This window comes from Promicromonospora sp. NPDC050262, assembly GCF_040655935.1.
Classification (GTDB): domain Bacteria; phylum Actinomycetota; class Actinomycetes; order Actinomycetales; family Cellulomonadaceae; genus Promicromonospora.
Genome location: NZ_JBFAKX010000019.1, coordinates 1 through 56,513, shown reverse-complemented (window position 1 = coordinate 56,513; position 56,513 = coordinate 1). Strand labels below are relative to the sequence as shown.

54 protein-coding genes and 1 tRNA gene (1 of these 55 running past the window's edge) are annotated in these 56,513 nt (G+C 72.2%); 16 read left to right on the top strand and 39 right to left on the bottom strand.

The features are described from left to right. The 7 genes from AB0I29_RS23050 to AB0I29_RS23020 all read right to left on the bottom strand — a co-directional run. Window positions 1-1,468, bottom strand: the 5' portion of a protein-coding gene (locus AB0I29_RS23050) for a DUF4082 domain-containing protein (protein ID WP_357486134.1). The gene continues 2,378 nt to the left of window position 1, outside the view; only the first 1,468 of its 3,846 coding nucleotides appear in the window; it begins with the start codon at window positions 1,466-1,468; its stop codon lies beyond the left edge, outside the window. A gap of 270 nt (window positions 1,469-1,738) precedes the next feature. Then, on the bottom strand, window positions 1,739-2,344 hold the full coding sequence (gene pth, locus AB0I29_RS23045; RefSeq protein WP_285105733.1) for an aminoacyl-tRNA hydrolase: 606 nt from the start codon (window positions 2,342-2,344) through the stop codon (window positions 1,739-1,741). 220 nt (window positions 2,345-2,564) lie between these two features. Next, entirely contained in the window at window positions 2,565-3,176 is a 612-nt protein-coding gene (locus tag AB0I29_RS23040) for a 50S ribosomal protein L25/general stress protein Ctc (RefSeq protein ID WP_285105731.1), read from the bottom strand. A gap of 220 nt (window positions 3,177-3,396) precedes the next feature. Then, window positions 3,397-4,602, bottom strand: a complete 1,206-nt coding sequence (locus AB0I29_RS23035) for a glycosyltransferase (protein ID WP_285105729.1) — start codon at window positions 4,600-4,602, stop codon at window positions 3,397-3,399. Between the two features lie 78 nt (window positions 4,603-4,680). Further along, the gene (locus AB0I29_RS23030; protein ID WP_285105728.1) at window positions 4,681-5,664 is read right to left on the bottom strand and encodes a ribose-phosphate diphosphokinase; all 984 of its coding nucleotides are present in this window, start codon (window positions 5,662-5,664) and stop codon (window positions 4,681-4,683) included. Further along, a complete protein-coding gene (gene glmU, locus AB0I29_RS23025; RefSeq protein ID WP_285105726.1) occupies window positions 5,664-7,286 on the bottom strand; it encodes a bifunctional UDP-N-acetylglucosamine diphosphorylase/glucosamine-1-phosphate N-acetyltransferase GlmU in 1,623 nt (540 codons plus the stop codon). Before glmU ends, AB0I29_RS23030 begins: the two co-directional genes overlap by 1 nt. A gap of 34 nt (window positions 7,287-7,320) precedes the next feature. Continuing rightward, window positions 7,321-7,395, bottom strand: a tRNA-Gln gene (locus AB0I29_RS23020). A 222-nt stretch (window positions 7,396-7,617) separates the two neighbouring features. On the opposite strand from AB0I29_RS23020, the gene AB0I29_RS23015 reads away from it, so the two are divergent. Together AB0I29_RS23015 and AB0I29_RS23010 are read left to right on the top strand one after the other, a co-directional pair. After that, window positions 7,618-8,220, top strand: a complete 603-nt coding sequence (locus AB0I29_RS23015; RefSeq protein WP_285105724.1) for a TetR/AcrR family transcriptional regulator — start codon at window positions 7,618-7,620, stop codon at window positions 8,218-8,220. A 573-nt stretch (window positions 8,221-8,793) separates the two neighbouring features. Further along, window positions 8,794-9,471 (top strand): class I SAM-dependent methyltransferase, encoded by a 678-nt coding sequence (locus AB0I29_RS23010; protein WP_357486129.1) that lies wholly within the window; start codon window positions 8,794-8,796, stop codon window positions 9,469-9,471. 3 nt (window positions 9,472-9,474) lie between these two features. Here AB0I29_RS23010 and AB0I29_RS23005 read toward each other — a convergent pair whose 3' ends face one another. Beyond that, window positions 9,475-10,518: a maleylacetate reductase gene (locus AB0I29_RS23005; protein WP_357486127.1), complete on the bottom strand. Its 1,044-nt coding sequence runs from the start codon at window positions 10,516-10,518 to the stop codon at window positions 9,475-9,477. A 101-nt stretch (window positions 10,519-10,619) separates the two neighbouring features. On the opposite strand from AB0I29_RS23005, the gene AB0I29_RS23000 reads away from it, so the two are divergent. Further along, a complete protein-coding gene (locus tag AB0I29_RS23000; RefSeq protein ID WP_285105718.1) occupies window positions 10,620-11,123 on the top strand; it encodes a MarR family winged helix-turn-helix transcriptional regulator in 504 nt (167 codons plus the stop codon). A gap of 106 nt (window positions 11,124-11,229) precedes the next feature. Here AB0I29_RS23000 and AB0I29_RS22995 read toward each other — a convergent pair whose 3' ends face one another. Continuing rightward, window positions 11,230-11,646 (bottom strand): hypothetical protein, encoded by a 417-nt coding sequence (locus AB0I29_RS22995; protein WP_285105716.1) that lies wholly within the window; start codon window positions 11,644-11,646, stop codon window positions 11,230-11,232. Between the two features lie 158 nt (window positions 11,647-11,804). Between AB0I29_RS22995 and AB0I29_RS22990 the strand changes: the two genes are divergently transcribed. Both AB0I29_RS22990 and lat read left to right on the top strand, forming a co-directional pair. Continuing rightward, window positions 11,805-13,019, top strand: coding sequence for an MFS transporter (locus AB0I29_RS22990; RefSeq protein ID WP_357486124.1), 1,215 nt, complete (start codon window positions 11,805-11,807; stop codon window positions 13,017-13,019). A 56-nt stretch (window positions 13,020-13,075) separates the two neighbouring features. Further along, window positions 13,076-14,383, top strand: a complete 1,308-nt coding sequence (lat, locus tag AB0I29_RS22985) for an L-lysine 6-transaminase (protein WP_357486122.1) — start codon at window positions 13,076-13,078, stop codon at window positions 14,381-14,383. Window positions 14,384-14,467: 84 nt separating this feature from the next. Here the strand turns inward: lat and AB0I29_RS22980 are convergent, their stop codons facing one another. From AB0I29_RS22980 to AB0I29_RS22970, 3 genes are all read right to left on the bottom strand, one after another. Then, window positions 14,468-15,151, bottom strand: a complete 684-nt coding sequence (locus AB0I29_RS22980; RefSeq protein WP_357486120.1) for a hypothetical protein — start codon at window positions 15,149-15,151, stop codon at window positions 14,468-14,470. A 1-nt stretch (window position 15,152) separates the two neighbouring features. Continuing rightward, complete coding sequence (locus AB0I29_RS22975) at window positions 15,153-15,683, bottom strand: peptidoglycan-binding domain-containing protein (RefSeq protein ID WP_357486118.1); 531 nt, start codon at window positions 15,681-15,683, stop codon at window positions 15,153-15,155. Between the two features lie 132 nt (window positions 15,684-15,815). Further along, window positions 15,816-16,535, bottom strand: a complete 720-nt coding sequence (locus AB0I29_RS22970) for an SDR family oxidoreductase (RefSeq protein ID WP_357486116.1) — start codon at window positions 16,533-16,535, stop codon at window positions 15,816-15,818. Between the two features lie 54 nt (window positions 16,536-16,589). On the opposite strand from AB0I29_RS22970, the gene AB0I29_RS22965 reads away from it, so the two are divergent. Both AB0I29_RS22965 and AB0I29_RS22960 read left to right on the top strand, forming a co-directional pair. Next, complete coding sequence (locus AB0I29_RS22965; protein WP_285105704.1) at window positions 16,590-17,120, top strand: MarR family transcriptional regulator; 531 nt, start codon at window positions 16,590-16,592, stop codon at window positions 17,118-17,120. A 52-nt stretch (window positions 17,121-17,172) separates the two neighbouring features. After that, window positions 17,173-18,099 (top strand): LD-carboxypeptidase, encoded by a 927-nt coding sequence (locus tag AB0I29_RS22960; RefSeq protein ID WP_285105702.1) that lies wholly within the window; start codon window positions 17,173-17,175, stop codon window positions 18,097-18,099. A 21-nt stretch (window positions 18,100-18,120) separates the two neighbouring features. Here the strand turns inward: AB0I29_RS22960 and AB0I29_RS22955 are convergent, their stop codons facing one another. After that, window positions 18,121-18,588: an Lrp/AsnC family transcriptional regulator gene (locus AB0I29_RS22955; RefSeq protein WP_357486113.1), complete on the bottom strand. Its 468-nt coding sequence runs from the start codon at window positions 18,586-18,588 to the stop codon at window positions 18,121-18,123. Beyond that, window positions 18,585-20,450: an ABC-F family ATP-binding cassette domain-containing protein gene (locus AB0I29_RS22950; RefSeq protein WP_357486111.1), complete on the bottom strand. Its 1,866-nt coding sequence runs from the start codon at window positions 20,448-20,450 to the stop codon at window positions 18,585-18,587. Before AB0I29_RS22950 ends, AB0I29_RS22955 begins: the two co-directional genes overlap by 4 nt. A 103-nt stretch (window positions 20,451-20,553) precedes the next feature. Here AB0I29_RS22950 and AB0I29_RS22945 point away from each other — a divergent pair, with 103 nt between their 5' ends. Continuing rightward, window positions 20,554-21,543, top strand: coding sequence for an acetylxylan esterase (locus AB0I29_RS22945; RefSeq protein ID WP_357486109.1), 990 nt, complete (start codon window positions 20,554-20,556; stop codon window positions 21,541-21,543). Between the two features lie 86 nt (window positions 21,544-21,629). Beyond that, complete coding sequence (locus tag AB0I29_RS22940; protein ID WP_285105696.1) at window positions 21,630-22,439, top strand: acetylxylan esterase; 810 nt, start codon at window positions 21,630-21,632, stop codon at window positions 22,437-22,439. Between the two features lie 12 nt (window positions 22,440-22,451). Here AB0I29_RS22940 and AB0I29_RS22935 read toward each other — a convergent pair whose 3' ends face one another. From AB0I29_RS22935 to AB0I29_RS22890, 10 genes are all read right to left on the bottom strand, one after another. Then, window positions 22,452-23,402, bottom strand: coding sequence for a 4-(cytidine 5'-diphospho)-2-C-methyl-D-erythritol kinase (locus tag AB0I29_RS22935; protein ID WP_285105694.1), 951 nt, complete (start codon window positions 23,400-23,402; stop codon window positions 22,452-22,454). Further along, complete coding sequence (rsmA, locus tag AB0I29_RS22930; RefSeq protein ID WP_357486106.1) at window positions 23,399-24,316, bottom strand: 16S rRNA (adenine(1518)-N(6)/adenine(1519)-N(6))-dimethyltransferase RsmA; 918 nt, start codon at window positions 24,314-24,316, stop codon at window positions 23,399-23,401. Before rsmA ends, AB0I29_RS22935 begins: the two co-directional genes overlap by 4 nt. Before the next feature lie 128 nt (window positions 24,317-24,444). Then, a complete protein-coding gene (locus AB0I29_RS22925) occupies window positions 24,445-25,647 on the bottom strand; it encodes a ubiquitin-like domain-containing protein (RefSeq protein WP_285105690.1) in 1,203 nt (400 codons plus the stop codon). 524 nt (window positions 25,648-26,171) lie between these two features. Beyond that, on the bottom strand, window positions 26,172-27,518 hold the full coding sequence (locus AB0I29_RS22920; RefSeq protein WP_357486104.1) for a transglycosylase family protein: 1,347 nt from the start codon (window positions 27,516-27,518) through the stop codon (window positions 26,172-26,174). Between the two features lie 216 nt (window positions 27,519-27,734). Further along, window positions 27,735-28,904 (bottom strand): ubiquitin-like domain-containing protein, encoded by a 1,170-nt coding sequence (locus tag AB0I29_RS22915; protein WP_357486102.1) that lies wholly within the window; start codon window positions 28,902-28,904, stop codon window positions 27,735-27,737. A gap of 93 nt (window positions 28,905-28,997) precedes the next feature. After that, window positions 28,998-29,933 (bottom strand): TatD family hydrolase, encoded by a 936-nt coding sequence (locus AB0I29_RS22910; protein ID WP_357486100.1) that lies wholly within the window; start codon window positions 29,931-29,933, stop codon window positions 28,998-29,000. Window positions 29,934-29,943: 10 nt separating this feature from the next. Further along, window positions 29,944-31,569: a methionine--tRNA ligase gene (gene metG, locus AB0I29_RS22905; protein WP_357486098.1), complete on the bottom strand. Its 1,626-nt coding sequence runs from the start codon at window positions 31,567-31,569 to the stop codon at window positions 29,944-29,946. 96 nt (window positions 31,570-31,665) lie between these two features. Next, the gene (locus AB0I29_RS22900) at window positions 31,666-32,322 is read right to left on the bottom strand and encodes a nucleotidyl transferase AbiEii/AbiGii toxin family protein (protein ID WP_357486096.1); all 657 of its coding nucleotides are present in this window, start codon (window positions 32,320-32,322) and stop codon (window positions 31,666-31,668) included. Next, the gene (locus AB0I29_RS22895; RefSeq protein WP_357486094.1) at window positions 32,322-32,687 is read right to left on the bottom strand and encodes a hypothetical protein; all 366 of its coding nucleotides are present in this window, start codon (window positions 32,685-32,687) and stop codon (window positions 32,322-32,324) included. The genes AB0I29_RS22900 and AB0I29_RS22895 overlap by 1 nt, the downstream gene beginning before the upstream one ends. Window positions 32,688-32,810: 123 nt before the next feature. Continuing rightward, the gene (locus tag AB0I29_RS22890) at window positions 32,811-34,067 is read right to left on the bottom strand and encodes a PQQ-dependent sugar dehydrogenase (protein ID WP_357486092.1); all 1,257 of its coding nucleotides are present in this window, start codon (window positions 34,065-34,067) and stop codon (window positions 32,811-32,813) included. A 150-nt stretch (window positions 34,068-34,217) separates the two neighbouring features. Between AB0I29_RS22890 and AB0I29_RS22885 the strand changes: the two genes are divergently transcribed. Continuing rightward, the gene (locus AB0I29_RS22885; RefSeq protein ID WP_285105674.1) at window positions 34,218-34,814 is read left to right on the top strand and encodes an isochorismatase family protein; all 597 of its coding nucleotides are present in this window, start codon (window positions 34,218-34,220) and stop codon (window positions 34,812-34,814) included. A gap of 34 nt (window positions 34,815-34,848) precedes the next feature. On the opposite strand, the gene AB0I29_RS22880 is transcribed toward AB0I29_RS22885, so the two are convergent. Next, on the bottom strand, window positions 34,849-36,579 hold the full coding sequence (locus AB0I29_RS22880; RefSeq protein WP_285105671.1) for a phospholipid carrier-dependent glycosyltransferase: 1,731 nt from the start codon (window positions 36,577-36,579) through the stop codon (window positions 34,849-34,851). A 75-nt stretch (window positions 36,580-36,654) separates the two neighbouring features. On the opposite strand from AB0I29_RS22880, the gene rsmI reads away from it, so the two are divergent. Then, complete coding sequence (rsmI, locus tag AB0I29_RS22875; RefSeq protein WP_285105669.1) at window positions 36,655-37,530, top strand: 16S rRNA (cytidine(1402)-2'-O)-methyltransferase; 876 nt, start codon at window positions 36,655-36,657, stop codon at window positions 37,528-37,530. 56 nt (window positions 37,531-37,586) lie between these two features. Here the strand turns inward: rsmI and AB0I29_RS22870 are convergent, their stop codons facing one another. Beyond that, complete coding sequence (locus tag AB0I29_RS22870) at window positions 37,587-39,218, bottom strand: family 20 glycosylhydrolase (protein WP_357486089.1); 1,632 nt, start codon at window positions 39,216-39,218, stop codon at window positions 37,587-37,589. A gap of 48 nt (window positions 39,219-39,266) precedes the next feature. Then, entirely contained in the window at window positions 39,267-40,799 is a 1,533-nt protein-coding gene (locus AB0I29_RS22865) for a hypothetical protein (RefSeq protein WP_357486087.1), read from the bottom strand. A 234-nt stretch (window positions 40,800-41,033) separates the two neighbouring features. Between AB0I29_RS22865 and AB0I29_RS22860 the strand changes: the two genes are divergently transcribed. From AB0I29_RS22860 to AB0I29_RS22850, 3 genes are all read left to right on the top strand, one after another. Further along, the gene (locus AB0I29_RS22860; RefSeq protein ID WP_357486085.1) at window positions 41,034-41,618 is read left to right on the top strand and encodes a TetR/AcrR family transcriptional regulator; all 585 of its coding nucleotides are present in this window, start codon (window positions 41,034-41,036) and stop codon (window positions 41,616-41,618) included. Between the two features lie 176 nt (window positions 41,619-41,794). Continuing rightward, complete coding sequence (locus AB0I29_RS22855; protein ID WP_285105663.1) at window positions 41,795-42,223, top strand: organic hydroperoxide resistance protein; 429 nt, start codon at window positions 41,795-41,797, stop codon at window positions 42,221-42,223. A 220-nt stretch (window positions 42,224-42,443) separates the two neighbouring features. Then, window positions 42,444-43,556 (top strand): DNA alkylation repair protein, encoded by a 1,113-nt coding sequence (locus tag AB0I29_RS22850; RefSeq protein ID WP_357486082.1) that lies wholly within the window; start codon window positions 42,444-42,446, stop codon window positions 43,554-43,556. Window positions 43,557-43,560: 4 nt separating this feature from the next. Here AB0I29_RS22850 and AB0I29_RS22845 read toward each other — a convergent pair whose 3' ends face one another. After that, window positions 43,561-44,133, bottom strand: coding sequence for a TetR/AcrR family transcriptional regulator (locus tag AB0I29_RS22845; RefSeq protein ID WP_357486080.1), 573 nt, complete (start codon window positions 44,131-44,133; stop codon window positions 43,561-43,563). Window positions 44,134-44,214: 81 nt separating this feature from the next. Here AB0I29_RS22845 and AB0I29_RS22840 point away from each other — a divergent pair, with 81 nt between their 5' ends. Next, a complete protein-coding gene (locus AB0I29_RS22840; RefSeq protein WP_357486078.1) occupies window positions 44,215-44,616 on the top strand; it encodes a PaaI family thioesterase in 402 nt (133 codons plus the stop codon). 48 nt (window positions 44,617-44,664) lie between these two features. Here the strand turns inward: AB0I29_RS22840 and AB0I29_RS22835 are convergent, their stop codons facing one another. Next, entirely contained in the window at window positions 44,665-46,407 is a 1,743-nt protein-coding gene (locus tag AB0I29_RS22835; protein ID WP_357486076.1) for a cytochrome c biogenesis protein CcdA, read from the bottom strand. Window positions 46,408-46,582: 175 nt separating this feature from the next. Between AB0I29_RS22835 and AB0I29_RS22830 the strand changes: the two genes are divergently transcribed. Further along, window positions 46,583-47,266 (top strand): fasciclin domain-containing protein, encoded by a 684-nt coding sequence (locus tag AB0I29_RS22830; RefSeq protein ID WP_357486074.1) that lies wholly within the window; start codon window positions 46,583-46,585, stop codon window positions 47,264-47,266. A 95-nt stretch (window positions 47,267-47,361) separates the two neighbouring features. On the opposite strand, the gene AB0I29_RS22825 is transcribed toward AB0I29_RS22830, so the two are convergent. From AB0I29_RS22825 to AB0I29_RS22780, 10 genes are all read right to left on the bottom strand, one after another. Continuing rightward, window positions 47,362-48,135: an anti-sigma factor gene (locus AB0I29_RS22825; protein ID WP_357486072.1), complete on the bottom strand. Its 774-nt coding sequence runs from the start codon at window positions 48,133-48,135 to the stop codon at window positions 47,362-47,364. Next, entirely contained in the window at window positions 48,128-48,709 is a 582-nt protein-coding gene (gene sigK / locus AB0I29_RS22820; protein ID WP_357486070.1) for an ECF RNA polymerase sigma factor SigK, read from the bottom strand. The genes AB0I29_RS22825 and sigK overlap by 8 nt, the downstream gene beginning before the upstream one ends. 96 nt (window positions 48,710-48,805) lie before the next feature. Then, complete coding sequence (gene manD / locus AB0I29_RS22815) at window positions 48,806-50,020, bottom strand: D-mannonate dehydratase ManD (protein WP_357486068.1); 1,215 nt, start codon at window positions 50,018-50,020, stop codon at window positions 48,806-48,808. A gap of 44 nt (window positions 50,021-50,064) precedes the next feature. After that, the gene (locus AB0I29_RS22810; RefSeq protein ID WP_357486066.1) at window positions 50,065-50,880 is read right to left on the bottom strand and encodes a carbohydrate ABC transporter permease; all 816 of its coding nucleotides are present in this window, start codon (window positions 50,878-50,880) and stop codon (window positions 50,065-50,067) included. Beyond that, complete coding sequence (locus AB0I29_RS22805; protein ID WP_357486064.1) at window positions 50,877-51,839, bottom strand: sugar ABC transporter permease; 963 nt, start codon at window positions 51,837-51,839, stop codon at window positions 50,877-50,879. Before AB0I29_RS22805 ends, AB0I29_RS22810 begins: the two co-directional genes overlap by 4 nt. Then, window positions 51,839-53,158 carry an extracellular solute-binding protein gene (locus tag AB0I29_RS22800; protein WP_357486062.1) on the bottom strand — a complete coding sequence of 440 codons (1,320 nt, stop codon included), beginning with the start codon at window positions 53,156-53,158 and terminating at the stop codon, window positions 51,839-51,841. Before AB0I29_RS22800 ends, AB0I29_RS22805 begins: the two co-directional genes overlap by 1 nt. 136 nt (window positions 53,159-53,294) lie before the next feature. After that, window positions 53,295-54,140: a zeta toxin family protein gene (locus AB0I29_RS22795; RefSeq protein ID WP_357486060.1), complete on the bottom strand. Its 846-nt coding sequence runs from the start codon at window positions 54,138-54,140 to the stop codon at window positions 53,295-53,297. After that, window positions 54,133-54,555, bottom strand: a complete 423-nt coding sequence (locus tag AB0I29_RS22790) for a winged helix-turn-helix domain-containing protein (RefSeq protein WP_357486058.1) — start codon at window positions 54,553-54,555, stop codon at window positions 54,133-54,135. Before AB0I29_RS22790 ends, AB0I29_RS22795 begins: the two co-directional genes overlap by 8 nt. A 63-nt stretch (window positions 54,556-54,618) precedes the next feature. After that, the gene (locus tag AB0I29_RS22785) at window positions 54,619-55,395 is read right to left on the bottom strand and encodes a FadR/GntR family transcriptional regulator (RefSeq protein WP_285105640.1); all 777 of its coding nucleotides are present in this window, start codon (window positions 55,393-55,395) and stop codon (window positions 54,619-54,621) included. A gap of 85 nt (window positions 55,396-55,480) precedes the next feature. Then, complete coding sequence (locus tag AB0I29_RS22780) at window positions 55,481-56,383, bottom strand: endo alpha-1,4 polygalactosaminidase (RefSeq protein WP_357486055.1); 903 nt, start codon at window positions 56,381-56,383, stop codon at window positions 55,481-55,483. Window positions 56,384-56,513 lie beyond the last annotated feature (130 nt).

Sequence of the window (56,513 nt, the reverse complement as noted above, 5' to 3'; positions counted from 1 at the left end):
CCATGTCCGCGAAGAGGTTGACCGTCGCCTGGCGCATCCGCGAGTCCGCCGGGGCGCCGGCCCCGTCGTGCTCCTGGTCCAGGCCCCAGGCCCACTGCACCGTGCCGGCGGAGAACACCAGGGCGCCGCTCGTGGCCTTGTACATCGTGATGGTGTGCTTCGTGACGCCCGGAGCCACGGTGTTGCCGAAGTCCTGCAGGTACTCCGGCACGTTGCCCACGGTCGTCGACATCCGGATCAGGCCAGCCGGTCTGAAGCCGTTGTCAATGTCCTCGTTCGACTCGTACCCGACCGTGTGCTGCGCGAGCGCCTGCGAGGTCCCGGCGGGCAGGGAGCCCAGGGTTGTCCCCCGCCAGATCCTCAGCTTGCCGTCCTCGGCCGTGACCGTGAGGGGCAGGTCCGAGTAGTTGGTCGTGTACAGGGTGCCGATGATGCCGTTCTCGGGACGCCCGGCGCCGGCGGCCGTGCTCGCGTACCGCGGGTCGCGCCAGGTCCCGGTCCACTCGCTGGACGGGTCGATCTTGTCCCGGCCCCAGGTCTCCTTGTACGAGACGAGGGTGCGGTAGGCGGACGGCTGCCCGGCGGCGGACGGCTCCCAGCGCGTGCGCCAGTACATCTCGTTGCCGGCGAAGAAGGCCAGGTGCACCCCGGCGTCGCGGGCCTGCTCGACGGCGGCCCGCTGCGGGCCGGACCAGTACTCGTCGTGCCCCACCGACAGGAACGCCTTGTGGTTCAGCAGCCGGGCCCCGTCACGGTGGGTGTCCGCCCCGGCGATGTAGGTGACGTCGTAGCCGTTCTGCTCCAGGAAGCGGACCATGGCGTACTCGGCGCTGAAGTAGAAGTCGCGGCCCTGCTCCAGCCCGCGGGTCGCAAACGGGCGGTTGTAGCTGAGCTTGTAGGCCCGCCCGTTGGCACCGCCGGTGTAGAAGCTGGACCCGCCGTAGGTGTTGTAGGCCTGCCACGTGGTGTCCGCCGTCTGGAAGACGACGTCGGAGGTGGACCCGTCGTCGCGCACGACGAACGTGATGTGGCTCTGTCCTCCGGTGTCCGTCCTGGTCAGCAGGGCGATGTACACCCCGGACACCGCGGTGGACGGCACGTCCCAGCCCGCCGAGACGCCCCAGCCCCCGCAGTCGACCAGCTCGGTGGTCACGTCCCAGGCGCACTCCGGCTGCCGCTGCGGCAGCGTGGCGCTCGGCGAGACCGACGTGATCTTGCGCGCCCCGAGCCCCTGGTACCAGCCGGTGCGGTAGATGTCGATCGTGTACGCCCGGGCGTCGGTGTCGATCTTGAACGACACCCGGCTGCCCGTGTCGACGCTCATCTCGGTGGCGAAGCCCTGGATGCTGGAGTCGCCGGACCGGTCGATGTCCCACACGTCGGGGGACGTGCCGGGCTTCGAGTTCTCGCAGACGACCGGCTTGCTCCCGGGCGCGCACGGGTCGGCCGCGGTCGCCGCGGGAACCACCGCCAGCAGCGCTGACGAGGCCGCGAGGACGGCAACGACGAGGGCCGCGAGGGGACGACGGCCCCGGCGGGTCCGGTGTGACGAAACTGCGAAGGTGCTGCCCACATCGCCACCCTAGGAGCGTCGATGCCGGTTGGGCCCTGCCAGGACGGCATGATCACCCCCGGTTCACCCGGTTGCATACACCGCTGTCAGACCCCGCCGGACGTACCAGATCCCCAGGTCACGGGAGCGATCTGGGGATCTGACAGGAGGGACGAGAAGGCGGCCTCAGGCCTTGGCGACGTGGTACTTGCCCTGGGCCGCCAGCAGGCCCTCGGTGAGCAGCATCTCGACGGCGTCGGCGGCGTCGTCGACCAGGATCGGCAGGTCCTTCTTCTCCGTGCCGCTGAAGTCGCGCAGCACGTAGTCGGCGGTGTCCATACGGCCGGGCGGGCGGCCGACGCCGACGCGCACCCGGTGGTACTCCTTGGTGCCGAGCGCCTTGGTGGTGTCGCGCAGGCCGTTGTGGCCGCCCTCGCCACCTCCGACCTTGAGCTTGATGGTGTCGAAGGGGATGTCCACCTCGTCGTGCACCATGACCACGTGGTCGGGCTCGACGTCGTAGTACTTCGCGAGCGCGCTGACCGGGCCGCCCGAGGTGTTCATGTACGTGGTCGGCTTCGCGAGGATCACGCGGGGGCCGGGGGCCCCGCCGGGCAGCACCCCGAGCCGCGCCTCCGCGACGACGGCCTGGGCCCGGGCGTGCTTCGAGAAGCGCGCGCCGGTGCGCTCGGCCAGCAGGTCCAGCACCATCTGCCCCACGTTGTGCCGGTTGCCGGCGTACTTGGGTCCGGGGTTGCCGAGCCCGACGACGAGCCAGGGCCGGTCGCTCATGTCATGTTCCCTTCACGACGGCGTTCACGGGGGCGGGGCTGCCGCGCCGTGCCGGAGACTGCACGGCGGAGACTGCACGGCGGAGACAGGTCGGGCCGAGGTGGAACCCGCGCCGCGCACGATCCTCTCGTGCGCGCGTCAGGACGTTCCACCTCGGCCCGTCGTGCCTCGACCCGGTGCGTCCGGCTCAGGCCGGGACGCTCCGGGTCGCGGGAGGGGCTCAGCCCTCCGAGGCTGCCTCGGCGGCCGACCCGGCGGACTCCGCCGACTCCTCGGCCTCGTCCGGGCTGGCCTCGCCGCGCGGCTCGGTGATCAGCACGACGACGTGCTCCGGGTCGGTGAGCAGCGTGGAGCCGGACGGGAGGGCGACCTCGCCGGCGTGGACCTGCGCGCCGTTCTCCAGGCCCTCGATCGAGACCTCGACCGACTCGGGCAGGTGCGTGGCCTCGGCCTCGACCGACAGCGTCTGCGCCTCGACCAGGTGGATGGTGCCCGGGGCCGACTCGCCCACGATGTTCACGGTGATGTCGACGGTGATCTTCTCGCCGGCGCGCACGACCTGCAGGTCGATGTGCTCGATGACGTTGCGGACCGGGTCGCGCTGGATGTCCTTGGCGACGGCCAGCTGGCCCTTGCCGTCCAGCTCGATGGAGAGCAGCACGTTGGTCTGGCGCAGGGCCAGCATGGACTCGTGGCCCGGCAGGGTCACGTGCACCGGGTCGGTGCCGTGCCCGTACAGGACAGCGGGGATCTTGTTGTCGCGGCGGATGCGGCGGGCCGCACCCTTGCCGAACTCGGTGCGGGGCTCAGCGGCGAGCTTGATCTCGGCCATGGGAATTCACTCCTGGAAGATATGTGTGCAACTCGAAGATGGCGGCTGCGTCGGCGCGGGACACGTGACGGGCGCGGAGCGGGCACGCGGGGCGAGGTGCTGGAGGGGTACTCCGCCCGGGGCCGCCGACGGCCGCCCAGTCGATCACGGACGCCGGCCGAGTGCTTGCGGGATCAGGTCCCGCCGCGGCCGTCAGGCGTCCCTCGCCGAGGCAACCTGACTACTGTACCCGCTCGTCAGCCCGATCCGCACCGAGGGGCGGTGTGACGCCGATCGCCGGCTGCGTGCGCCGGGGCTTGTAGACCACCTGGACGTGGAACACGAACCGCAGCAGGAACGCCACGACGAGCGTCACCGCCTGCACCAGGACGGGCCACATGCCCGTGTGCTCGACCAGCCACCACAGGACGGGCAGCCGGATCGCCGCCTCGGTGCCGTTGAACGCGAACGAGTGCGCGAACCGCGACCAGACGCCGCGGCCCTCGTTCCGCAGGTCGCGGAACACGAGCCGCTCCTGCAGCAGGAAGTTGATGACGATGGTGACGACGGCAGAGATCACCGCCGCCTGCACGTAGTGCACGCTCAGCGCGGTCAGGAGCCACAGGATGAGCACGTTGAGCACGGCCCCGAAGCCGCCGATGATCGCGAACCGCGACATCCGCCCGAACCGCAGGGCCGCGAGCTGCTCCAGGTAGCGCAGCCCCGTCCTGAAGGTCGCCTTGGAGTGCCCCGCGTACCGCTCGCCGAACACGAACGGCTCCTCGCCCACGGCGAGGGTGTTGCGCGCCAGCAGCTCGAGCAGGATCTTGAAGCCGCGCGGGTGCAGGGCGTCGAGGTCCAGGCTCTCCACCCGAGCGGCGAAGAAGCCGGTGAGCGGGTCGGTCACGTTCCGCAGCCGGACCGGGAACATGGAGCGCGCCAGCAGGGCCGACGCGATCGACACGCCGTGCCGCCACCAGCCGTCCAGGCCCCCGGCGTCGCCGTCACCCGTGTACCGGGACGCCACCACGAGGTCGAGGCCCGACTCCCGCCCGCGCGTGACGAGGGCGGGCACCAGCTCCGGCGGGTGCTGCAGGTCGCCGTCCATCACCACGGCCCACTCGGTGTCCACCGTGCGCAGCCCGGCCACGACGGCGCCGCTCAGCCCGCCCTGCGGCGCGTCGCGGTGCAGGAGCCGCACCGGGACGGGTGCGGTGGCCGCCACCTCGCGGATCCGGTCGGGGGTGTCGTCGGTCGAGTCGTCGACGAAGAGGATCTCGGCCAGCTCCGGTGCCCCCACCGGAGCCGGGCCGCCCTCGGGTCCCTGCGGGACGCCGGAGCGGCGACCGTCGTCGGGCAGCACCCCGAAGGCGGCGCAGAGCCGCTCCGTGAGCGCGGCGACGTTGGGTCCCTCGTTGAACGTAGGGACCACGACGGTGACGGTCACTGACCCTCCCAGATCGATGTCAAGACACGGTCCTCCGTTGACCGTGTCCGAGTCAAGTGCCCGGCTCCGCCGCTCGGCTCAGGAGTTGCCGTCGAACAGCGAGGTCACGGACCCGTCGGAGTGGACCTCGTTGATCGCGGAGGCCAGCAGCGGCGCGATCGAGAGCACCTTGAGGGTCTCGAACCGGCGGTCCTCCTCGATCGGCAGGGTATCGGTGACCACGACTTCACGCGCCCCGCACTCGGTGAGCCGCTGCCTGGCCGGACCGGACAGCACGCCGTGCGTCGCCGCGACGGTCACGGACTTGGCGCCCGCGGCCATGATCACCTTGACGGCCTCCGCGATGGTGCCGCCGGTGTCGATCAGGTCGTCCACCAGCACGCAGTCGCGGCCCTGGACGTCGCCCACCACGCGGTTGGCGACGGACTGGTTGGGCCGCGTGACGTCGCGCGTCTTGTGCACGAACGCCAGCGGGCCGCCGCCCAGCTTGGAGGCCCAGATCTCCGCGACACGGATGCGGCCGGCGTCGGGCGACACGACGGTCACGTTGTCGACGTCCACGCGGGTGCGCACGTAGTCGACCAGGATCGGCATGGCCCACAGGTGGTCCACGGGCCCGTCGAAGAAGCCCTGGATCTGCGCGGTGTGCAGGTCCACGCTCATCAGGCGGTCCGCGCCCGCCGTCTTGAACAGGTCCGCGACGAGGCGGGCCGAGATGGGCTCACGGCCGCGGCTCTTCTTGTCCTGCCGGGCGTAGCCGAAGAAGGGCGCGACCACGGTGACGGAGTGCGCCGAGGCGCGCTTGGCGGCGTCGACCATGAGCAGCTGCTCCATGATCCACTGGTTGACCGGCATCGTGTGGGACTGGAGCAGGAACAGGTCCATGCCGCGCACCGAGTCGCTGAAGCGGACGTAGGTCTCGCTGTTGGCGAAGTCGTACGCGGACACGCCCAGGAGGTCGATGCCCAGCTCCTTCGCGACGTTCTTCGCCAGCTCAGGATGTGCGCGGCCCGCCGCCAGGACGAGCGGGTGGCGGTTGGGTCCGGGAACGGTGCTGGACATCAGTGCGACTTTCCTTCCTCGTCGGCCCCCGGTACAGGGGCCTGGTCGGCCGGTACGGCCTGCGGGGCCGTGGGGGCCCCTGCTGCATTCTGCTGGGCAAGCTGTCGCTGTGCCTGGTCACCGAGGCCGGCCGGCCCGCTGGCGGACGCCGCGGCGTCGGCCGCGGCCGTGCCCGGCCGACGACGGCCGACCCAGCCCTCGATGTTGCGCTGCTGCCCGGCCGTGACCCCGAGTGCGCCCGCGGGCACGTCCCGGCGGATCACGGATCCGGCAGCCGTGTACGCGCCGTCACCCACGGTCACGGGTGCGACGAACATGTTGTCCGCGCCGGTGCGCGCGTGCGAGCCGATCACCGTGCGGTGCTTGTGCACGCCGTCGTAGTTGACGGTCACCGACGCGGCGCCGATGTTGGTGTGCTCGCCGATCGAGGCGTCACCGACGTAGGAGAGGTGCGGCACCTTGCTGCCCTCGCCGATCTCGGCGTTCTTGGTCTCGACGAAGGTACCGATCTTGCCCTTGCGGCCCAGCTTCGTGCCGGGGCGCAGGTAGGCGAACGGGCCCACGGAGGCGCCCTCGCCGATGACGGCGAGCGACCCGTGCGTGCGGACCACCGTGGCGCCCGCGCCCACCTCGACGTCGGTCAGCGTCGTGTCCGGGCCGATCGTCGCGCCCGTGGCGACCACGGTGGCGCCCTTGAGCTGCGTGTTCGGCAGGAGCGTGACGTCGGGGGCGAGCTCGACGTCGACGTCGATCCACGTGGTGGCCGGGTCCTGGACCGTCACGCCCGCGCGCTGCCACTCCTCGACGACGCGGCGGTTCATCTCGCGGGCGAGGACGGAGAGCGCCACGCGGTCGTTCACGCCCTCGACCAGCATCGGGTCGTCGGCGAGCAGCGCCCGCACGTGCAGGCCCTCGGAGCGGGCGAACGCGACGACGTCGGTCAGGTAGACCTCGCCCTGCGCGTTCTTGCTGTCCAGCCCGTTCAGCCCGCGGCGCAGGGTGACGGCGTCGAACACGTACACCGACGAGTTGATCTCCAGGATCCCGAGCTGGTCCGCGCTCGCGTCCTTGTGCTCGACGATCTCGAGCACGTCGCCCGTGTCCTTCTCGCGGACGATCCGGCCGTAGCCGGTCGCGTCGGCGACCTCGGTGGTGAGGATGGTGACGGCGTTGCCGTCCGCGTGGTGCGCGGCGAGGAGCTGGCCGAGGGTGGCGCCGTCGAGCAGCGGGACGTCGCCCGCCACGACGACGACCGGCCCCTCGATACCCTCGCCCACGACCTCGCCGTCGGCGAGCCCCGCCGCGGCGGCCGCGGCCTGGGCCTTGGCGTCGAGCGCCGCCAGGGCGCACTGCACGGCACGGCCGGTGCCGGGGATGTCGTCCTGGTCCACGAGGATCGCGCCGGGGTCGAGCTGCGCGACGGCCTCGGCGACCAGGTCGCGCTCGTGCCGGACCACCACGGCGACCTGCGCGGGCTCGAGCTCGCGAGCCGCGGCCAGCGCGTGCCCCACCATCGGCTTGCCGCCGAGCGGGTGCAGGATCTTCGGCAGCGCTGACTTCATACGGGTGCCCTGGCCGGCGGCAAGAACGATGACTGCTGCCGGCTGAGGTGTCTCGGTCACGAGTGCTCCGATCGGTGGGTTCGTCAGATCCGGATGGCTCCGCCCCCAGGATTCGAACCTGGACTAAAGGCACCAAAAACCTCTGTGCTGCCGATTACACCAAGGCGGACCGGGCGCGCGGGAGGCTCCGTCGTGACCCGAGGCGGGCGTGTGCCACCGTCGCACGTCCGTGAACAGTCTGCCAGGTCCCGGGGCATGCCCCATGCCGGACCGGTCGAGTCGTCAGCCACATCCGCGGCACGGGCCGCCCCGGCCGGGACACGCCCCGAACCGGCACTCGGGCACAATGAACCCCATGGCCGCCGAAAACCGACGTACCCATCGACCTCGCATGACGGCCAGCCAGCGGCGTGAGCAGCTGCTCACGGTGAGCCGCGGCCTGTTCGCCCAGAAGGGCTTCGAGGGCACGAGCGTGGAGGAGATCGCGGCCCGGGCCGAGGTCTCCAAGCCCGTGGTCTACGAGCACTTCGGCGGCAAGGAGGGCATCTACGCCGTGGTCGTGGACCGTGAGGTCCAGGCCCTGACCCACGCCCTGACCGGGGCGCTCGGCTCCGGCGGCCACCCGAAGGTGCTGCTGGAGCGGACGGCGCTCGCCCTCCTGGACTACATCGAGTCGTCCGAGGACGGTTTCCGGATCCTCGTGCGCGACTCGCCCGTGGCCCAGGCGACCGGCACGTTCTCCAGCCTGATCGGCGACGTCGCCACCCAGGTCGAAGCGATCCTGGAGCCGCAGTTCCGGGAGAACGGGCTGGACACCAAGGCCGCCCCGCTCTACGCGCAGATGCTGGTCGGGATGATCGCACTCACGGGCCAGTACTGGCTGGACGCACGCAGCCCCAGGAAGACCGAGGTGGCGGCGCACCTGGTGAACCTGGCCTGGAACGGCCTGCACAACATGGAGAAGAAGCCGGCGCTGACAAAGATGTCGCGCTGAGGCCCGGCGCCTCCACACACTGACGGAGCGTCAATACCGGGTGGCGAATTGCCGCTGACAGCTGAAATGCCCGGTGTCGTCAACTCAGTTTGCGTGGAGGCAACAATGTCTGCGTCAGCGCAAAAGAACGAACGCCCCCTGCGTTGAATGCGCAGGGGGCGTTCGCTTTGGCTGGGGATGTTGCTCACGCCGCTATGGCGGCGTATTCCCTGCTCAGAGACCCAGAAGGACGCGGATCTGCGCCAGGGTGATGCCGAGGGAGTCGAGCAGGGTCGAGACGATGTCAACAACAGACATGGTGCTTTTTCCTTCCGGAAAACGGGAATCACAGGATGATCACCTGCGAGCGGAACAGTGTTCGCGTTCCATACATTAAGCACACGACCCGGACTCTGCAACGGGAAATGGATATTCGGCTTTAATGCGCGCCCTGTTTCACCCTGTGATATTGGGGGTGAAACTGAACCATGGTCCGCCATGAAGCGGACATATTTCTGAATGAGAGTCAGTTGCTCAGGGGACGCCGGTCGCCGCGACACCGGTGGCGTCACGACGTCGTCTAGGCTGCGCCGCGTGACGTCCTCCGAGCAGCTCGCGACCGTCCGTGACGACTACGACGACAAGGCCGAGGCCTACACCGCGTTCATCGGCGAGGCGTTCGCCGGCCAGCCCCTGAACCACGTCATGATCCAGGCGTTCGCCGACCTGATCGGGCAGGCGGGCGACGGGCAGGTGGGCGTCAGGCAGGTGGCCGACGTCGGCTGCGGGCCCGGGCACGTGACCGCCTTCCTCCGGGACCGAGGCGTCGACGCGTTCGGCGTCGACCTGTCACCACGACTCGTGTCGGCCGCCCGCGAGGCCAACCCGGGCGTGCGGTTCGACGTCGGCGACATGGGCGACCTCGGCGCGCTCGGCATCGAGGCGGGCAGCCTCGCCGGGGTGGTGGCGAACTACTCCGTCATCCACACGCCGCCGGACGTGCTCCCGGCGACGCTCGCCGAGCTGAGCCGCGTCCTGGCCCCGGGCGGGTACCTCCTGCTGTCGTTCCAGGCGCTCGACGCCACGGACGCGGCGGCGGAACCCTTCGACCACAAGGTGTCGCCCGCCTGGCGGTACTGCCCCGACCACGTCGTCGGCCTGCTGCGACGGACGGGCGTGAGCGAGGTCGCCCGCCTGGTGATCGCGCCGGGAGAGGACCCGGCGCGGGGGTTTCCGCAGGCACACCTCCTGGGCCGCAGGACGGCCGGCTGACCCTCACCACGCGGCGAGCAGCAGCTCCTCCACTGCGTCGGCGGTCACCTGGCGCGGGTTCGGGTAGGGGTCGGCCGCCACCCGCTCGGCCGCCTCGCGCAGCGCGGTGCGGGGCAGGCCGAGCGCACCGAGCGTCGTCGGGCCGTCGTGCCGGGCCGCGAGCGCCGCGACCGCGGCGGCGGGGTCGCCGTTCGCGACGCGCGTCAGGCGCGCGGCCGCGTCGGGGGCGGCGGCCAGGTCGAACCGCATGACGTGCGGCAGCAGCAGGGCGTGCAGCTCAGCGTGCGGCAGGCCGTAGGTGCCGCCGAGCACGTGCGCGAGCTGATGGTGCAGCCCCATCCGCGCCTGCGCCAGGCATCCGCCCGCGAGCCACGCCGCCTCCTGGAGCCGGCCCCGCGCGTCGACGTCGGACAGCCGGTCCAGCACCACGGGGAGCGCGGACAGGATGCCGTCCGCGGCCTCGACCCCGTACGCGCGGGTCGCCGCGCTCGCGCCGGTGTCCCACAGCGCCTCGACGGCATGGGCCAGCGCGTTGAGGGCCGAGGTCAGCGTCAGCCCGTGGGGCATCGACAGCGTGAGCTCGGGGTCGTACACCACGGTGCCGGGCGCGAAGGCGGGGTCGCGCCGCGTCGTCTTGACGCCGTTCTCGGTCTCCCCGAGCACAGGGGTGGCCTCCGAGCCGGCGTAGGTGGTGGGCACGGCGACCTGGGGCATGCCGGTCCGGATCGCGAGCGCCTTGGAGAGCCCGATCGCCGAGCCGCCGCCGATCGCCACGAGCGTGTCGGCGCGCACCTCTCGGGCCACGGCGAGCGCCTCGGCGGTCACCTCGACGGGGGTGTGCTGGGCCGGGCGCCCGAAGGTCGCGGCATGCCGCTCCCCCAGGTTCGTGGCCAGGTCCTGCGCCACCTCGGCCGACGACGGCGCCGCCACCACCAGCACCCGCTGCGCCCCGAGCCGTTCGATCTCGTCCGGCACGAGGGCTCGCGCCCCGGCACCCTGCAGCACTCGTCCGGCGTACACCTCGTGCACCCTGATGTCTGTTCCCACGATGCCTGAGCCTACGGTCGCCGTGCCGTCGCCCACCACGGCCCGCCCGCCGCGCGTCGTGTCGAGATTCTTGATATCGAGACATCCGGTAGCCTCTCGCCATGGAGCACACAGGTCCCGCCGACGAGGTCGACCGCATCGTCGCCGCGTGGCACCACGTGCGCCCGGACCTCGAGCTCGAACCCCTCACGGTGTTCAGCCGGGTGTCCCGGCTGGCCCGGCACCTCGACCTCGCCCGTCGCACGGCGTTCGCGCGGCACAGCCTGGAGACCTGGGAGTTCGACGTGCTCTCGGCGCTGCGCCGCGCCGGCGAGCCCTATCGCCTGTCGCCGGGCACGCTCGTCACCCAGACGCTGGTCACGAGCGGCACCATGACCAACCGGATCGACCGGCTGGAGTCGCGCGGGTTCGTCAAGCGGCACCGCTCCCCGGACGACCGCCGCGGTGTGCTGGTCGAGCTCACCGACGAGGGGCTGGCGCGGGTCGACGCCGCGATGAGCGACCTGCTCGACATCGAGGCCAAGGTGCTGACCGCCCTGTCCCCCGCGGAGCGCCCGCAGCTGGCTGCGCTGCTGCGCACGGTCACCGCGCAGTTCGACGACTGAGCCGGAGGTGCAGCGCAGGGTGGGAGCCGAGGAACGAGGCACCCGCCCGGAGCGGAACCGCAGGCTCAGTCGTCCGACAGACAGAGTGTGGGCTGGACGCAGAGCCTCAGCGGTCCCGGCTCACCATGATCTTCTCGCGGCCCACCTGGTCCGGCAGGAAGAAGAGGTCGTCGGCGTCGGCCACGTACAGGGGCAGCTCGCCGAGCTTCGCCGGCATGCCGTCGGCGTCGGTGACCGTCAGCTCGACGTGGTCCGCGGAGCTCTTCGAGTTGTACTTCCAGGTGCCCTCGATCTCGGCGGGCACGTCGCCGCCCGCGCCGTCGAGCAGTTCGTCCGGGACGCCGACGGCCGTGAACGTCCGGTCCTCGCCGAGCGCCACGACGGTCCCCGCGCCGTCACCCACCCAGGAGCCGACGAACTCGGGCTCCGTGTAGTCGACCTTGCCGAGATCGAACCCGCATCCCGACATCATGAGTACGCCGACGAGTGCTCCCACCGCGGGGAAGACCTGCCGCTGGTTCATTCCACACCTCAGTTGTTCCTGTCGTGACCGGTCGCCCAATCTAGCGGGAAAGCCGCATTCCCTCCTGGGGAAACCGGGGTAACGAGCAGCACATCGTGTGGTGATGCGATGGACGCCCGACGCAACCAACTGCCCCCGTCGCGCACAATGAACGCATCATGAGCAACATCCGCACTGCGGCCGGCGGCTCCGCGCTGCTCGTCGCGGTACTCGTCTTCGCCCTGAACCTCCGCACCCCCATCACGTCGCTCCCGCCCGTCATGTCCGACGTCGCCGCCGGGCTCGGCCTCGACCAGACCCTGGCGGGCCTCCTCGTGGGGATCCCGGCGCTCTGCTTCAGCGTGGTGGCTCCCGCGGCGTCGACCCTGATCGCCCGGGTCGGGCCGTACGCGGCGGTCACGGTCGCCCTGGTCGGGGTGATCGTGGGCACGCTGATCCGGTCGGCCGGGACGGGCACCGTGGGTGTGGTGGCGGCCTTCGCGGGGACCGTCGTGCTGGGCTCGGCCATCACCGTGGGCAACGTGGTGGTCCCCGTGATCATCGCGCGGGACTTCCCGGCGCGGACGGCGCTCGCCACGGGCCTGTACTCGTCGACGATGAACCTCGGGTCGGTCTTCGCGACGTCGCTCACGGCGCCCCTCGCGGCCCTGCTGGGCTGGCGGGGTGCCATCGCGTCGTGGGCGATCGTGGCCGTTGTCGCGCTCGTGGTGTGGAAGATCACCACCCGGCACCTGGTCGACCGGCCCGCCCCGGCGCACGCGCCGCCGCCGGCGGAGCGGCCCGAGGAGACCTGGGCCGGCGTGCTGCGCCGTCCGATCACCTGGGTGCTGACCGTGGCGTTCGCAGGCCAGTCCTTCTCCTACTTCGCGGTGACCGCCTGGCTGCCGGAGCTGCTGCGCGACCTGTTGGGCGTGTCGGTGACCACCGCGGGCAACGCGGCCGCGCCGTTCCAGGGCCTCGCCATCGCGGGGAGCGTGCTGGTGCCGCTCGCCCTGGCCGCCCGGGTGCCGATGCGCGGCGCCGCGGTGGTGATGGCCCTGCTGTGGGTCTCGCTGCCCGCGGGTCTGCTGCTCGCGCCGCAGTGGTGGCTGCTGTGGGTGAGCCTCGCGGGGGTCGCCCAGGGCGGGAACTTCGTGGTGATCTTCACGGTGGTCGCGCAGCGGTGCCGCACCGTCGCCCAGACCCGGCGGACGGTCGCGGCCGTGCAGGCCTTCGGCTACGCCGTGGCGGCGACCGCGCCCGCTGTGATCGGCGCGGTGCACGTGGCGTCGGGCGGCTGGACCGCGGCGCTCGTGGTGATGCTGGGGTCCACGCTGGCGCTCGGGACGGCCGAGCTGGCCGCGACCCGGCGTCGGGGGCCCACACGTCCGTAACAGGAACTTTTCCATACTCATTGAAACTTGGCAGGATCATTGCCAATCTTTCCAGCATGACGACACACCTTGAGCCCACCGCAGTGCTCCCCACCCTTCGCGAGCACCTTCTCGTCGACGGGTTCGACCTCGTCCTCGACCTCACCCGGTCGCACGGCTCCACGCTCGTCGACGCGCGGGACGGTCACGAGTGGCTCGACCTGTTCACGTTCTTCGCCTCCTCACCCCTCGGCATGAACCATCCCGCCCTGGCCGACGACCCGGCCTTCCGCGAGGAGCTCGCCACCGCAGCGATCAACAAGCCGTCCAACTCCGACATCTACACGGTCGAGATGGCGCGGTTCGCCGACACGTTCGCGCGGGTGCTGGGCGACCCCGCCCTGCCGCACCTGTTCTTCATCGACGGCGGGGCGCTGGCCGTCGAGAACGCGCTCAAGGTCGCGTTCGACTGGAAGTCCCGCCACAACGAGGCGAACGGCCGGTCCCCGGAGCTCGGCACCCAGGTGATGCACCTGGAGCACGCGTTCCACGGCCGCTCGGGCTACACGATGTCGCTCACCAACACGGAGCCGGGCAAGGTCGCCCGCTTCCCCAAGTTCGACTGGCCGCGCATCCCGTCCCCGTACCTCGCCGAGGGCAAGGACATGGACGCCGCTGAGGCCGCCGCGCTCGGGGCCGCCCGCGCGGCGTTCGAGGCCAACCCGCACGACATCGCGGCCTTCATCATGGAGCCCATCCAGGGCGAGGGCGGCGACCACCACTTCCGCCCCTCGTTCCTCCAGGGCATGCAGGCGCTGTGCGAGGAGTTCGACGCGCTGTTCGTCATGGACGAGGTCCAGACCGGCGCCGGGATCACCGGCACCACGTGGGCGTACCAGCAGCTCGGCGTCACGCCCGACATCGTCGCGTTCGGCAAGAAGACGCAGGTCTGCGGCATCATGGCGGGCGGCCGCGTGGACGAGGTGCCGGACAACGTGTTCGCCGTCTCCTCGCGGATCAACTCCACCTGGGGCGGCAACCTGACCGACATGGTGCGCTCCCGCCGGATCCTGGAGACCTACGAGGAGGAGGGCCTGGTCGACCGTGCCCGGACCATGGGCAAGCAGCTCCAGGACGCCCTCACCGAGCTCGCCGCGCGGCACGCCGGCGTGACCGACGTGCGCGGCCGCGGCCTGATGTGCGCGCTGACCCTGCCCTCGCGCGAGGTCCGTGACCGGGTGCTGGCCGCGCTCACCGCGCGGAGCGTGCTGCTGCTGGGCTGCGGCGAGCGGTCGGTACGGTTCCGCCCCGCCCTGACGGTGACCACGGAGGCGCTCGAGGCCGGCGTCCAGGCCCTCGACGAGTCGCTCACGGCCGCCCTCTGACGGACCGGCCGCCCTCTGACGGGCGGCCCCACCGACCGGCCGGTCGGGCGCTCGGGTTCCCAGAAGACCCGGGCGCCGGGCCGGTCACTCGTCCTCGGCCGCGACGCTGTCCGCGATCCGGATCAGCTCGGCGACCGAGGGCCCCGCGTTGGCCGTCGGTGTGCGGCCGATCGTGGCGAGCAGCAGGTAGGAACCCATGTCGTCGGTCCACTCGACCCGGACCGGGCCGAACCCGTTGTTGTCCACGCGGGTCACGCGCGCCTCCAGGCCCGACTCCGTCAGGTCCTGCCACTCGACCGTCACCGTGTCGCCGGACAGCTTGCCGGACAGCTCCTCCGACCCCGGGTACGCCACGTAGACGATGGCCGACGCCGGGTGGAACGCCCCGCCGCGGACCTCCTCCTCGGGCCACCCGGCGCCCGGCCCGCCGCGGAACGTCTCCGCGTTCTCGGCGCCGTCGAGGGTGTAGGTGATCCAGGTGCCGAGGTGGTCCTCCGCCGTCGTGCGGCCCATCCCCGCCGAGATCTCGGCGGGGCACTCCGCCACCGCCTTCAGCACGTCGTCGGGCACCCAGTGGGGCTGGCGCAGGTCGGCGGCGCAGGTGTTCGCCGTGAGCTCGGTAGCGTCGGCCGGGGCGACGACGGGCTCGTCCTCCCCCGCGCCGAGCACCATCGTGACCACCACGATGATGATGGCGCCCAGCAGCGTCACGGCTCCGCCGAGCAGCCACTCGGGACGGATCTTCGGCTCGTCGATGGTGGTGACCATGTCAGCCCCCGCACTCGATCTCGGTGACCGCGTCCCGCGAGAGCGCGATGACCTTGTTCGAGGCGACCGGGCTCCGCGCCACCCCGGGCAGCACGTAGGAGCCCCAGTCGCAGTCGTTCTCCGCGAGGTAGGCGTCCCGCGCCCCGCCGGGCGCGGCGTACCGGATGCGGTGGTCCGGGCCCTGGCAGCTGTAGTCCGGGTCGCACAGCGAGATGGCCAGCGCGCGCATGGTCACCCACGTGCTGGTGTCGACGCAGCCGTCGACGGGCAGCCCGTTGTACGCCTGGAACGCCCTCGTGGCGGCCTCCGACTGGCTGTCCCAGGTGCCGTCCACGGTCTCCAGCCCGGTCGCGGCCGACAGCACGTTCTGCGCCGCGACCACCTGGCCGCCGGACGTCTTGCCGCACTCGCCGACCGGGTCGTTGGAGACCCATGTCGCGCTCGAGTTGGCCGCCTGCACCACGGCGGCGACGATCAGGGCGAGGACCACGGTGCCCCCGCCCGCCTGCAGCCAGGTTCGGGTGGTGGGCATTTCCTCGCGCTCCTTCGTGTGCCCGACGACGGAGCCGGGCGCGGGTGCTGGCTACCCGCGAGCGTAACAATTGGCACTTACAAGACGGAAGCGACGCACCAGCAGAAACCGGATCTCATGCGTTTCGATGGGCTACCGGGTCGTGTGCGCGCCGCCGTTCACGTGCAGCGTCTGCCCGGTGATGTGCCGCGCGGCCGGCGAGGCCAGGAACGAGACCAGCCCGGCGACGTCGTCCGGCGTGCCGGCGCGCTTGTCGTGCGTCGCCGCGACCAGCCGGCCCAGGCGCTCCTGCGTGAGCCGGCCCTTGAAGTAGCCCGTGTCCTCGATGTAGCCCGGCGCCACGCAGTTCGCGGTGATCCCGCGCGGCCCGACCGTGGCGGACAGACCGGCCGTCCACGCCTGGACTGCCGCCTTGGCCACGCCGTAGGACGTGCCCGCGTACTCGGCGCCGATCGAGCCGACGGTGACGACCGTGCCGCCGGCCGGCATGTGGTCGAGGACGGCGGTCACGACCAGCACGGTGCTGATCAGGTTCGCGTCGAGGTTAGCCCGCCAGCCGTCGGCCACCTGCGCGAGGCCCGCCGGCTCGGGCCCGTCGAAGTCCGTGTTGCCGCCTGCCATGGCCACCAGCACCTCGACGGGCGCGCCGAGCCGCGCCACGAGCGCCTCCACGTCGTCCGGGCGGCCGACGTCGCAGCGCACCCCGCGCGCGCCGGTCACGTCCACCGCGCAGTCGAGCCGTTCGGCATCGCGACCGGTGATCACGACCGGGTGCCCCTCCTCGACGAACCGGCGCGCCACCGCGCTCCCGATACCGCCCGAACCACCGGTGACGAGTACGAGTCCGGACATGCGGCCACCTCCTGGAGACGGGTACGTTTAGATCTAAACGTACAGGAGGTCAGGGTGACCGAGTACCCCTTCGACACCGCGGCGGCCGTTCCGCCCGAGGTCATCGCCGCGGCATGGGAACGCGAGCTGCCGGGCGTCCCGGTGGCCTCGATCGGTGTGATCACGCCGCTGTGGCGCGCCGCCAAGACCCTGGCGGACGAGCGGCGTCGGACGCTGCGCCGGATCGGCATCGACCCCGCGACGCTCGACCTGCTCAGCACCCTGCGCCGGTCCGGGACGCCCTGGTCGCTGACCACCCGCGAGCTCGCGGCGCACACGCTCGTCACCGCCGGCGCGATCTCGCAGCGGGTCGCGCGAGCGGAGCGCGAGGGCCTGGTCGTGCGCTCGTCGTCCGACGCCGGACGGCGGGCCGTGGCCGTGACCCTGACCGACGCCGGGCACGCGCTCGTCGAACGCGCCGTGCGGGAGCTGCTCACCCACGAGGAGGCGCTGCTGGCCGGGCTGCCGGCCGAGGACCGTCTGCTGCTGTCGGGACTTCTCACCCGGCTCACGACCGCATTGCGGGGCCAGATTTCAGATGGGTGAAAGAAAGCATCACCAGCGGGCGCACGACGAACCGGGAGGTAACGTCGGCGGCATGCTGCGGCCCCTGACCAGCCCGCCGCGACTGCGCCCGGGTGACACCGTCGCCGTCGTCGCCCCGTCCGGTCCCGTGCCGGCGGACCGGCTCGGCGACGGCGTCGCCCACCTGCGGGACTGGGGCCTCGACGTGCAGGTGATGCCCCACGTGCTGGACACGCACCCGGACCACGCCTACCTGGCGGGTCACGACGAGGCGCGCGCCGCGGACTTCCAGGAGGCCTGGCTCGACCCGGACGTCCGGGCGATCGTCGCGGCGCGGGGCGGCTACGGCGCCGCGCGGATGGTCGAGCTCGTGGACTGGGACGCGCTCGCCGCCACCGACCCCAAGGTGCTCGTCGGGTACAGCGACTGCACGGTGCTGCACCAGGCGGTCGCCGCGCGGCTCGGGCTGGTGTCGTTGCACGGGCCGATGTCCGGGACCATGTCGTTCCTCAAGTCCGACCTGGCCCGGGAGCACCTGCGGCGCACGCTCTTCGAGCCGGAGGCCACCCAGGTGCTCACGGGCCCGGAGGCGCACACCCTCGTCGGCGGCACGGCCCGTGGCATCACGACCGGCGGCTGCCTCTCGCTCCTGACGACGTCCGTCGGGACCGGCCCCACGACGCCCTCGGCGGCGGGCGGCATCGTGCTGCTGGAGGACATCGAGGAGAAGGCCTACCGGATCGACTCGTTCCTCACGCACCTGCTGCGCTCGGGCTGGTTCGACGGCGCGGTGGGCATCGTGCTCGGGTCGTGGCAGGACTGCGAGCCGGTCGAGCCGGTGGTCCTGGACCTGCTGGGCCAGCTCGGCATCCCGATCCTGGGCGAGCTCGGGTTCGGCCACGGCCCCGACCCGCTCACCGTGCCGTTCGGCGTCACCGCGGAGCTGGACGCCGACGCCGGCACGCTCACGCTGGACCACCCGGCCCTGGCGCTGCGCTGAGCCGGGCCGGGCTGAGCCGGCTCAGTCGAGCTCGGCCGCCTGCCCCTCGAAGTACGTCTGCAGCACCACCGTCGTGCGCGTCGAGACCTTCGCCGTGCGCCGGATCTTGCCAAGCAGCTCCTCCAGTGCCCGCGGCGACGCCACCCGCGCGGTGAGCAGGTAGTTCGCGTTGCCCGCCACCGAGTAGCAGGACTCGATGCCGGCCATGCCGCGCAGCCGCTCGGGCGCGTCGTCCTCCTGGGCCTGGTCCAGGGGCGTGATCTCGATGAACGCGGAGAGCGGCAGCCCCACCGCCTCCGGGTTCACGACCGCCCGGTAGCCCGTGATGACGCTGCGCGCCTCCAGCTTGCGCACCCGCACCTGCACGGCGGACAGGGAGAGCCCCGAGATCTCGGACAGCACCGCCAGCGTGGTGCGCCCGTCCTTGCGCAGTGCGTCGACGAGTGCCCGGTCCACCCCGTCGAGCGGTGTCAGATCGTTGTCGGTCATCCCGCCACCTCCGCAGCTTCCAACCAGGCCGCCTCGAGCTCGTCCCGTTCGCTCGCCAGGTCGCGGAGCTCCGCGTCCAGCCGCGCGACGGCCTGATAGTCCGTTGCCTGCTGCGCGATGTTCTCGTGCAGCTTGGCCTCTTTCTGGGCAATCTTCGCAAGTTGCCGCTCGATCCGGGAGACCTCCTTCTTGGCGGCGCGGATGTCGCGCTGGGACAGCTCGTCGCCGGAGCCGTTGCCGGCCGTCGCCGGACCCGGGCCCGACGTCGTCCCCGCGGCCCCGGTCCCGCCGGCCGCGCCGGATCCGCCGGGCGTGCCCGAGGCCGAGGCGCCCGCGGCCTTGGCCGCGGCCCGCAGCCGGAGGTACTCCTCGACTCCCCCGGGCAGGTCCCGGATGGTCCCGTCGCCGAGCAGCGCGACCTGCCGATCGGCGACCCGCTCCAGCAGGTACCGGTCGTGCGAGACGACGATGAGCGTGCCGGGCCAGCCGTCCAGCAGGTCCTCGACGGCGGCGAGGGTGTCGGTGTCGAGGTCGTTGGTGGGCTCGTCGAGCAGCAGCACGTTGGGCTCGGACACCAGCAGCCGCAGCAGCTGGAGCCGCCGCCGCTCGCCGCCGGACAGGTCCCGCACCGGCGTGTAGGCGCGCTCGCGCGTGAAGCCGAGCTTCTCGGTGAGCTGCGCGGCGGTGAGCTCCTTGCCGTCGACGACGACCCGGCCCTTCTCCTGCTCGATCACCTCGACGGCCTTGAGGCTCCCGACCTCGTCGAGCTCGGTGACGTCCTGCGAGAGCTCCCGCACATGGATGGTCTTGCCGCGCTTGACGCGTCCCGAGTCGGGCTCGCGGCGACCGGCAAGGAGCGCGAGGAGCGTCGTCTTGCCGGCGCCGTTGACCCCCACGACGCCGTACCGGTCGCCGGGGCCGAGGCGCCAGGTCACGTCGTCGAACAGGACCTTGCCCGGCACGGCGACCGACACGGACTCGAGGTCCAGCACGTCCTTGCCCAGCCGCCGCGTCGCCATGCGCGTCAGCTCCATCGAGTCGCGCGGCGGCGGCTCGTCGTCGATCAGGGCGGACGCGGCGTCGAGCCGGAACTTGGGCTTGGACGTGCGGGCCGGGGCCCCGCGGCGCAGCCACGCGAGCTCCTTGCGCAGCAGGTTGTCCCGCTTCTCGGCGGCCGTCGCGGCCTGCCGCGCCCGCTCGGCCCGGGCCAGGATGTAGGCCGCGTACCCGCCCTCGTACCCGTCGACGGCGCCGGTCCCGTCGCCGCGCACCTCCCACATCCGGGAGCAGACCTCGTCGAGGAACCAGCGGTCGTGCGTCACGACCACGAGCGCGCCCGTCGTGCCCGGGCGGCCGTACCGCTCGCGCAGGTGGGCGGCGAGCCAGGCCACGCCCTCGACGTCGAGGTGGTTGGTGGGCTCGTCGAGCAGCAGCACGTCCGGGGCCTGGACGAGCAGGGCCGCGAGCGCCACGCGGCGGCGCTGGCCGCCCGAGAGCTTGGCGACGGGGGCGTCCCAGGCGAGGTCGGCGATCAGGCCGTCGTGCACCTCCCGGACGCGGGCGTCGGAGGCCCAGACGTGGGTCTCCGCGTCGCCGTGCACGAGGTCCAGCACGGTGGCGTCGTCGGGCAGCTCGTCGCGCTGGTCCAGCATGCCCAGGGTGGAGCCGCCCACCCGGGTGACGCGGCCACCGTCGGGCAGCGCGGTGCCCGCGAAGATGCGCAGCAGGGTGGACTTGCCCGCGCCGTTGGGGCCCACGATGCCGACGCGGTCGCCGTCGTCGAGCCCCAGCGAGACGTCCGCCAGAAGGGTCCGGGTGCCGATGGTCAGCGCGATGCCGTCTGCGCCGAGAAGATGTGCCACCTACCAAGGGTAGTCGCGCGCTACGCTCACCCCGGTCGACGGCGACCGCACAGGAACGACTTCGCCGCCGGCACAGCAGAACACGACGCCGAGGAGCATCAACGTGGCCCAGTTCGACATGCCGCTGCCCGAACTCGAGAAGTACAGCCCGGAGGTCGACGAGCCCGGCGACTTCGACGAGTTCTGGTCGACGACCCTGGCCGAGGCCCGCACGTTCGACGAGGCGCCGCAGGTGGAGCGCATCGACGTGGGGCTCACCGAGATCCTGGTCGACGACGTCACGTTCGCCGGGTTCGGCGGGCATCCGGTCAAGGCCTGGCTGACGCGTCCGGCACACGCGCCGGGCGACCTGCCCGTCGTGGTCGAGTACCAGGGCTACGGCGGCGGGAGGGGCCTGCCGCACGAGCGGATCCAGTGGGCCGCCGCGGGTTACGCGCACCTCATGATGGACACGCGCGGCCAGGGTTCGGGCTGGGGTGCGGGCGGGGACACGCCGGACCCGGTGGGGTCGGGCCCCGCGTCCCCCGGGTTCATGACCCGCGGCGTGCTGGACCCGCACGACCACTACTACCGCCGCGTCTTCACCGACGGCGCCCGCGCCGTCGACGCGGTGCGCGCGATCCCGGGCCTGGACCCGGTGCGGGTGGCGCTGAGCGGCGGCAGCCAGGGCGGCGGCATCACCATCGCGGTCGCGGGCCTCGTGCCCGACGTCGTGGCCGCCATGCCCGACGTGCCGTTCCTGAGCCACTACCGCCGCGCGGTGTCGATCACGGACAACCTGCCGTACAACGAGATCACCCGCTACCTCTCCGTGCACCGCGACCCGGCGGTGGAGGAGCAGGTCTGGCGGACCTTCTCCTACCTGGACGGGGTGTCGTTCGCCCGGCGCGCCCGCGCGGCGGCACTGTTCTCGGTGGCGCTCATGGACGCCACGTGCCCGCCGTCCACCGTGTACGCGGCGTACAACGGCTGGGGGCCGGGCGGGGCCGGCGCGGCGGGCAAGGAGATCGACGTCTACCCGTACAACAACCACGAGGGTGGCGGCGACTACCGGTTCCCGCGGAAGCTCGCATGGCTGAACAAGATCATCTGACGGCCGTCGGCCGTGGACCGGCTTCGGGACTGTCGGACAGTGGCGGTACGCTCCCAGCGCACGCCCCAGACCCGGAGGTACCGCCCGTGCCCGAGTACGACCTGCCGCTCGTCACGGTGGCACCGGCCGCTCCGCCCGCCACCGACGAGCCCACGGACTTCGACGCGTTCTGGGCGGCGAACCTCGCCGCGCACCGGGACATCGAGGTCGCGCCGGTCCTGACCACGACGTTCGCCCGTTCGCGGGACCTCAACGCGGAGACGGTGACGTTCGCCGGTTTCGAGGGCCGCCCGGTGACGGGCTGGCTCGTCATGCCGGTCGGGGCCGCCGCGACGCTGCCCGGCCTGGTCGAGCTGCGGCCGGCAGGCAGGGCCGCGGCGCGCGACCTGGAGTGGCTCGCGTCCGGCGGGTTCGCCCACCTGGTCGTCGAGGTGCCGCAGGACGACCTCGACGACCCGTACAACCGCGGCGTCTTCACCGACGCGGTCCGCGCGGTGCAGGCCCTGCGCACGCTGGAGAGCGTGGACCCGTCGCGCATCGCGGTGCTCGGTACGGGCCCGGTGGCGGCGGCGGCCGTCGCCGCGGCCGGCCTGCTGCCCGACCTCGCGTGCGCCCTGGTCGAGGGCGACATCCCGGCGGCGCACAAGGACTCCCTGGTCGCGTTCGCACGCCGGGCGAGCACCCCGCTGCAGCTCACGCAGGGCGCGGGCGCCCAGGTGCTGCTGGAGGAGTGGGGCCGCAACGCCGCCCTGGCGCTCAGCGCGATGACGGGCACCGTCGAGCGGGTGGTCGAGTGCGTGCTGACCGCCGAGAGCAACCTGGCGACGCGGCGCACCCGCTGGATCACGCGGCACACGCACCTGACGAACGTCTTCGTGCCGCAGGTCGCGTACTGACCCGGTGCGCGCTCAGGCGCGCATCGGGGTCACCACCTGGGTCCCGGGAGCGGGCCCGGACGCGCACCAGACCGCGTCGACGACGTCGGCCGCCGTCCATGCCGCGCCCAGCGCCAGCGCGTGCTGCCTGGACCGGCCGAGCGCGGCGACCGTGGGACCGGACCCCGACACGATGACGCCCAGCGCCCCGGACTCCGTGGCGACCTCCAGCACGTCCGCGAGCTCGGGCCGCAGGTCGAGCGCAGGACCCTCCAGGTCGTTGTGCAGCGCCTTGCCGAGGGCCACCGCGTCGCCGGCGCGCAGCGCGTGCATGATCGCGGTGTCGTCGGTGGGGGCCACGCGCGGCGTCGACGGCCCGGCGAGCTCGTCGAACCGGCGGAACACCGTGGGCGTGGAGAGGCCCTCCCGCTGGGTCGCGAAGCACCAGTGGAACTCGCCGCGGGTCATCGCGGGCGTGAGCAGGTCGCCCCGGCCCGTGCCGACGGCGGTGTGCCCCAGCAGCGAGAACGGCACGTCCGCCCCGAGCTCGGCGGCCAGCTCCACCAGCTCCGGGCGGGGTATGCCGGCCTCCCAGAGGGCGTCGCAGGCCACGAGCGCGGCGGCGGCGTCGGCCGAGCCGCCCGCCATGCCGCCGGCGACCGGCACGCCCTTGGTGATGTGCAGCTGGACGTCGTCGGGCAGGCCCGTGCGCTCGGCCAGCAGCGCGGCGGCGCGCCACGCGAGGTTGGTCTCGTCCGTCGGGACGGCGTCGGCCTGCGGACCCGAGACCGTCAGCGAGATGCCGGCGCCGGGTGCCACCTGGGTCGCCGTCACCTCCTCGTACAGGGACACGGCCTGGAAGATCGTCGCCAGCGGGTGGTAGCCGTCGTCGCCGACGGGCCCCACGCGCAGCCCGAGGTTGACCTTGCCGGGCGCACGGACCCGGACCGACGGCGGCGGGGCCGCTGAAAGACGCGGGATCACTCGTCCCCCTCCTGCTCTGCGGTGCCGGACGCAGGGGTCACCCCGGTGCCCGCGGTGTCCGGCAGGTCGGGGAGCTGCTCCGCGATACGCGCGAACTGCTCGACGACGAGCGTCTCACCCCGGGCGCCCGGATCCACGCGCGCCGCGCGCAGCGCGTCCTCGGCGGCGGCGCCGGAGCCGAACACCCCGGACAGGGCGGCCCGCAGCGTCTTGCGGCGCTGCGCGAACGCGGCGTCCACGACGGCGAACACCTGCTCCCGCGACGCGGTGGTCGAGGGCGGGTCGCGACGCTCGAGGTAGACGAGCGCGGAGTCGACGTTCGGGGCGGGCCAGAAGACGTTGCGCCCGATGGTCCCGGCGCGGCGGGCCGACGCGTACCACGCGGCCTTCACCGACGGGATGCCGTAGATCTTGGAACCCGGGACGGCGGCGATCCGGTCGGCCACCTCGGCCTGGACCATCACGAGCACACGTTCGAGCGAGGCGAACCGCTGCAGCATGGTGAGCAGCACCGGGACGGCCACGTTGTAGGGAAGGTTCGCGACGAGCGCCGTCGGCGGCTCGCCGGGCAGCGTGGTGACGTCCAGCGCGTCGGAGAGCACCACCTCGAAGTCGGCGCCCGGGACCCGGGTGCGCACCGTGTCGGCGATCTGCCCGGCCAGGACCGGGTCGATCTCGATCGCGACCACGGAGGCGCCGGCCTCCACCAGTCCCAGCGTCAGGGAGCCCAGCCCGGGCCCGACCTCCACCACCCGCTCGCCGGGCCGCAGCCCCGCGGTGCGCACGATCTTGCGGACGGTGCCGCCGTCGTGCAGGAAGTTCTGGCCGAGCGTCTTGGTGGGCCGGACGCCCAAACGCCCTGCCAGGTCGCGGATCTCCGCGGGACCGAGCAGGGCGCTTGAGGTGTCGTTCATGCAGGTGAGCCTAACTGGAGCGTTCGTGCGGAGCGTACTCGGAGGTGGGACGCAGCGGAGCGAGTCCCGCCAGAGAGGACGCGCAGCACGAGAGCGACCGTGTGGAATCGAAAGGCTCCGTCAGTGGATCAGTACCAGCCCACCGACTCCGAGTGGCCCCACGCACCGCACGGCGTGCCGTAGCGGTCCGCGATGTAGCCGAGGCCCCACTTGATCTGGGTGGCCGGGTTGGTGGCCCAGTCCGAGCCCGCCGAGCCCATCTTGGAGCCCGGGAGCGCCTGCGGGATGCCGTAGGCGCCCGAGGACGGGTTGGCCGCCTGGTAGTTCCAGCCGGACTCGCGCTCCCAGAGGAGCTCGAGGCAGGTCCACTCCGAGCCGGTCCAGCCGCGGGCGGCGGCCATCTGCTGGCCGATCTCCTTGACGGAGCCGGACGGCGCCGGGGTGCTGCTCTCGGTGCTGGTCGCCTCGACGGTGGCCTTCTTCTCCACCGGGCGCTCCTTGGTGCCCTCGACGATCACGCCGGTGACCGGCTTCTTGGTCACCTTGTTCGAGAGCTCCTTGCGGGCCACGACCTCGCCGTCGACCGTACGGAGCTGGACGATGCGCGTGCGCACCCCGTCCCGGCCCGCAGTGCGGACGTGGTCGCCCTCGTCCTCGTAGCGGTCCTTGTCCTTGACGGTCTTCACCTCGTGGTCCACGTCGAACCTCTGCGTGACCTTCTTGGTCTCGACGCGCTGCACCTGGACGGCGACGTCGGCGCCGGCCTTCTTGGCGGCCTTGGCGGACTTCGCGTCGATCGCCTTGTCCTCGGCCAGGGTGGCCACGGGGACGATGTTCACGAGGTCGTCCTTGTCGAGCTCGACCTTGAGGCCGTTGAGCACGCTGTCGACGCCGTCGGCGTGGTCCTCGACCACGCGGGTCTTGCCGTCCGCCACGACGGCGACGGGGCCGTCGTCGTTCAGGCGGAGCGGCAGCGAGGCGCGGTCGCCGGAGCGGGACGCCACCAGGGAGACGTCGCCGCCGCGCTCGGCGAGCGTCGTCAGGGCCTCGCCGGCGTCGGTCACGGTGACCCAGACGTCGCGCTCGTCGCCGCCGTCGGACATGGTGACCTGGCGGGCGTAGCGGACGACCACCTGGTCGCCGTCGGACAGCTTCGCGTCGGTGCCGGGGGCGACGACGTCGCGCTCGCCCAGACGGACGCCCTGCGACTCGAGCATGCCCTGCACGGAACCGGAGTAGGTGGTGATGGTCTTGGTGGTGCCGTCGACGTCGAGCGTGACGGTCTTGCGCGCCTCCGCGAAGGCGACGGAGCCGGAGGCGGCGATCGCCACGGCTGCGAGGCCGGCGACCAGGGGCCAGCGACGGCGACGCTTCGAGAGGGTCGTCTGAGGGTTCGGGGCCTCGGACTCTGAGTTGATGCTGGGGATGGAGCCAGAACTCTGCTGCTCGGAACGGGGGTTCACTCGTGTCCAGTCGTCGGACGTCCCGGGCACGGGCGGCGAGCCGGGGCGCGCGCTCGCGCGAGCGTCCCCACCACGATTCGGCCTGGGGGCCTGGCGACTCTTGCGAGCCGTCGCGGTCTCGACCGGCCGATCCGGCGGTCTCGCACTGATCACGAGGTTCCGTTCTCAGTGCTGTCCTGCCGCCGTTCGGGCGCTGTGGTCTACACCACTTCGCGCTCTCCCGCCAGCGAGGACAACCGAACGTAACTGATCCGTTATCGTCCGGCCAAGTTTCATCGGTGCTATCGGGCTGTGTTATCGCTCACTCGTCTAGGACAACCGTCCAACTCGCTCCCCGTGGCAGACGTACAGATCACTCGGGTGACCTGTACGTCTGACACGTCGGGAGGGGGTCAGAGCAGGCCGAGCTTCGCGGCACAGCCGGGCCACTGCCCCCAGCCGGACTGCGCCTGGAGCTTCTGGGCCCGCATGGTCTGTTCGGCGGCCGAAGCCTCCGACGGGAGGCCGGAACCGCCCATCGCCGCCCAGGTCTGCTGCGAGAACTGGTACAGGCCGTAGTAGCCGTTACCCGTGTTGGTGGTGGGGTCGCCGCCCGACTCGCACTGCGCGAGCTGGGCCCACACGCCGCTGGTCGCGACCACGTCGCCCTTCGGCTCGGGCGCGGCCTTCTGGGCCGGTTCCTTCGCGACGGGCTGCGGCTCGGGCTCCGGCTCCGGTTCGGGCTCCGGTGCGGGACGGTCCTTGGTGCCGTACACGGTCACCTGGTCGACGGGCTTGCGCTCGACCTTCGAGGAGCGCTTGTCCCGCTTCACGACCTCGCCGTCCACCGTCGTGACGTCCCACGTCGTGATGCGCTTGCCCACGACGCCCTTGGTCGCCACGTACGGGTCGAGATCCTCGTACCGGTCCGGGTCCGCGGTGCGCACCTTGTCGTAGGGCAGCCGGGTCACGGTCTTCTTGACCGAGCTCCGGACCTGCTCGACGACGACGGACAGCGTCGGGACGCTCGGATCGGCCGACCGGTCGGACGCGCCGTCCGACCTCTCGACGGTGACCCGGTCGTCCGAGTCGACCGTGACGTCGTGCTCGGCGAGCAGCTCGTCGAGCTGCGCCGCGCCGTCGGCCACCCGCTCGGTCTTGCCGCCGACGACCAGGTTCACCGGGCTGTCGGCGTCGAGCCGCAACGGGAGGGTCACCCGGCCGCCGGAGCGGGACGGGACCAGCGCGACGTCGTCGGCCCGCTCGGAGAGCGTGGCGAGCGCCTCGTCGGCGTCGAGCGCGGTGACCCACGTCGTCCGCCGCTCGCCGTCGGCCTGGAGGGTGATCTCATGGCCGTAGCGGACCACGACCATGCTGCCGTCCCGGAGGGAGCCGCCGGGCGTCACCGCGTCACGGTCGGTGACGTCGACGCCCTCGTCGGCCAGCAGGCCGGCGACGTCGCCCTGGAAGGTCTCGACGGTCGTGACCTTGCCGTCCACGTCGAGCGTGACGGTCTTGTGGGCCGAACCGTAGGCGGTGATGCCACCGGCGCCGGCGACCGCGATGGCCGCGGCCCCCGCGAGGAGGGCGGCTCTGCGGTGGCGCCTACGGGGCGGGGCCGGCTGGGGAGAGTCCGGCGGGACGAGGGGGTGAACCGTTGACGGCGGTTCGAAGATCTCGGTGATGCCGACGCCGGAGCCGGCCTCAGGGGTGGGGGGCTGTTCGCTGGGGATGCCCTGAGCTGGGTGGGGAGATGACACGCGGGTCCAGTCCTCGCGCGGTCCGGGCACGGGGGCCGGGACGGCGCGAGTCGCACGCGCCTCCCGCGCGGGGCGCGGGCCCGACCGGCCGATCCGGCGGTCCCAGAGACCGTAACCCTGCCGTTATCAAATGCAAGCCTATCCGCGAAATACACCTTGGAAACGTCGGGATAGATCCTTAAATATCCCAAATGTTCCAGGGTGAAAATGGCGTGCTCAGTACCAGCCGATCTCCACGGAGTGCGCCCAGGCACCGCACGGCGTGCCGTAGCGGCCGGAGATGTAGCCCAGCCCCCACTCGATCTGGGTGGCCGGGTTCGTGAGCCAGTCGCTGCCCACCGTGGCCATCTTGGAGCCCGGGTTCGCCTGGGCGATGCCGTACGCCTCGCTGCTGGGGTTGTCGGCGTTCCAGCGCCAGCCGCTCTCCTTCTGCCAGAGCTGGTCGAGGCACGAGAACTCGTCGGCGCCCCAGCCGCGCTCGGCCGCCATCGCCTGGCCCAGGGCCCGCGCGGAGCCCGGGTCCACGGGCGCGGTGGCCACGTCCATGGTCCCCACCACGAGCACCTCGTTCACAGGCTCGCGGGTGACCTCGCGGTCCACCACGGTGCGCTCGACGACGGCGCCGCCCACCGTCTTGACCTCGTACGTCACCTTCGCCTCACCGGCGACGCCGGCGGTGCGGATCGACTCGTAGCCCTCGGGGAGGCTCGCGTCCTCGACCGTCTCGGTCTCGAACGGCACCACCTCGGTCACCGTGCGCGACGACGACGCGTCGCGGCTGACCATGATGATCATCCCGTCCACGGCTGCGGCGTCGAGCGGCACGGACGTGACGTCGCCGTCGGCCAGCGCGATCCCGGCCTCGTCGAACACGGAGCGCACCGTCGACCGGGTGGTGCTGAACTCCAGCACCGAGCCGTCCACGGCGATGTTGACCTTCTTGACCGTGGAGAACCGGACCGGGTCGCGGCCGAGCTGCGTGGTCCGGGAGGCCGTGGCGAGGGCGCCGTCGCCGCGCGGCCCGAGGGCCGCCAGCAGCTCGCCGACCGTGCCCGCGGTGGTGCGCAGCGTGATCACCTGGCCGTCGAGCTCGACGGTGACGTCCCGGCTGGTGCGGACCACCACGGTGTTGCCGGGGCCGACGCCGGACGCGGCGGCGGGCTGCACCACGTCGTCGGGCTGCAGCTCGATGTTCTGCGACGCCAGCGCCTCGGCGACCGTGTCGCCGTAGACGCTGAGCGTGCGGACGTCGCCGTTGTAGTCGATCGTCAGGGTCGTCGCGTTGGCCGTGTACATGCCGGCCACGCCGACGAGCACGCCGACGACGGCACCACGAACCAGCCAGCGGGCCGGTCTGCTCGCGAGCCACGGCCGTGCGTACCTCACCACGAGCACCAGACCGTAACGGAACAAACCTCGCAGCAAAAGGCGTGGGGATATGAAATCAAATGCCGCTTTCTTCGCCCCAATGCGCCATTCTTACCAGCTACCGTAGACGCGCTCCGAGCTGGCACTGATGTCCGCGCACAGCACCGCGAGGTCTTCCCCCAGGTGGGCCGCCATGTCGCGCACCGTGTGGGCCGCCGCGAACGGGGCGTTCGGCTGCCCCCGGTACGGGTGCGGCGTGAGGTACGGGGCATCGGTCTCCAGGAGGATCAGCTCACGCGGCGCCACGGCCAGGGCGGCGCGCAGGTGGTCGTTGGCCTTGAACGTGACCGGTCCGGCGAACGACAGGTACCAGCCGTGCTCGGCGCAGACGCGGGCCATCTCGGCGTCGCCGCTGTAGCAGTGGAAGACGGTGCGCTCGGGCGCGCCGTCGGCCAGCAGGACCTCGATGACCTGGGCGTGCGCGTCCCGGTCGTGGATCTGCAGGGCCAGGCCCAGCTCCTTGGCCAGGGCGATGTGCGCGCGGAAGGCGTCCCGCTGGGCCTGCTCGCCGCGCGGGCCCGTGCGGAACAGGTCCATGCCCGTCTCGCCGATCGCGCGGATGCGGTCGTTGCCCTTGGCCAGGTCGGCGATCTCGGCGACGGCGTCGTCCAGCCCCACCGCGTGGCGTTCCTCCGGCTCGGGCGTGAGCCCGTCAGGCCCCACCTCGTCGATGCCCGCGTGCAGGGTGGCCTCGTTGGGATGGATGGCGACGGCGCCCAGCACCCGGGCGTCCTGGCGGACGAGGGTGTCGGTCCAGCGCGCCGACGGCAGGTCGCAGCCCACCTGGACCACTCGGTCCACGCCCGCGGCCGCGGCCTGGTCCAGGTGGTCCGCGGCGGACGGCGGCCAGGCGCCCCGCTCGCCCGCCGGCGCCGTGCCGGGCAGCACCGCGGCGATGTGGTCGAGATGTGTGTGGTTGTCCACGACCGGGACCGGCAGCGGCTCGGGGGCGGCCGGGAACCCGCGCTCGCGTGTGCGCTTCGCCATCGTCGGTCGCTCAGGCCGCCGTGTCGTCGAGGCGCGGGAACAGGGCCGCGCCCTTGGTCACGGTGGTGCCCGCAGGGAGTGCGCCGAACGTCGCCGCGCCGTCGAGCGGCTGGGCGTCGAGCGCCCCCAGCGAGGCCTCCGCACCGAGCAGCTCCCAGAGCCCGGCCGCCGCCTTCGGCGTGATCGGGTTGAGGAGCACCGCCAGCGACCGCAGCGCCTCCGTCGCGGTGACGAGCGACGTCGCGAGGCGCCCGCCGTCGACCCCCGCGCCGGACTCGTCGGTCTCGCCCGGCTCCTTCGCGAGCTTCCAGGGCTGCGTGTCGGCGAGGTAACCGTTCGTGGCGTCCACGAGCGTCCAGACCGCGGAGACCGCGTCGTGGATGGCGAGCCGGTCGATCGCCGCCTCGGCGTCGGCCACGGCCTGGGCCGCCACCCGGGCGAGGCTGGTCTCGGCGTCGGTGAGGGCGCCCGGCGTGGGCAGGGAGCCGCCGAAGTACTTGCCGATCATCGCCGCGGTCCGGGACGCGAGGTTGCCGAACCCGTTGGCGAGCTCGCCGTTGTAGCGGGCGGTCATGTCCTCCCAGGAGAACGAGCCGTCACCGCCGAACGCGATGGTCCGCATGAAGTAGTAGCGGAACGCGTCCGAGCCGAAGGTGTCGATGATGTCGGCCGGCGCGATGCCCGTGAGCTTGGACTTGCTCATCTTCTCGCCGCCCACCAGCAGCCAGCCGTGCGCGAACACGGTCTGGGGCAGCGGCAGGCCGGCGGCCATGAGCATCGCCGGCCAGATCACCGCGTGGAACCGCAGGATGTCCTTGCCCACGAGGTGCACGTCGGCCGGCCAGGTCCGGGCGAACTGCTCCTTGCGCTCCGGGTCGTCGCTGTCGAGGCCCACGGCCGTGGCGTAGTTGAGGAGCGCGTCGAACCAGACGTAGAGCACGTGGGACGGGTCCCACGGGATCGGCACGCCCCAGTCGAACGTCGAGCGCGAGATCGACAGGTCCTGCAGCCCCTGCCGCACGAAGCTCACGACCTCGTTGCGGGCCGACGCCGGCTGCACGAACTCGGGGTGCTCGTCGTAGAGCGCGAGCAGCCGGTCCGCGTACGCGCTCATCCGGAAGAAGTAGTTCTGCTCGGAGAGCATCTCGACGGGCGTGCCGTGGATGGCGCACACCTTTTGCCCCTCGTACTCCCCCGTGCCGTCGAGCAGCTCGCCCGGCAGCTTGTACTCCTCGCAGTCCACGCAGTACGGGCCCTCGTAGGAGCCCTCGTAGATCTCGCCCTTGTCGTACAGGCCCTGGAGGAAGGCCTGCACCGCGGTCTCGTGCCGCGCCTCCGTGGTGCGGATGAAGTCGTCGTTGCGCACGTCGAGGGTCTTCAGCACCGGCTTCCAGGCGGTCTCGACCAGCCGGTCCGCCCAGTCCTGCGGGGTCACGCCGTTGGCCTCGGCGGTGCGCAGCACCTTCTCGCCGTGCTCGTCGGTGCCGGTGAGAAACCAGACGTTCTCCTGGCGCTGGCGGTGCCAGCGCGTCACGACATCGGCGGCGACCGTCGTGTACGCGTGCCCGATATGGGGGGCATCGTTCACGTAGTAGATCGGCGTCGTGAGATAGAAGGACTTCTCGGCTTCCGGCATGGGTCCATGGTAGGTGCGCGGTCCAGCCCGATCGCAGCGCCCGGGGCGCTGCGGCGGCGCCGTGGTGACGCCGTGACGACACTCGGCGGGCGGCACTCAGCGGACGACGGCGGGGTCGATCTCGTCGGCCCAGTCGAGGAAGTGCTCGACGATCTCCTGCCGCCAGGCCTCCCCCACCTCGTACGCCTCGAACGACTCGGGGCTCTTGCCCTGGACCGAGCGGAACCGGTCGGCCAGCATCGCCCGGTCGAACGGCAGCGACTCCTGCTCGTCCCCGATCGCCAGGACCTCGTCACGGGTAAAGCGCCCGGAGCCCATCACCGCATCGATGTCGATGAAGTCACGCGTCTCACCCCGGGACCACAAGGCGCTCATCTTTCCGGCCACGGCATCACGGACGTCGAGCACCGGTCCGACGGCCAGCTGGGAGGGTTGGAACGCGCGGTAGTTCGCGCCGATCTGGACGTCGCTCGACTCGCCCGTGACGGGATCGGTGACGTTGACGTCGGCGAACGTCCGACCGATCAGGTTGTCGCGAACGTCCAGGCCGGCGGCCAGGAACGCCGCTCGAAGCTTCGCCACCGAGACCACGAAGACATCGGGCTCGAACACGTTCGTGAACAGGTCCACGTCGTTGGACGGCCGGTCGCCGATGCCGTTCGCGGAGATCGCGTAACCGCCGGCCAGTGCGAAGCCATAACCCTCCAGCGCCTCCAGGCCGATCGTGGCGAGGCGCTCGTGGAACGGGAGCATCAGGCGGCTCCCGTGACCCTCGACCGGGCAGCCAGCTCAGGGAACTTCGACTCCCAGACCGTGCGACACCGACCGGGGAGGTTGAGGAACGGCCAGAGACGCACCAGCTCGGACCGGTTCAGGACAGCCCGGTGGTCCGGCACGAAACCGTCGCGGACGGTCGCGCTGTACAGCTCCAGCTTCCGCGCCCGCCGGCCGAGGTCGTACGTCGGGTCCAGGCTCGTGTCGATGTGCGGCCCCACGGTGACGATCCCCGTGGTCGGCCCCCGCAGCTCGTCGAGGGACTCCGGGGTGACGTACGGGATGTGGTCGGCGTAGACGTAGCCGCGCGGCACCGTCCGGTACCCGCCGGGCTCTGCGGACATCCTGTTCACCCCTCTCGATCGGCAGTGGTTCGAGCCTACGACGTGGCCCCTTCCCGCCGGCCAGGATATCCACAGCCCTAGACGTCTGCCAGTGGATACCCCGCCGGTCGTCCCCGGGCTTCCTCACCCGCCAGGTGTCAGCGTGACCCGCAGCAGCCGGTCGTCGACCGGCCGGCCGTCCTCGGTCGCGGGTTCGCCGCGGCCGTCCGTGTTGCCGGTCAGCACGTACAGCTCGCCGTCGTTCCCGGTCTGGACCGCGCGCAGCCGCCCGTACTCCCCGGCCAGCAGCTCCTGAGGCTCCCCGAAACCCGGGCTCTCGCCGCCGGCGACGTCCTGTGCCGTGCCGAGCAGCGGCACGCGCCACAGCCGCTCCCCGCGCAGCGCCGCCAGGTACACGGCCTCGTCGGTGACGGCGATACCCGACGGCGACGCCTCCGACGTCGGCCACCAGGCCACCGGGTCGACGAACCCGGCGCGCTCCCCCGGACCCTCGACGTCGGGCCAGCCGTAGTTGCCGCCCGCCTCGATCACGTTCAGCTCGTCCAGGCGGTCCTGCCCGAACTCGCTCGCGAACATCCGGCCGCTCGCGTCCCAGCCCAGGCCCTGCACGTTGCGGTGCCCCAGCGACCACACCGGCGAGCCGGGGTCAGGGTTGCCCGGCGCGGGTTCGCCGTCGGCCGTGATCCGCAGGATCTTGCCGCCCAGCGACTCCGGGTCCTGCGCGTTCGTGGGGTTCCCGGCGTCGCCCGTCGCGACGTACAGGTACCCGTCCGGGCCGAGCGCGATCCGCCCGCCGTTGTGGTTGGAGGCGCTCGGGATGCCGTCGAGGATCGTGGTGACGTCGCGCAGCGTCATGTCGTCCAGGTCGAGCTCGGCGCGCAGCACGGCGTTGTCCTCGGCGCCTGTGCGGTACAGGAAGACGGTGAACGTCGGCCCGGTGTCCTCCGGGTCGACGGCGACGCCGAGCAGACCGCCCTCGCCCCCGGGCATCGTCTGGTCGGCCAGCTCCTGGGCGCCGCCGGACGCGTCGAGCGGCTCGACGTCGCCGTTCGGGTGCACCACGGCGAGCGCCGCGTCGTCCCGCGTCGTGACCAGGAACCGCCCGCCGGGCAGCGGGGCGATGCCCCACGGGACCGGGAGCTCCTGGGCCACCACCTCGGCCTCGGCCGTCACCTCGCCGTCCCAGGGATCCGCACCGTTCGAGGGATCCGTGCCTGACGGCGCAGCCGTGCCCGACGACGCGCTCTCCGACGCGGACGGGCTCGGCGACACGACGCCGGGCTCGGCCGACCCGCTGCACCCGCTCACCCCCGCGACCAGCACGAACGCGGGCAGAACCAAGGTCAGCAGGTGCCGGCGCACTCCGGCGTCAGTGTCCACTCCCCCATCCAAGCACCCCGCCCGCGACGGGGTGCGGCGTGGCGATCGGCGGTTCGTCGGGCGATCGGCGTTCCGGGGTGCCGATCATGTGACGAACTACCGATCACCACGGGCTACCTCGGCAACCAGCGGAGTGGAAGAGTGAGGTTCATGAGCCTTGCCGAGTCCTCGCCCGAGCTGCGGGCCCTCATCGTCGTCGACGTGCAGCCCACGTTCTGCGAGGGGGGTGAGCTCGCCACGGAGGGCGCGAACGAGATCGCGCACCGCGTCGCCGCCTACGCCGCCGCCCACCGGGACCGGTACACCACCGTGGTGACCACGCAGGACTGGCACATCGACCCGGGCGAGCACTTCAGCGACACCCCGGACTTCGTCGACTCGTGGCCGCCGCACGGCGTCGCCGGCTCGCCGAACGCCGAGCTGCACCCCGCGCTGGCCGACCTCGCCCCGGACGCCAAGCTGCTGAAGGGCCAGTACTCGCACGGGTACTCCGGCTTCGACGGCGCGGACGAGCACGGCCGCAGCCTCGCCACGGTCCTGTCCGAGGCCGGGGTGACCGCCGTCGACGTCGTGGGACTCGTGCAGTCGCACTGCGTGAAGCACACCGCGCTCGACGCCCGCCGCGCGGGTCTGCACGCCCGGGTGCTGACCGACCTGACGATCCCGGTCTCGCCGGAGCAGGGCGAGGCCGCCGAGAAGGAGCTGACGGCCGCCGGCGTGGACCTCCGCGACTCCTCGGCCCTCTGACGCCGCCCCGGCACCGGGCCGAAGCCGGCCCCGGCTAGATCCAGCTCGGGAGCAGCATCAGCCGCTGCCAGTACTCGTACGGCACCGGCATCGCAGTCCAGATCGGGTAGTAGAGCACGCTCACGCCCACGATCAGCACCACCAGCGCGGCGGCCAGCCAGCAGACGATCCGCCGGTCGGCGCTCCTGCGCGGCGTCCGTTCGAGCCCGACCGCCAGCACGTAGACGAGCGTGAGGATCACGAACGGCGTGAACACGATCGAGTAGAACGTGAAGATGGTGCGGTCCGCGAGCGGCCACGAGTAGAGGAACCACGGCAGCCAGCCCGCGGCGATGCCCGCGAGGGCGGCGGTGCCGCGCCAGTCCCGGTACCTGATCACGAGCACCAGGACCACCGGGATCGCGAGGGCGCCCAGCCACCACAGCAGCGGGTTGCCGAGCGACGTCACGGCGGTGGCGCAGTCGCCCACCGAGTCTGCCGGGCAGGGGCCCTGGCCGGGGGCGAACTTCTCCCAGAAGAACGACGTCGGCCGCCACTGCACGATCCAGCCCAGCGGGTGCGAGGCGTAGTTGTGGTCCGAGTCCAGGTTGGTGTGGAAGTCCCACATCATGTGGTGGTACTCCCACAGCGACCGGCCGGCCTCCCAGGCGCCCTGCGCCCAACCCCAGTCCGGCCACCAGCCCGGCGGCGTCACGCCGTTCACCACCGCCCAGTCGCGCAGGTACGACTTCGGGTGCGCGAACCAGGCCGACCACGACGCGACGTACACCGCGACCACGGTGGGCAGCATGACCAGGGCGGCCGGGACGGCGTCGACCACCAGGGCGTCCTCCCACCACCGCCCGATGCCCGCCGTGCGGCGGGCCGTGAGGTCCCAGACCACGGTGAGCAGGCCGAACGCCGCGACGAAGTACAGACCCGACCACTTCACGCCGCAGGCCAGACCCAGCGACACGGCCGCCGCGAGCCGCCACCACCGGAACCCGAGCCGTGGCCCGTACCGGCCGATCGCCCCGCCCGCCTCGACGATCTGCGCCACCCGGTCCGCGAGCCTGCGTCTGGCCCACTCGCGGTCCATCACCAGGCAGCCGAACGCGACGAGCACCCAGAACATGAGGAACTGGTCCAGCAGGCCGGTGCGCGAGTGCACGATCGCCTCGCCATCGACCGCGAGCAGCAGGCCCGCGACCAGGCCGAGCAGCGTGGACGAGAACAGGCGGCGCGCGATCCGCACCATGAGGAACACGGCGACCACGCCGATCACGGCACTCGCGATGCGCCAGGCCATCGGGTCGGTCGCGCCGCCCATGAGGCGCATGCCGATGGCGATCATCCACTTGCCGACGGGCGGGTGGACCACGTACTCGGCCTCGTCGGTCTTGTACGAGCTGACGTCGCCCGCCTCGAACGCGGGGTTGGGCTTGTCGGGCCACGCGGCCTCGAAGCCGAGGCTGGCCAGCGACCAGCCCTCCTTGACGTAGTACGTCTCGTCGAAGACCAGCTTGCCCGGGCGGCCCAGCGCGTACAGCCGCGCCCCGGCGGCGAGCGCCGTCACGACCAGCGCGCCGAAGATGCCCCAGAACCGGTCCGAGGCGCGGCGGCCGAGCGCGAGGCGGCGCTCGCCCAGCAGGTCACGCAGGAGACGGTCGCGCACCGGCGGCTCGGCCGGGGCGACGGCGGGGAACGATCCCGTCGGCGTCATCCGGGCGCCCACCGCCTCGCGGCGCACGTGCGCCCCGTAGGTTCCAGGCAGAGCCTGCTGCACTGCGGCGTGATGCGCTCCGGTGGCTTCAGGCTGCTGAGACACCGGGCCAGCATAGAGCGTGGGACAGTGTGGTTCATGACCGACTCGTCCCCGGTTCCCGGGCCCGCGCCCGAGGCCGGCACTCTCGTCCTGGCCGCCACCCCCATCGGCAACGCGGAGGACGCCTCGCCTCGGCTGGTCCGCCTGCTGGCCGACGCCGACGTGGTGGCCGCCGAGGACACGCGCCGCCTGCACGCCCTCGCCGGACGGCTCGGGGTCGAGGTGCGCGGCAAGGTGACCAGCTACCACGAGCACAACGAGACGGCCCGCGCGGACGAGCTCCTCGACGTCGTCGCCGAGGGCGGCACCGTGGTGGTCGTGACCGACGCCGGCATGCCGTCGGTCTCCGACCCGGGGTACCGCGTCGTGGAGCGGGCGATCGAGCGCGACCTGCGGGTCACGGCCGCACCCGGGCCGAGCGCGGTGCTGACCGCGCTGGCACTCTCCGGCCTGCCGACCGACCGGTTCACGTTCGAGGGCTTCCTGCCGCGCAAGGCCGGCGACCGCTCCCGGACGCTCGGCGCGCTGACCACCGAGCCACGCACCATGGTGTTCTTCGAGGCGCCGCACCGGATCGCCGAGACGCTGGGCGCCATGGCCGCGGCGTTCGGCGACACCCGCCCGGCCGCCGTCGCGCGCGAGCTGACCAAGACGTACGAGGAGGTGCTGCGCGGCCCGCTCGCGGACCTCGCGGAGCGCGCCGCGGCCGAGCAGCTCCGCGGCGAGATCTGCGTCGTGGTCGGCGGGGCTCCGGCCGTGCAGGCGAGCGTGGACGACGTCGTGGGCGAGGTCCTCGAACGGGTCGCCTCCGGCGAGCGGCTCAAGGCCGTGGTCGCGGAGGTGGCCGACGCCGCAGGCGTGGCCAAGCGCGACCTGTACGCGGCGGCCCTGGCGGCGCGCCCCGCCAAGTAGGACGTGTCAGACGTACAGGTCACCCGGGTGACCTGTACGTCTGACACGTGCGGGGACTACCAGTCGATCTGGGGCGTGGGGTGGTAGCTGGCGCCGTCGCGCCGCCAGGCACCCGCCTCGACGGCGATCCGGCGGCGGAACGACTCCCAGTCCTTGGCGCCGGTCTGCGACCAGGCGGCCTCGGCCACCGCCGCGAGCCGGGGCAGCAGCATCGAGAACAGGTGGTCGCGGTTCAGCAGGGTCTCGGTCCAGACCGCGGCCGACACCCCCTCGATCGCCGACTCGGGCAGCCCTTCGATGAGGGTCGCCGGGTCCCAGTCGTAGGAGTCGTGCAGCTCGACGAACGCGGCCCACTGCTGGCCCAGCGGGTGCTCCGGCGTGTACTTCATGTCGAGGTAGGCCCGGTCGGCCGGCGACATCACGAACCTCGCGCCGGCCTGCGCGGCGCGCAGGAACGGCGCCGGGTCGGGCCGGGTGTCCCAGTACTGCAGCACCGTGCGGGGCTCCACCAGGACGGGCGCCTCGCCGCCGGGAGCGCCGGCGTGGTCCGCCGGGGCGTCGTCGTCGTCGGCGTCGGAACCGGAACCGGAGCCAGAACCCGATCCGGCCTCTGCCCCGGCCAGCGCCGCCACGGCCGCCTGGTCGCCGTGCGCCGAGCCGGCCGCCTCCTGCCAGGCCACCGGGATCTTGCCCGCGCCCGCGATGATCTCCTGGCACAGCACCACGAACCGGCCGAACTCCTCGGGCTGCATCACCAGCACCTCGTCGCCGCCGAAGTGCACCCACGGCCCCAGCGTCATGCGCGCGACATCGGTGAACACGTCCCGCAGGAACGGTTCGGTGGTGGGCAGGTCGAAGTGCAGCTTCGAGAAGCCCACCTCGATCCCGTCGTAGGCGTCGGTGGCCTCGCCCGACGGCGTGAGCTCCCCGTAGGCGTGGGTCGCCGCGTTGACGTGCCCGGGGACGTCGATCTCCGGGACGATCACGATCTCCCGCTCGGCCGCGTACTCCTGCAGCTCGCGGTACTCGTCGGCGGTGAGGAACCCGCCGGTCGCGCCCGACACGGCGCCCTGCGACGACTTCTCCGTGAGCGCGGGGCGGGACGGGATCTCCAGCCGCCAGCCCTGGTCGTCGGACAGGTGCAGGTGCAGCCGGTTCATCTTGTACGAGCCCACGAGGTCCACGACCGCCCGCAGGTCCGCGGGCCCGAACCAGTGCCGCACCACGTCGAACGACAGCCCGCGCCAGCCGAACCGCGGCTCGTCGCGCACGACGACGGCGCGCACCTCGAGCGGCACGTCCGTCGCCCCGCCGTCGCCGTCCGCGCCGAACCGGCCCGCGTTGGCAAGCTGCCGCAGGGTCCGGACGCCGTGCAGCAGGCCGGAGCGCTCGGGAGCCGCGACGGACACGCCCTCGGCGGTCACCGTGAGCGTGTAGCGCTCGGAGTTCCGCGATCCCTCGGGACCCGCGGCGGGGTCGACGGTCAGCGTGACAGCCGTGGCGCCGTCCGCCACGACCGAGGCGCCCGCGCTCGTGAGCAGCTCACCCGCGAGGCGCTCGGTCACGGCGTCGGGCGCGTCCACGGTGACGGACCTGAGGTCCAGCACCCCCTCGCCCGCTACGAGCTCGACAGGTACGGGAATGACGGCGTCGGCGACGACGGCCGCGCCGCTGCTCACGGTGGTCACGATTGTTAGGGCCCCTTCGCTCCGATGGATGCCCGCAGTTTCGCAGGTTCAGCCGGCGGAGACCAGGCCCAGGAGCGGTTCGGTGGGCAGGATGCTCGTCGCGTCGGCGGGCACCTCGCTCGGCGCGGACCAGCCGAGCACCGCGTGGGCGGGCAGGTCGTTCGCGACGTCGGCCCAGACGCCGCCGGCCGTCGCCTGGCCCGCGGCCGGGCCCGCCGCGGTGAAGACCACCGCGACCTGCGACGGGATCCGCAGGGCCGCCCGGTCCACGACGGATGCCGCGGTGGACTGGTGCACCTCCAGCATGATCTGCGGCAGCCCCTGCGCGGTGGCGATCCTGGCGAGCCGGTCCACGACCTCCTGGAGCTCCGCCACGGGGACGGACCCCGACTCCGCGCCGTTGCCCGCGACGCGGAACTCGGGGTGCACGGACAGGCCGACACCCGGTCGCGTCAGGAGCGGTTCGAGGTCGTCGAGCTGCGCGGCGAGCGGCTGGACGCCGGGCGCGACGTCGAGCAGCACGATCTGCCCGGCGTCGCGGATCGCCTCGACCGCGGGTGTGAGCAGCTCCAGCGGCTGCTCGTCCACGTAGTCGCCGTCCTCGCCCGGCGCGCTCGACCGCACGCTCGCCGTGACGGTCACCAGGGGCGAACCGCCCAGCACCTCGCCGTTCGTGGCGGCCGCGTTCACGGCGCGGACGGCGTCCGCCGCCGGGTCCGCGATGCCGGCCGGCACGGTGTACGACGTCGAGATGTAGCGGCCCGGGAAGAGCTGCAGCGATCCGTCCGGCAGCGTCGCGCCCGACGTCGCCACGGCGACCTGCCAGCCCAAGTCCTCCGCGGCGCCGAACTCGGCGCCGATCCCGACCACGCCGAGCGGCTTGAGGGCACGGATGGTCTCGACAGTGCCCGCGTGTGCCGCGACGTCGCCGCCGGGCACCTCGACCGGCACGGCGCCGGCCGCCAGGGCGGTGCCGATGGCGGCCTCCTGCCCCGGCTTCGGGTCGACGGCGACAAGGATCTCCTGCAGCAGCTCCGGGTCGGTGACGTCGGGGATCTTCGCGCGCAGCCCGTCCAGGTCGGCCGCGTGCAGGCGGTCGGCGGTCGGCAGCTCGACCTTGGCGTCGTCCTGCTTGTCCGCGTCGCCCTTCCCCGCGTCGCCCTTCCCCGCGGAGGCCGCGGCCTCCGCGGCCGCGCTCAGCGCGCCCGGGTCGAAGCGGACCACGTCGGCCTTGCCCGCGGCCGGCCCCACGTCCGCGACGGCCTGCTCGTCGCCGACGACGACGACCGTGTCCGCCCCGAGCCGTTCGAGCTCGGCCACGACGTTGGTGTCCGAGACGCCACCGTCGGTCAGCAGGACCGGCGCGGTGACGGCGGCGCCGGTGGCCGCGGCGGTCGCGCGCGCGTCGACGTCGTCCGCCGAGGCGATGACCGCGATCGGGGAGGCGTGGAAGAAGGCCTGGCTCGCCGTCAGGGCCAGCTCGGCGGGGTCGGTCGAGTCGAGCACCAGGGCCGGCCCGGAGGGGTCCCTGACCTGGAACTTCTCCCCCGTCTTGCCGTCATCGCCCTCAGCCGTCGGCACGGTACAACCGGCCAGGAGAAGGGCGCCGACCGCGAGCAGAGCCGCGGCGGACGCAGGTCGGTGGTGCGGGACGAATCGGGCGTTCCGGATAACCACGGATGCCATTCTCCCCCACCGGGCGGCGAAGTGAAACCACGGGGTGTGGGCCGACCGAGGTAGACGAACCCGTCAGTACACCTCCGGGTAGACTCTTCTCCTCAGATCATCGGAACGAGTACGAAGGCAGGTGCGCACATGAGCACGACGTCGGCCCCATCCACCCGGGACCGCATCCTCGACGCGGCCACCGAGCTGTTCTACGCCCACGGGATCCGGGCGGTCAGCGCGGACAAGATCATCGAGCGCGCCGGGATCACCAAGGTCACGTTCTACCGCCACTTCCGGACCAAGGACACCCTGGTCGTGGCCTACCTGGAGCGGCAGGCGGCCTGGGAGCGCGGCGCGCTCGACGGGCTGCGCGCGTCCGCCGGTGACGCCGAGGCGCTCCGCCGGTTCGCCGCGAGCGTCGGCACCGAGGCCTGCAAGCCCGGCTTCCGGGGTTGCTCGTTCATCAACGCGGCGGCCGAGTACGCCGAGCCCGGCAGCGAGGTCCGCAAGGTGGTGGCCGAGCACCGCACCTGGTACCGGCAGACCTTCGCCGAGATGGCCGCCGGGCTGGGCGTGGCCGACGCCGAGCAGGCGGCCGACGAGCTGATGATGCTGCGCGACGGCGCCATGCTGTCGGGCTACCTGGACGACCCCGCCCGCGTCGGCAGCGCCCTGGAGCGCGCGATCTTCGCCGTCATCGACGCAGGTCAGGCCGCCGGTTCGCGCGTGTAGCCGCACCCGCTCCGGATCCGCCCGGACCCCGACGAGAGCCCGTCGCCACCTCACCGTGGCGGCGGGCTCTCGTCGTCGGTTGCTTGTGCCGGCCGGTTCGGGTGCTAGTGTAGACGTACTAGTTCGTCTACATGGTCGGAACAGTCGGTTCCCGGCCTCGAGAAGGAGCGCATCCCATGGCTGACAGCATCTACACCGCCGTCGCGACGTCCACCGGCGACGGCCGCGCGGGAGGCCGCGCGGTGAGCGACGACGGCCTGCTGGACCTCAAGCTGGCGATCCCCGCCGACATGGGCGGCCCGGGCGGCGCCACCAACCCCGAGCAGCTGTTCGCCGCGGGCTGGGCCTCGTGCTTCCACAGCGCGCTCAAGGCCGTCGCCGCCGCGAAGAAGGTCACGGTCAGCGACTCCGCCGTGGTCGCCGAGGTGAGCATCCACCCCGGGGACGGCGGTGCGTTCAACCTGAGCGCCGCTCTGCACGTCGAGCTCTCCGGCGTGGACCAGGCCACCGCCGACGGGCTGGTCGAGGCCGCGCACGCGGTCTGCCCGTACTCGAACGCGACCCGCGGCAACATCGAGGTCACGGTCGACGCGACCGTCGCTTGAGCCGGAGGTGCAGCGAAGGGTAGGGGCCGAGGAACGAGGCACCTGCTGAGCCGGAGGTGCAGCGGAGGGTAGGGGCCGAGGAACGAGGCACCTGCCCGCAGCGGAACCGCAGGCTCAGGCGACCGACAAGCAGAGCTTGAGGCCACCCACCCCGGCAGTGTCAGACGCTCAGGTCACCATGGTGACCTGAGCGTCTGACACATCCCGAGCAAGGAGTTCCATGCCGTTCGCCGACGAGCTCATCAGCGACACCACCGCCGCGACCCTGACCCGCGCGGTCCGGGCAGCCGCCCCGCACGCCACGCTGCGGGCGCTGCCGGCGACCGCGGGCCGGCTCGCCGACCTGACGCTGCGCGAGCGGGCGGACCTCCTGCGGGACGCACTGCTCGTCGACCTGCCGGGCACCTACGCGGACCTCGCCGCGGTGGTGCGCGCCGCGCGCGACGGCGCGGAGCCGTTCGGTGGCTGGCTGATCTGGCCGGTCACGAGCGCCGTCGCGTCCCGGGCCGTCGAGGAGGGCACGGACGCGGCGTTCGACGACGCGATGGCGCTCCTGGCCGACCTCACCGGGCGACTCACCGCGGAGTTCGCCGTGCGGACCCTGCTGCGGCACGACCTGGACCGCGCCCTCGCCACGGCCACGGCCTGGGCCGGGTCGGACGACGTCGACGTGCGCCGCCTGGCCAGCGAGGGCACCCGCCCGTACCTGCCCTGGTCCGTCCGGGTGCCGGAGATCCTGGCCCGCCCCGGGGTGACGGTGCCGGTGCTCGACGCCCTCTACCGGGACGAGAGCGAGTACGTGCGCCGTTCGGTGGCCAACCATCTCAACGACCTCAGCCGTGACCACCCGCGGCTCGTGGTCGCGACGGCCGGCCGCTGGCTCGCGGACCCCGCGCCCACGACACCGGCCCTCGTCCGGCACGCGCTGCGCACGCTGGTCAAGCGCGGGGACCCGGACGCCCTGGGCCTGCTCGGGTTCGGCCCCGCGACGCTGGAGATCGACGGTCCGGTGCTCGACGCCGCCCGCGTGCCCTTCGGCGGAGCGGTCCGGTTCACGGCCGCGGTGCGCAACGTCGGGGCCGAGGAGGCGCGGCTGGCCATCGACTACGTGGTGCACCACCGGAAGGCCAACGGGTCGCGGACGGCGAAGACGTTCAAGCTGACCACCCGGACGCTCGCCCCGGGCGAGCAGGTCGAGCTCAGCCGGGAGCACTCGTTCCGGCCGATCACCACGCGCCGCTACTACCCGGGGCCGCATGCCGTGACGCTCCAGGTCAACGGAGTCGCGACCGACGTGGCGGAGTTCGAGCTCGAAGCACCGCCGAACGACTGAGCGCTCAGCGCAGCGACGTCCGGACGATCCCCGCGACCACGTCCGCGAGGTCCGCCGGGATCGGCTTGCCGGCGCTCAGGTACCGCCGCACCGCGGCGTAGGGCAGATCGACGACGACCAGGAGCAGCTCGGTGGTCGAGACCGAGGTCTCGGCACGGACCCGCCGGGTCAGCCCACGGATCGCGTCGTTCCAGCGCGCGCTCTCCGTCGCCTCGGTGTCGCGGGCGGCCTCGGGCCAGGCCTCGGCCTCGAACCGTGCGCGGCCCGCGAGAAGCGCGTGCGCGTGGGCCGGCTCGGCCTGGCACCACCGCACGGTGTACGCGGCGAGCGCGGCCGCCGCCTCGACCGGATCCCCCTCGAACAACGGGTACGCGTCCCGGTGGTAGCTCTCGATCGCGCCGTTCCACAGGGCCGCGAGCAGGGCGGGCCGGTCGGGGAACCGGTAGTAGAGCGACCCGCTGGGTACGCCCGCCTCGCGGATGACCGCCGCCATGGTGACCTTCGCCGGCCCGCCCTCGCCGAGGATCCGGCCCGCGGCGTCGAGGATCGTCGAGGTGTCGTGGGTGGGCCGGGCCATGCGTTGACGGTACTGCAGCGCGTCGTTAGAGTCCCGTCTCTAGAGAGAGATCTCTACAACCGTGCACCGAGAGGATTCCCCATGACACCGACCGCGGACGACGTCTACGCCGCAGCACCGTTCGTCAGGACGCTCGGCGTCGAGCTCGACCGGATCACGCCGGAGGCCGTCGTCGGACGGCTGCCGTACTCCCAGCCGCTGTCCACGGTGGGCGGCGGCCTGCACGGCGGTGCCCTCATGGGCCTGGCGGACGGGGTCGCCGCCGTCTGCGCGTCCGTCAAAGGCGGGCCGGGCGCCCTGCCGGCGACCGTCGACTCGACCACGCACTTCCTGCGCCCCCTGACGGGGCAGGCCACCGCCACGGCCGTGCCCGTCCGGGCGAGCAGCCGCCAGGTGCTCGTCGAGGTCCGGGTGACCGACGAGACCGGCGAGCTGTGCGTGCACGTGCTCCAGACCGTGCGGCTGGTCCACCCGGCAGCCTGAGCCCCGGCCGTCCGCACGGCACGATCCGTGTGCGGACGGCCGGCGCCGTCAGCCGAACGTCATGGTGAAGACCTGCACGCCGTCCGGCACCCTCAGCTCGACGAGGCCCTCGGTCGGCTCGTCCCCCTCCAGGATCGGGTAGAGCCGTGGGTTCCCGGAGACGTCGATGTCGCGGGTCTGCTCCTCGCCGTCGGCCGTGACCGTCGCTCTGACGGTCCCCTCGCCGCCGAGCACCACGAAAACGTCGGCCGACCGGTACGCGAGGCGCACGCGGGCGTCGTCGGACACCGCCTCCGCACCCTCGAAGTCGACGTCCCACGTGCCGCCGAGCGAGAACGTGTCCTGCTCCTGCTCGACCGCGAGCGTGAACTCCTGGCGGCCCGCCGCGTACCGGGGCTCGCCCGAGTAGTTGATGACGCGCTTGATGGAGAAGTACGTCTCGGGCGTGATCTCGTCGAGCGGGGTCGCGTCCTGGACCGTGGTCGCCCCGGGCAGCTCGACGCCGGGGTTGGTGTCGGCGAGCAGCTCGCGGATCAGGTTCTCGGTGCGCTGGTACCCGCCCTCGCCCAGGCGGATGTGCCGCACGGTGCCGTCGGCGTCGATGAGGTACTGGGCGGGCCAGTACCGGTTCCGGTACGCCGTCCAGGTCGCGTACGAGTTGTCCTGGGCGATCGGGTAGGTGACGCCGAGGTCCTTCGCGCCCGCGACCACGTTGCGCGTCTCGCGCTCGAAGGCGAACTCCGGCGTGTGCACGCCGATCACCTCGAAACCCTTGCCGACGTCGGCGTACTTCTCGTACCAGGCACTGATGTGCGGGATCGACCGCTGGCAGTTGATGCACGAGTAGGTCCAGAAGTCGACGAGCACCACCTGGCCGCGCATCGCCTCGAGCTGGAGCGCCTTGCCGTCCGGCGTGTTCAGCCACCTGTCGATACCTCGGATCTCCGGCGCCGTGCCGCAGTCCTCCAGGACGGGCGCGCCGTTCGAGCAGTTGGACAGCTCGCGATTCTCGTCGGTCACCAGTCCGCCGAGGTCGAGCGCCTCGCGCACCGTCTCCGAGGAGTCGATGCGCTGCTGGAGCGCGCCCGTGTAGTCCGGGAGCAGCCGCTGGATCGCCGCGGGCACGTTGAACGCCAGCGCGATCGCCAGGAGGATGACGACGATGCCGCCCCCGGTGCGGATGGCCTTGGTGTGCCGCTGGAAGGCCTGCACCCGCTCGGCGATCCGCCGTCCGGCCAGGGCGAACAGGAGCAGCGGGAGCGCAGCGCCGACGGCGAACGACACGGTCAGCGCCACCGTCCCGACGCCGATGTTGCCCGTCGCGCCGGCCACGGTGATCGCCGCGAGCACCGGTCCGGCGCACGGCACGTAGAGCACGCCGAGGCCGAGGCCGAGGATGAAGGCGCCCCGGTCCTGCCGGGCCGCGCCCCGCTCGGCCCCGAACGCGGCGACGCGCTGGAACGGCCGCTCCAGAACCATCTCGAACCGGGGCACGATCATGCCGATGCCCAGCAGCACCAGCAGCGTGATCCCCGCCCAGCGCAGCAGGTCCTGCGGCAGGCCGAGCACGGACAGCAGCAGGGAGCCGAGCAGCGTGAAGAAGCTGAAGCTCAGGACCAGACCCGCGATCACGATGTAGGGCCGCAGGGACGTCCGGCCCTCACCGCCTGTCCGGTCGCGTGCGCCCTGGACTCCGCCCGCGAAGAAGACGGCCGGCAGCATCGGGAGGATGCACGGCGAGATTCCGGTGATCAGGCCACCGAGAAGGCCGATGACGATGAGGGTTCCCATGTGCCCGGTTCGGTGCGCGGCCCGTTCCGGATGGGTCGCCGGACAGGTACGGACAGGACGTCGGAGGCCTGGGAAAGCTCGTGCGCCCCGACCCCCATCCGGGGCGCCGACGGCTCCGAACCCCGGTCAAGACGCCCCGTGAGACGCGGGGTGACGCCACACCGAGGAGAGACCGATGAACGCTCGAACCCGCACGTCCTACGCCGTCGCCGGTATCGCCACGCTGGCCATGCTCGGCCTCTCGGCCTGCAGCATGGACTCGTCGGGCGGAGACACCGGGTCGGAGGACACGTCCGCGTCCGAGGAGGCCGCCGACTCGATGGAGGAGGAGACCCCCGCCGGGGACGACGCCGCGGTCGACCCCGCCGCGAACCTCGTGGGCCCCGGCTGTGCCGCCTACGCCGAGGAGGTGCCGGACGGCCCCGGCTCCGTCACGGGCATGTCCACCGACCCGGTGGCCGTGGCGGCCTCCAACAACCCGCTGCTGACGACCCTCGTCTCGGCCGTGAGCGGTGAGGTCAACCCCGACGTGAACCTCGTCGACACCCTCAACGGTGACGAGTTCACCGTGTTCGCCCCGGTCGACGACGCCTTCAAGGCGATCGACGCCGAGACCATGGACACCCTGTCCACGGACGGCGACCTGCTGACCTCGATCCTCACGTACCACGTGGTGCCCGGCCAGCTCACGCCCGACCAGGTGGTCGGCGAGCAGACCACCGTGCAGGGCGACACCGTCGAGGTCACCGGCAGCGGCGACGAGCTCAAGGTGAACGACGCGAACGTGATCTGCGGTGGCGTCATGACCCAGAACGCGACCGTCTACCTCGTCGACTCGGTGCTGATGCCCCCGATGTGATCCACCCGCAGTACCGACGAGAGAGCGCCCGTCCTCCCGGACGGGCGCTCTCTCGTGTCCGGACGTACGGACCGGATCGGCACGGGTGGACCGGGTCAGGCGCCCAGGACCACGACGGGCGCCGACGTCGGCTGCTCGGAGCCCGACTCCGGCTCGACCGACACGGCCATGCCCACGCCCTCCCGGCCCCGGACGAGCGACGTCGCCTGGCCGTCGTGCAGGGCGAGCAGGCCCGCCGAGGAGACGCTGCCGTCGCCCTCCACCACCCAGAGCTGGTACGCCTGGTCCGGGTCGAGCTCCGGCAGCCCCTCGGCACGGAAGAGCATGTCGTCGCCGGCGACCAGCACCGACGCCTCGCCTCCACCCTCGACGGCGCCGCGCAGGATCGCGCTGTCAGGATCGGCCAGCATCTCCGAGACCACCTGGGCCTGCTCGCGCAGCCGGTCGCGCTCGGCGGTCACCTGCACGGCGATCGTCGTCGGGACGGCGATCGCGGCCGCGGCGGCGACCGCGGCCACCGCAGTGCCCCAGCGCCGACGACGGCGGCGGGCGGCGAGGTCGACGACGGCGCCGCCGCCCGGCGTCGGACCGTCCGCGGAAGCGGGAACCGTCAGGTCCCGGACCTGCGGCGTGCTCGCCACCTGGGCGAGCACCCCGGCCCGCAGTGCCGCGGGCGGCTCCGCCTCCACGACGAACGACGCGACGACGTCGCGGTACTCGTCGAGCGCACGGCGGGCGTCGACGTCGGCGGCGAGGAGCTGCTCGACCGCCTCGCGGTCGGTGTCGTCGAGCGCGTCGAGGGCGTATCCGGGCAGCAGGTCCCAGACGTCGCCGGGCACGCCGCCCGGGCTGGTCGTCTCGTCAGCCACGACGCACCTCCAGGCAGTCCCGGAGCCGGTTGAGGCCGTCGCGGATCCGGCTCTTGACGGTCGGCAGGGCCTTGTCGAGCCGCTCGGCGACCTCGCGATAGGTCAGGCCGCCGTAGTACGCGACCACCACCGCCTCGCGCTGGGTCGGGGTGAGCCCCTCGATGCAGCGGCGCACGGCGGATCCCTCGAGGCGCCGTTCGACGTCCTCGACCACCACGTCCCGCTCGGACTCGTTGGTGCGCAGGTCCGTCTCCCGCTGGTCGCGGTCCCGGTGCGCCTGCTCCGACCGCACGCGGTCGACCGCACGCCGGCGCGCCAGCGTGGCGACCCAGGTGCGGGCGGAGCCGCGCGCGGCGTCGAACCGCGAAGCCGTCTGCCACACCTCCACCATCACCTCCTGGGTCACCTCTGCCGCATGGTCAGGGTCGCGCAGGACGCCGAGCGACGCGCCGTAGGCTACCGGCCCCAGCGCGTCGTACACGGGCGTGAACGACGCCGGGTCGCCCCCGGCGCACGCCGTGAGCAGTGCGTCGACGGTGTCCCGCGACGAGGTCCGGACAGGTGGTGAGGCCACCGAACCAGTCTGCCCCACAACGTCCTCCGATCGTCTCTGCACACCGGGTTCGACGCCGGGGCGTTCCCGGATGGGGTCACGCCGGGGTGATCCGCGTCACCAGTCGTGCACGGACCCGTCCTGGAGCCGGTTGACCGGCAGGTACCCGGGCACGTACGGGTGCGCGGCCGCGAGCTCCTCGTCCAGCTCGACGCCGATGCCGGGGGCCTCGCCCGGGTGCAGGTGGCCGTCCTCGAAGGTGTACGCGTGCCGGAAGACCTCGTTGGTGAGGTCCGTGTGCCCGGAGTACTCCTGGATGCCGAAGTTGTGGATCGCCAGGTCGAGGTGCAGCGCGGCGGCCATGCCCACCGGCGAGATGTCCTCCGGCCCGTGGATCGCGCTCTTGATCCCGCGCTGGCCCGCGTAGTCGAACAGCTTCTTCATGGGGCTGACGCCGCCGAAGTGCGTGACGGCGGAGCGCACGTAGTCGATGAGCCGGTCGTCGATCAGCGTCTGGTAGTCGAACACGGTGTTGAACACCTCGCCGATCGCCAGCGGCGTGGTCGTGTGCTGCCGCACCAGACGCAGCGCCTCCTGGTCCTCGGCGGGGGTGCAGTCCTCCAGCCAGAACAGGTCGTACGGCTCCAGGTCCTTGCCGAGGCGGGCGGCCTCGATCGGGGACAGCCGGTGGTGCGCGTCGTGCAACAGCGGCAGGTCCGGGCCGAACTCGTTGCGCACGGCCTCGAAGACCTGGGGGATGTACCGCAGGTAGGCGGCCGTGTCCCAGTCCTCGACGGCCGGCCGGGCGAGCACGTCCGGCGCGGAGCCGTCGTCCGACGTCGTCGTGTGGACGCCGTAGACCGACTGCAGGCCCGGCACGCCGCTCTGGATGCGGATGCTCTGGTAGCCGCGCTCCTGCAGCGCCCGCACCGAGTCGAAGATCTCGGGCAGGCTGGAGCCGTTCGCGTGCCCGTAGGCGCGGATCCGGTCGCGGCTGGCGCCGCCGAGGAGCTGGTACAGCGGCAGGCCGGCGACCTTGGCCTTGATGTCCCACAGGGCGACGTCGACGGCGGCGATCGCGGCCATCGTCACCGGACCCCGCCGCCAGTAGGCGCCCCGGTACAGGTACTGCCAGGTGTCCTCGATGCGGTGCGGGTCGCGGCCGACCAGCAGCGGCGCGACATGGTCGCGCAGGTAGCTGACGACGGCCAGCTCGCGCCCGTTCAGGGTGGCGTCGCCCAGGCCGGTCACCCCGTCGTCCGTGGTGATCTGCAGCGTGACGAAGTTGCGGCCGGGCGAGGTGACGACGACCTTCGCGTCGACGATCTTCATGCGGAAACCTTCTGTCGGTGGTGAGGGAAGCAGGAGTGCGGGCGTCAGCCCTTGGTGGCACCGGCGGTGAGGCCCGCCACCAGGAAACGCTGCCCGAAGACGGCGGCGAGCAGCACCGGCACGGTCATGAGGGTCGCGGCCGCCATGAGCCCGCCCCAGTCGGTGCTGGCGTAGGACATGAAGTTGAACAGCAGCACGGGCATCGTCATCGTGCGCTCGTCCGCGAGGATCAGCGCGAAGATGAAGTTGTTCCAGCTGAAGATGAACGCCAGCACCGCGGCGGAGGCCGTGCCGGGCGCCGCGAGCGGCAGCGCGATCCGCAGGAACGCTCCGAAGGCGGACAGGCCGTCGGTTCGTGCGGCGTCCTCCAGCTCCACCGGCAGGCCCTCGAAGAAGCCGATCATGATCCACAGGATCAGCGGCACGGAGACGAACATGTGGCTCAGGATCAGCACCAGGTGGCTGCCCACCAGGCCGAGCTGCGCGAACATGTAGTACCAGGGCACGAGCAGCGAGATGGCCGGGATGATGCGGGCCACGAGCACGATCGAGCCGGTGCGGCGCATGCGGAACCGGCCCACCGCCCAGGCGGCCGGCACGGCGACGACCACGCTCAGCGCCGTCGAGACGACGCCGACGACCAGCGAGTTGAGCAGCGAGTGCGCCAGGGCGCCGTCGGCCAGGACGTTCCGGAAGTTGTCCCAGGTGGGCGAGAAGACCAGGCCGACCGTCGGATCGGTGACCTGCACGTTCGTCTTGAACGCGGCGGCGATCATCCAGATGATCGGCAGCGCGATCACCGCGCACACGACGGTGATCAGCACGCCGCGCAGGACGCGGAAGGTGGTGGTGGCGCTCACGAGGCGCTCCTCTCGGTGCGGCGCCGCAGCACGACCACGATCGCGACGATGAACAGCGTGAACAGGACCAGCACCGCGGAGGCCAGGCCGTACTCCTGGTAGTCGAAGGTGAGGCCGTAGGCGTAGACGTTCAGTGTCTCGGCCTCGAAGTCCGAGCCGCCGCCGGGTCCCTTGGTCGCGTAGATCAGGTCGAACGTCTTCAGGGCGTCGACGCCGCGGAGCACCAGTGCCGTCAGGATCGTGGTGCGCAGCATCGGCAGGATGATGTGGACGAACCGCTGCCAGGCGTTCGCACCGTCCACGCGGGCGGCCTCCTCGGGCTCCTCGGGCAGCGTGGTCAGGCCCGCGAGCAGCAGCACGGTCATCATCGGGGTCCACTGCCACACGTCGATGAGCATGAGGGTGGGCAGCGACTGCGACACCGAACCCAGGAACTCCTGGGGCGGGATGCCCACGAACCCGAGCAGGTGGTTCGCGATGCCGTTGGTCGGGTCGAGGATGAGCATCCACAGGATGCCGATCGCGACCGGGGTGGCCAGCAGCGGCACCATCAGGATGGTGCGGACGATCTCCATGCCGCGGAACGCCTTGCGCATGAGCATCGCCAGGGCCAGCCCGAGCACGGTCTCCAGCACGACGGCGCCGAGCGTGAACGTGACGGTGCGGCCGACGGCGGGCCAGAACCGGCGCGTGTCCGTGAGGGCGTCGGCGAAGTTCTGCAGGCCCACGTAGGAGTTGCCCGCGTTCACGGCGCCGAAGGCGTCGGTGAGGCTGAGGTTGATGGTGAAGACCAGCGGGAACGCGATCATCAGCCCGACGAAGCCCAGCGCGGGCGCGAGGAGCGCCCACTTGAGGCGCCGGTTCGCCTGCTCGAAGGTCACGAACGGCGTGTCCGACGACCGGGTACGGCGGGCGGATGCGGCGCCGGCGGTGGAGGTGCGGGTGGTTGTCGTCGTCATCAGAACTCCTGCTGACGGTTGTCGCGGACGAGGAATTCGTTGAACTCGGCGTCCGCGTCGGCGGCCACGGACGCGACGTCCTCGCCGACGATGCCGGAGACCAGCGGGCGGCCGACGATGTCGCGGGCGCGGCCCACCTGCATCACCTCGGGGCGGTCGTGCCCCACGCCGTTGGCCGCGTTGATCCGCATGGCCTCGGCGAGGTCGGCGGGGAAGGACGCCAGCGTCGCCGGGTCGTCCCAGACCGACTGGCGCGCGCCCGGGATGCTCTCGGACTGCAGCCGGGCCACCATCTCGGGGCTGGAGGCCCAGCGCAGGAACTCCCACGAGTCGTCCCGCAACAGCGAGAACTCGTTGACCGCCAGGCTCCACGACGGGATGTTGTGCGGCACGGAACCCGCCTGACCTGCGGGGAAAGGTGCGAAGCCCACGGTGTCGGTGACGGTGGAGATCGACGTGTCCAGGAAGTTGCTGTAGATCGCGTCGGCGTCGACATACATCGCGGCCTTGCCCTGCGCGAAGATCGGCATGGCCTGTTCGAGGCTCATGTTGGTGGCCCCGGGCGGTCCGGCGTCGTGCAGCAGGCGACCGTAGAACTCGTAGGCGGCGACCGCCTCGGGCGTGCCGATGCCCGACCGGCCGTCGACCGTGAAGTCACCGCCGAACGAGTAGAGGAAGCTCGACCACTGGGTGACGGCGCCGGCCCGCTGGCCGCGGCCGACGAACCCGAAGAAGCCCTCGTTGCGCCGCTGGGTCTCCAGGGCGATGTCGAGCATGTCGTCGAGGGTCCGCGGCGCCCCGCCGAACTCCTCGAGCAGGTCCTTGCGGTAGTACAGCGCGGGACGCTCGGTCACGACGGGGACGCTGACGGCGGCGCCGGCCGTGATCGACCGCTCGCGCGGGGCGTCCTGGAAGTCGGTCCAGCGGTAGTCGGCGTCGTCCTCGACCCGGTCGGTGAGGTCGGCGATCCAGCCGTTGCGCGCGAACATCATCTGGTCCTGCAGCGGCCGGATCGTCATGACGTCGATATCGGTGGCCGACGCGTTGAGCTTGACGTTGAAGCTGGAGGTGAGCTGGTCGGCGGTGAGCATCCGCAGCGACACCCGGCGGCCGATCCGCTCCTCGAGCTCGGGGAGGTAGCGGCTGATCGCCTGCGTCCAGACGTGGTTGATCGCGAGCACCCGCAGCGGGGCGTCCGGGCTCGCCGTCCGCGGGCTGCCCGCGCAGGCGGCCAGCACGGACGTCGCGGCGAGCACGCCGAACGACCGCCGGCTCAGCTCGATGCCCCGCGCCGCACGCGGCCTAAGTACGTGTGTCATGACGTTACGTCACACCTCCCTGTGTGCCCGCCTCGTCGAGTGCGGGATACCGATCGTCAGTGGTCCAACTGGTAGGACCAGTTGGACGCTAACACGGCGCAGAGGGTGGTTCCAAAGGTGCCGGGTACGCCCGGGGCTACCGGGCCTCGGCGATCGACACGGCGTTCTCGATCGACCTCGGCGGGTCGGCATCGACCGCCGTCAGGGCTCCGTCGTCGTACTCCAGGAGCGTGACCGCGCCGAGCGAGCTCTCGCCGCGCCGGATGGAGCGCACCAGGCTGCGGGCGTTCGCACGGCACGCGCTGGCCGCACCGTCACCGCCGAAGACGGCATCGACGGCCTCCGGCAGCACCAGCCGTCCGCCCAGCTCGTGGTCATCGAGCCGACCGGCCCACCATCGCGCGCGAGCACGCTCGTGCGCCGTCACCTTGTCCGTCTCGACCGAGACGATGAGCAGGCTCCGGCAGTCCGCCTTGGCCAGCGAGAGCAGCAGCCGCTCCCCGTACGCGGGCGTGGACACCGTGCTCTCGACCACAATGTCCATGCCCGCCTCCAGCGCGGTGCGGCGGACGGCGTTGCACACCTCGGTCGACATCGTCTGCAGCAACGGCGACAGGTCCAGCGGCATGACGCCGCGGCCGTCCGGCAACGTCCGGGCGAGGACGTTGCTGTAGGCCCCTTCGACCACACACCACCGCGCAAGGAACTCCTTGGCGATGTCAGCGTCGATCACCAGCCGCGACCGGACATCCTCCACGGCCGCCGAGAGCGCGGAGCTCTTGCCCGCACCAGGCGGGCCGGCCGTGACGACGACGCACGTACCGCCACGCGTCACGTCTTCGCCGTAGCTGTCCAGGTACCAGTCACGAGCAGCACGAACCAGTCGACGCCGCTCGCCGCCGGCGAGAAGCGCGTCCAGCGGGCTCTCGCCCGAGATCGCTCTCAGCGCGGCGGTGTGAACCTCGTCGCGCAGCTCACTCATGCGCATCGAGGATCTGGTCGACCTCGGCCTCGGTGAGGAATCCGCCGTCGAGCAGCGCCTCGATGTCCTCCTCGGACGATCCGGGCAGGACGCCGTCGGCGGGATCGACGACACGCGGCAGCCAGACACCAGCCGTACCGAGGTTCCGGAACATCTCGTCGGTCGAGATCCTGCCCGCATAGCGCTGCAGCACGATCTCCTCGACCGACTCGCCAACCCCGAGCACCTTCGCCCTGGCGACCAGGCGGTGCACGCTGGCCTGGGAGAGGCGGACGGCACGCGCGATGTCCCGCTGGGACATTCCGCCATCGGCCGCGAGGTAGATGCGTCGGGTCCGCTCGATCTCGGCCAGCCGCGCCTGGACGTAGGCCATCTTCAGATCCGACTCGCCGACGGCGGCAACATGGTTCGACATGGACGACCTCCTCGGAGGTCATACTACGCGGTGATTCAATATGAATCAATCGCGCGGGTCCCGTCACCGCCCCAGCAGGGTCTCGATGTGGCGGGACGCCATCAGGTCCAGGCCGACGTCGAGGTCCGGACCGTAGGTGCGCAGACCGAGCGCGAGGTGCTCGCGCATGCGCTCCCGGGCGAGCGCGACGTCGCGCGCCTGGATCGCCTCGACGATCTCGGGGTGGTGCGGCACGCCCGGCTCCCCGATCCGCGGGTCGGAGTTGGAGCGCAGCATCATCTCGAACATCATGCCGCCGATCGACGACAGCATGATGCGCAGCACCGGGTTACCGCAGGCGGCGGCGATGGTGTCGTGGAACCGGAGGTCCTCGCGCGCCTTGTCGACGACGTCACCGGCCGACTCCACGCGGTCGAGCGCCTGCACGATGGCGTCGACCTGCTCGTCCGAGGCGCGCTCCGTCGCGAGCCCGGCGATCTCGACCTCGAGCGGGATCCGCGCCTCGATGAGCTGCCGGACGGTGGGGCGCTCGGTGCGGTAGAGGGCGTCGTAGCCCCTGGCGTGCGCCGATGACTGCTCCGTGACGAACGACCCGCGACCCGGCGCCACCTCGATCAGGTCGGTGGCCTCCAGGCGGCGCAGCACCTCGCGGATCACGTTCCGGCTCGCCCCGAACTGCACCGCGAGCTCGCGCTCGGACGGCAGCTTGGAGCCCACGGCCCACTCCCCCGTGCGGATCTGCTGCTCGAGCTGGCGTGCGATGTGCTCGGTGAGCAGGCCCCTGCGGCCGGTCGTCCCCGTGTCACGGGGATCCGGCGGCGGCACGAGGGGGGAAGTCATGCGTCGAGGATAAGCACCGGCGGGAGCGGCCCGGGCCCGGACGGCGCGGGGGGCGACGCCGGCTGCGGCACGCCCGGCGCCGGTCTCAGCACTGCTCGTAGGCGTACGCCTCGTCGTCGGGGCCTACCAGGTCGCGGTCGCGCAGGATCGCCAGCGGGGCCCGGTCCGGGTCGGCGCAGACCGCGTCGAACCCGTCCGGGAGGTTGTCGGTGTACTCGATCTGCAGCACGTTCTGCCCGTAGACGCCGGTGTAGGCGCCGCACTCGCCGTAGGCGGCGCACTCCTCGGTGACGGCGAAGTCGAACCCGAGGTCGCGCCCCACCGTCGTCGCCTCGGCGGCGTTCTTCTGCCCGATGGCGAGGCCTGCCTCGTGCGCGAGGTCGATGTACGCGCGGGCCAGGGCCAGGGCGGCGTCCTGGTCGATCTGCCCGGTGGCCGGGTCCGTGAACCGCGTCCAGGTGTCGAGGTTGTCGATCTCGACGCCGGAGAAGCCCGCGTCGGCGCAACCCGTGATCACGGGGCCGAGCAGGTCGAGGATGCGGCCGCGCCGCTCGTCGGTCGACGGGTCCAGGACGTACTCGTCGGGCCAGTCCGGGTCCACGACCAGCTCGCCGGCCGCGTCGTGGAGCAGCAGGTCCTCGTTGTCGCCGAGCCAGAGGTCCGCCTGGTCGGGCTGGGTCTGGAAGCCGTTGACGTAGCAGATGCCGTAGGCGCCGTCCGCGGGTTCGGCGGTCGCGTCCCGCACGACGACGTCGAGGCCGCCGTCCGGCTCGTACGCGGTGCCGAGCTGGTAGTCGAACCGCCCGGTCGTCGGCGGGAGGGTCACCGCGGCGTCGCCGGGTTCCGTGGCGTCGCTCGCGCCGGCGCCGGCGCCGGCGTCGTCCGAGGCCGGCGCGCTGCCGGGGCCGACCTCCTGACCTGCCGTCGGGCCGCCCTGGCAGGCCGTGAGCGCGAGGGCGACGAGTACAGCGACGATCAGCTGAGGCACTCGCCGATCGTAACGAGCGCCGCAGCCGGTGAAGGGTCGGCCGGCGCGCCGCGGCGTCGTCTGCCCCTCACCTTTGAGGCCCGAGTTTCTTCGCCCACCGAGCCGGCCGGTGGTGCGACCCCCTGGCCCG

Coding starts and splice junctions, on each gene's coding strand:
- pth (WP_285105733.1), bottom strand. CDS start 2,344: ATGAGCGACCGGCCCTGGCTCGTCGTCGGGCTCGGCAACCCCGGACCC.
- AB0I29_RS23040 (WP_285105731.1), bottom strand. CDS start 3,176: ATGGCCGAGATCAAGCTCGCCGCTGAGCCCCGCACCGAGTTCGGCAAG.
- AB0I29_RS23030 (WP_285105728.1), bottom strand. CDS start 5,664: ATGTCCAGCACCGTTCCCGGACCCAACCGCCACCCGCTCGTCCTGGCG.
- AB0I29_RS23015 (WP_285105724.1), top strand. CDS start 7,618: ATGACGGCCAGCCAGCGGCGTGAGCAGCTGCTCACGGTGAGCCGCGGC.
- AB0I29_RS23000 (WP_285105718.1), top strand. CDS start 10,620: ATGGAGCACACAGGTCCCGCCGACGAGGTCGACCGCATCGTCGCCGCG.
- AB0I29_RS22995 (WP_285105716.1), bottom strand. CDS start 11,646: ATGAACCAGCGGCAGGTCTTCCCCGCGGTGGGAGCACTCGTCGGCGTA.
- AB0I29_RS22990 (WP_357486124.1), top strand. CDS start 11,805: ATGAGCAACATCCGCACTGCGGCCGGCGGCTCCGCGCTGCTCGTCGCG.
- lat (WP_357486122.1), top strand. CDS start 13,076: ATGACGACACACCTTGAGCCCACCGCAGTGCTCCCCACCCTTCGCGAG.
- AB0I29_RS22980 (WP_357486120.1), bottom strand. CDS start 15,151: ATGGTCACCACCATCGACGAGCCGAAGATCCGTCCCGAGTGGCTGCTC.
- AB0I29_RS22975 (WP_357486118.1), bottom strand. CDS start 15,683: ATGCCCACCACCCGAACCTGGCTGCAGGCGGGCGGGGGCACCGTGGTC.
- AB0I29_RS22970 (WP_357486116.1), bottom strand. CDS start 16,535: ATGTCCGGACTCGTACTCGTCACCGGTGGTTCGGGCGGTATCGGGAGC.
- AB0I29_RS22960 (WP_285105702.1), top strand. CDS start 17,173: ATGCTGCGGCCCCTGACCAGCCCGCCGCGACTGCGCCCGGGTGACACC.
- AB0I29_RS22955 (WP_357486113.1), bottom strand. CDS start 18,588: ATGACCGACAACGATCTGACACCGCTCGACGGGGTGGACCGGGCACTC.
- rsmA (WP_357486106.1), bottom strand. CDS start 24,316: ATGAACGACACCTCAAGCGCCCTGCTCGGTCCCGCGGAGATCCGCGAC.
- AB0I29_RS22910 (WP_357486100.1), bottom strand. CDS start 29,933: ATGGCGAAGCGCACACGCGAGCGCGGGTTCCCGGCCGCCCCCGAGCCG.
- metG (WP_357486098.1), bottom strand. CDS start 31,569: ATGCCGGAAGCCGAGAAGTCCTTCTATCTCACGACGCCGATCTACTAC.
- AB0I29_RS22900 (WP_357486096.1), bottom strand. CDS start 32,322: ATGCTCCCGTTCCACGAGCGCCTCGCCACGATCGGCCTGGAGGCGCTG.
- AB0I29_RS22895 (WP_357486094.1), bottom strand. CDS start 32,687: ATGTCCGCAGAGCCCGGCGGGTACCGGACGGTGCCGCGCGGCTACGTC.
- AB0I29_RS22885 (WP_285105674.1), top strand. CDS start 34,218: ATGAGCCTTGCCGAGTCCTCGCCCGAGCTGCGGGCCCTCATCGTCGTC.
- rsmI (WP_285105669.1), top strand. CDS start 36,655: ATGACCGACTCGTCCCCGGTTCCCGGGCCCGCGCCCGAGGCCGGCACT.
- AB0I29_RS22860 (WP_357486085.1), top strand. CDS start 41,034: ATGAGCACGACGTCGGCCCCATCCACCCGGGACCGCATCCTCGACGCG.
- AB0I29_RS22855 (WP_285105663.1), top strand. CDS start 41,795: ATGGCTGACAGCATCTACACCGCCGTCGCGACGTCCACCGGCGACGGC.
- AB0I29_RS22850 (WP_357486082.1), top strand. CDS start 42,444: ATGCCGTTCGCCGACGAGCTCATCAGCGACACCACCGCCGCGACCCTG.
- AB0I29_RS22845 (WP_357486080.1), bottom strand. CDS start 44,133: ATGGCCCGGCCCACCCACGACACCTCGACGATCCTCGACGCCGCGGGC.
- AB0I29_RS22840 (WP_357486078.1), top strand. CDS start 44,215: ATGACACCGACCGCGGACGACGTCTACGCCGCAGCACCGTTCGTCAGG.
- AB0I29_RS22835 (WP_357486076.1), bottom strand. CDS start 46,407: ATGGGAACCCTCATCGTCATCGGCCTTCTCGGTGGCCTGATCACCGGA.
- AB0I29_RS22830 (WP_357486074.1), top strand. CDS start 46,583: ATGAACGCTCGAACCCGCACGTCCTACGCCGTCGCCGGTATCGCCACG.
- manD (WP_357486068.1), bottom strand. CDS start 50,020: ATGAAGATCGTCGACGCGAAGGTCGTCGTCACCTCGCCCGGCCGCAAC.
- AB0I29_RS22805 (WP_357486064.1), bottom strand. CDS start 51,839: ATGACGACGACAACCACCCGCACCTCCACCGCCGGCGCCGCATCCGCC.
- AB0I29_RS22800 (WP_357486062.1), bottom strand. CDS start 53,158: ATGACACACGTACTTAGGCCGCGTGCGGCGCGGGGCATCGAGCTGAGC.
- AB0I29_RS22795 (WP_357486060.1), bottom strand. CDS start 54,140: ATGAGTGAGCTGCGCGACGAGGTTCACACCGCCGCGCTGAGAGCGATC.
- AB0I29_RS22790 (WP_357486058.1), bottom strand. CDS start 54,555: ATGTCGAACCATGTTGCCGCCGTCGGCGAGTCGGATCTGAAGATGGCC.
- AB0I29_RS22785 (WP_285105640.1), bottom strand. CDS start 55,395: ATGACTTCCCCCCTCGTGCCGCCGCCGGATCCCCGTGACACGGGGACG.